Origin of the sequence: Pseudomonas sp. K2I15, from assembly GCF_002204795.1 — a bacterium.
In the GTDB taxonomy this organism is placed as follows: domain Bacteria; phylum Pseudomonadota; class Gammaproteobacteria; order Pseudomonadales; family Pseudomonadaceae; genus Aquipseudomonas.
Genome location: NZ_NIXO01000044.1, coordinates 1 through 52,745, shown reverse-complemented (window position 1 = coordinate 52,745; position 52,745 = coordinate 1). Strand labels below are relative to the sequence as shown.

At 59.2% G+C, this 52,745-nt stretch carries 46 protein-coding genes and 1 pseudogene; 17 read left to right on the top strand and 30 right to left on the bottom strand.

Annotated elements, in window-relative coordinates:
• Positions 1-310: 310 nt before the first annotated feature.
• Both CEC48_RS22680 and CEC48_RS22675 read right to left on the bottom strand, forming a co-directional pair.
• The gene (locus CEC48_RS22680; protein WP_088425779.1) at positions 311-1,345 is read right to left on the bottom strand and encodes an amidohydrolase family protein; all 1,035 of its coding nucleotides are present in this window, start codon (positions 1,343-1,345) and stop codon (positions 311-313) included.
• Between the two features lie 29 nt (positions 1,346-1,374).
• Positions 1,375-2,073, bottom strand: a complete 699-nt coding sequence (locus tag CEC48_RS22675) for a type 1 glutamine amidotransferase domain-containing protein (protein ID WP_076013542.1) — start codon at positions 2,071-2,073, stop codon at positions 1,375-1,377.
• A gap of 411 nt (positions 2,074-2,484) precedes the next feature.
• On the opposite strand from CEC48_RS22675, the gene CEC48_RS22670 reads away from it, so the two are divergent.
• Positions 2,485-3,417: an NAD(P)-dependent alcohol dehydrogenase gene (locus CEC48_RS22670; protein WP_088425778.1), complete on the top strand. Its 933-nt coding sequence runs from the start codon at positions 2,485-2,487 to the stop codon at positions 3,415-3,417.
• Positions 3,418-3,419: 2 nt separating this feature from the next.
• Positions 3,420-4,124: a YafY family protein gene (locus CEC48_RS22665; RefSeq protein WP_088425777.1), complete on the top strand. Its 705-nt coding sequence runs from the start codon at positions 3,420-3,422 to the stop codon at positions 4,122-4,124.
• Between the two features lie 505 nt (positions 4,125-4,629).
• On the opposite strand, the pseudogene CEC48_RS22660 reads toward CEC48_RS22665, so the two are convergent.
• From CEC48_RS22660 to CEC48_RS22625, 6 genes and pseudogenes are all read right to left on the bottom strand, one after another.
• Positions 4,630-5,703, bottom strand: a pseudogene (locus CEC48_RS22660) (IS630 family transposase).
• A 164-nt stretch (positions 5,704-5,867) separates the two neighbouring features.
• Positions 5,868-8,903 carry an ATP-binding protein gene (locus CEC48_RS22655; RefSeq protein ID WP_176438767.1) on the bottom strand — a complete coding sequence of 1,012 codons (3,036 nt, stop codon included), beginning with the start codon at positions 8,901-8,903 and terminating at the stop codon, positions 5,868-5,870.
• A gap of 1,696 nt (positions 8,904-10,599) precedes the next feature.
• Complete coding sequence (locus CEC48_RS22640) at positions 10,600-11,073, bottom strand: hypothetical protein (protein ID WP_088425775.1); 474 nt, start codon at positions 11,071-11,073, stop codon at positions 10,600-10,602.
• An 89-nt stretch (positions 11,074-11,162) separates the two neighbouring features.
• The gene (locus CEC48_RS32260) at positions 11,163-11,324 is read right to left on the bottom strand and encodes a polymorphic toxin type 24 domain-containing protein (protein WP_371917781.1); all 162 of its coding nucleotides are present in this window, start codon (positions 11,322-11,324) and stop codon (positions 11,163-11,165) included.
• Between the two features lie 68 nt (positions 11,325-11,392).
• Positions 11,393-11,752, bottom strand: coding sequence for a Hint domain-containing protein (locus CEC48_RS22630; protein ID WP_088425774.1), 360 nt, complete (start codon positions 11,750-11,752; stop codon positions 11,393-11,395).
• A 143-nt stretch (positions 11,753-11,895) separates the two neighbouring features.
• A complete protein-coding gene (locus tag CEC48_RS22625; RefSeq protein WP_088425773.1) occupies positions 11,896-12,414 on the bottom strand; it encodes an SgcJ/EcaC family oxidoreductase in 519 nt (172 codons plus the stop codon).
• A 167-nt stretch (positions 12,415-12,581) separates the two neighbouring features.
• Here CEC48_RS22625 and CEC48_RS22620 point away from each other — a divergent pair, with 167 nt between their 5' ends.
• From CEC48_RS22620 to CEC48_RS22605, 4 genes are read left to right on the top strand one after another with little or no spacing between them, the layout of a single operon-like run.
• A complete protein-coding gene (locus tag CEC48_RS22620; RefSeq protein ID WP_088425772.1) occupies positions 12,582-13,766 on the top strand; it encodes a sensor histidine kinase in 1,185 nt (394 codons plus the stop codon).
• Entirely contained in the window at positions 13,763-14,416 is a 654-nt protein-coding gene (locus CEC48_RS22615; RefSeq protein ID WP_088425771.1) for a response regulator transcription factor, read from the top strand. Before CEC48_RS22620 ends, CEC48_RS22615 begins: the two co-directional genes overlap by 4 nt.
• Positions 14,413-16,731 (top strand): ATP-binding protein, encoded by a 2,319-nt coding sequence (locus CEC48_RS22610; protein WP_088425770.1) that lies wholly within the window; start codon positions 14,413-14,415, stop codon positions 16,729-16,731. Before CEC48_RS22615 ends, CEC48_RS22610 begins: the two co-directional genes overlap by 4 nt.
• Positions 16,728-17,237 (top strand): response regulator, encoded by a 510-nt coding sequence (locus tag CEC48_RS22605; protein WP_088425769.1) that lies wholly within the window; start codon positions 16,728-16,730, stop codon positions 17,235-17,237. Before CEC48_RS22610 ends, CEC48_RS22605 begins: the two co-directional genes overlap by 4 nt.
• Here the strand turns inward: CEC48_RS22605 and CEC48_RS22600 are convergent.
• From CEC48_RS22600 to CEC48_RS22585, 4 genes are all read right to left on the bottom strand, one after another.
• Positions 17,234-18,115: an AraC family transcriptional regulator gene (locus tag CEC48_RS22600; RefSeq protein WP_088425784.1), complete on the bottom strand. Its 882-nt coding sequence runs from the start codon at positions 18,113-18,115 to the stop codon at positions 17,234-17,236. The genes CEC48_RS22605 and CEC48_RS22600 overlap by 4 nt on opposite strands.
• A gap of 52 nt (positions 18,116-18,167) precedes the next feature.
• The gene (locus CEC48_RS22595; protein ID WP_088425768.1) at positions 18,168-19,136 is read right to left on the bottom strand and encodes an XdhC family protein; all 969 of its coding nucleotides are present in this window, start codon (positions 19,134-19,136) and stop codon (positions 18,168-18,170) included.
• A 301-nt stretch (positions 19,137-19,437) separates the two neighbouring features.
• Entirely contained in the window at positions 19,438-20,448 is a 1,011-nt protein-coding gene (locus tag CEC48_RS22590) for an aldo/keto reductase (RefSeq protein WP_088425783.1), read from the bottom strand.
• A 107-nt stretch (positions 20,449-20,555) separates the two neighbouring features.
• Positions 20,556-21,449 carry a LysR family transcriptional regulator gene (locus CEC48_RS22585; protein WP_088425767.1) on the bottom strand — a complete coding sequence of 298 codons (894 nt, stop codon included), beginning with the start codon at positions 21,447-21,449 and terminating at the stop codon, positions 20,556-20,558.
• A gap of 133 nt (positions 21,450-21,582) precedes the next feature.
• Here CEC48_RS22585 and CEC48_RS22580 point away from each other — a divergent pair, with 133 nt between their 5' ends.
• Positions 21,583-22,356, top strand: coding sequence for a carboxymuconolactone decarboxylase family protein (locus CEC48_RS22580; RefSeq protein WP_088425782.1), 774 nt, complete (start codon positions 21,583-21,585; stop codon positions 22,354-22,356).
• Here CEC48_RS22580 and CEC48_RS22575 read toward each other — a convergent pair.
• From CEC48_RS22575 to CEC48_RS32255, 4 genes are read right to left on the bottom strand one after another with little or no spacing between them, the layout of a single operon-like run.
• On the bottom strand, positions 22,328-22,519 hold the full coding sequence (locus tag CEC48_RS22575; RefSeq protein ID WP_088425766.1) for a hypothetical protein: 192 nt from the start codon (positions 22,517-22,519) through the stop codon (positions 22,328-22,330). The two genes, CEC48_RS22580 and CEC48_RS22575, sit on opposite strands and share 29 nt — an antisense overlap.
• A gap of 20 nt (positions 22,520-22,539) precedes the next feature.
• On the bottom strand, positions 22,540-24,474 hold the full coding sequence (locus tag CEC48_RS22570; protein ID WP_088425765.1) for an FUSC family protein: 1,935 nt from the start codon (positions 24,472-24,474) through the stop codon (positions 22,540-22,542).
• The gene (locus tag CEC48_RS22565; RefSeq protein WP_088425764.1) at positions 24,474-25,382 is read right to left on the bottom strand and encodes an HlyD family secretion protein; all 909 of its coding nucleotides are present in this window, start codon (positions 25,380-25,382) and stop codon (positions 24,474-24,476) included. Before CEC48_RS22565 ends, CEC48_RS22570 begins: the two co-directional genes overlap by 1 nt.
• 10 nt (positions 25,383-25,392) lie before the next feature.
• On the bottom strand, positions 25,393-25,581 hold the full coding sequence (locus CEC48_RS32255) for a DUF1656 domain-containing protein (protein ID WP_088425781.1): 189 nt from the start codon (positions 25,579-25,581) through the stop codon (positions 25,393-25,395).
• A 127-nt stretch (positions 25,582-25,708) separates the two neighbouring features.
• Between CEC48_RS32255 and CEC48_RS22555 the strand changes: the two genes are divergently transcribed.
• Complete coding sequence (locus CEC48_RS22555; RefSeq protein ID WP_088425763.1) at positions 25,709-26,503, top strand: helix-turn-helix domain-containing protein; 795 nt, start codon at positions 25,709-25,711, stop codon at positions 26,501-26,503.
• On the opposite strand, the gene CEC48_RS22550 is transcribed toward CEC48_RS22555, so the two are convergent.
• Both CEC48_RS22550 and CEC48_RS22545 read right to left on the bottom strand, forming a co-directional pair.
• Entirely contained in the window at positions 26,500-26,964 is a 465-nt protein-coding gene (locus CEC48_RS22550; protein WP_088425762.1) for a phage tail protein, read from the bottom strand. The genes CEC48_RS22555 and CEC48_RS22550 overlap by 4 nt on opposite strands.
• Before the next feature lie 176 nt (positions 26,965-27,140).
• Positions 27,141-28,076 carry a LysR family transcriptional regulator gene (locus tag CEC48_RS22545; protein WP_088425761.1) on the bottom strand — a complete coding sequence of 312 codons (936 nt, stop codon included), beginning with the start codon at positions 28,074-28,076 and terminating at the stop codon, positions 27,141-27,143.
• Positions 28,077-28,186: 110 nt separating this feature from the next.
• On the opposite strand from CEC48_RS22545, the gene CEC48_RS22540 reads away from it, so the two are divergent.
• On the top strand, positions 28,187-28,414 hold the full coding sequence (locus tag CEC48_RS22540) for a DUF2790 domain-containing protein (RefSeq protein ID WP_088425760.1): 228 nt from the start codon (positions 28,187-28,189) through the stop codon (positions 28,412-28,414).
• Here the strand turns inward: CEC48_RS22540 and CEC48_RS22535 are convergent.
• The 8 genes from CEC48_RS22535 to CEC48_RS22500 all read right to left on the bottom strand — a co-directional run bounded on the left by CEC48_RS22535 (position 28,411) and on the right by CEC48_RS22500 (position 37,312).
• Complete coding sequence (locus CEC48_RS22535; RefSeq protein ID WP_088425759.1) at positions 28,411-29,658, bottom strand: OprD family porin; 1,248 nt, start codon at positions 29,656-29,658, stop codon at positions 28,411-28,413. The two genes, CEC48_RS22540 and CEC48_RS22535, sit on opposite strands and share 4 nt — an antisense overlap.
• Before the next feature lie 30 nt (positions 29,659-29,688).
• Positions 29,689-31,023, bottom strand: a complete 1,335-nt coding sequence (locus tag CEC48_RS22530) for an MFS transporter (protein ID WP_088425758.1) — start codon at positions 31,021-31,023, stop codon at positions 29,689-29,691.
• Between the two features lie 55 nt (positions 31,024-31,078).
• Entirely contained in the window at positions 31,079-31,840 is a 762-nt protein-coding gene (locus CEC48_RS22525) for a 1,6-dihydroxycyclohexa-2,4-diene-1-carboxylate dehydrogenase (protein WP_088425757.1), read from the bottom strand.
• A gap of 10 nt (positions 31,841-31,850) precedes the next feature.
• The gene (gene benC / locus CEC48_RS22520; RefSeq protein WP_088425756.1) at positions 31,851-32,873 is read right to left on the bottom strand and encodes a benzoate 1,2-dioxygenase electron transfer component BenC; all 1,023 of its coding nucleotides are present in this window, start codon (positions 32,871-32,873) and stop codon (positions 31,851-31,853) included.
• A 10-nt stretch (positions 32,874-32,883) separates the two neighbouring features.
• Positions 32,884-33,372, bottom strand: a complete 489-nt coding sequence (benB, locus tag CEC48_RS22515) for a benzoate 1,2-dioxygenase small subunit (RefSeq protein WP_088425755.1) — start codon at positions 33,370-33,372, stop codon at positions 32,884-32,886.
• On the bottom strand, positions 33,369-34,745 hold the full coding sequence (locus tag CEC48_RS22510; RefSeq protein ID WP_088425754.1) for a Rieske 2Fe-2S domain-containing protein: 1,377 nt from the start codon (positions 34,743-34,745) through the stop codon (positions 33,369-33,371). Before CEC48_RS22510 ends, benB begins: the two co-directional genes overlap by 4 nt.
• Before the next feature lie 85 nt (positions 34,746-34,830).
• A complete protein-coding gene (locus CEC48_RS22505) occupies positions 34,831-35,790 on the bottom strand; it encodes an AraC family transcriptional regulator (RefSeq protein ID WP_088425753.1) in 960 nt (319 codons plus the stop codon).
• A 121-nt stretch (positions 35,791-35,911) separates the two neighbouring features.
• Entirely contained in the window at positions 35,912-37,312 is a 1,401-nt protein-coding gene (locus tag CEC48_RS22500; protein WP_088425752.1) for an MFS transporter, read from the bottom strand.
• A gap of 316 nt (positions 37,313-37,628) precedes the next feature.
• Here CEC48_RS22500 and CEC48_RS22495 point away from each other — a divergent pair, with 316 nt between their 5' ends.
• The 3 genes from CEC48_RS22495 (at position 37,629) to CEC48_RS22485 (ending at position 40,682) form a co-directional block, all read left to right on the top strand.
• A complete protein-coding gene (locus CEC48_RS22495; RefSeq protein ID WP_088425751.1) occupies positions 37,629-38,294 on the top strand; it encodes a GntR family transcriptional regulator in 666 nt (221 codons plus the stop codon).
• A gap of 14 nt (positions 38,295-38,308) precedes the next feature.
• The gene (locus CEC48_RS22490; protein ID WP_088425750.1) at positions 38,309-39,160 is read left to right on the top strand and encodes a DUF1989 domain-containing protein; all 852 of its coding nucleotides are present in this window, start codon (positions 38,309-38,311) and stop codon (positions 39,158-39,160) included.
• Between the two features lie 127 nt (positions 39,161-39,287).
• Complete coding sequence (locus CEC48_RS22485) at positions 39,288-40,682, top strand: hypothetical protein (RefSeq protein ID WP_088425749.1); 1,395 nt, start codon at positions 39,288-39,290, stop codon at positions 40,680-40,682.
• 3 nt (positions 40,683-40,685) lie between these two features.
• Here CEC48_RS22485 and CEC48_RS22480 read toward each other — a convergent pair whose 3' ends face one another.
• From CEC48_RS22480 to CEC48_RS22465, 4 genes are read right to left on the bottom strand one after another with little or no spacing between them, the layout of a single operon-like run.
• Positions 40,686-41,663, bottom strand: a complete 978-nt coding sequence (locus CEC48_RS22480; RefSeq protein WP_088425748.1) for an ABC transporter permease — start codon at positions 41,661-41,663, stop codon at positions 40,686-40,688.
• Positions 41,660-42,652 (bottom strand): ABC transporter permease, encoded by a 993-nt coding sequence (locus tag CEC48_RS22475; RefSeq protein WP_088425747.1) that lies wholly within the window; start codon positions 42,650-42,652, stop codon positions 41,660-41,662. The genes CEC48_RS22480 and CEC48_RS22475 overlap by 4 nt, the downstream gene beginning before the upstream one ends.
• Entirely contained in the window at positions 42,639-44,174 is a 1,536-nt protein-coding gene (locus CEC48_RS22470) for a sugar ABC transporter ATP-binding protein (RefSeq protein ID WP_088425746.1), read from the bottom strand. Before CEC48_RS22470 ends, CEC48_RS22475 begins: the two co-directional genes overlap by 14 nt.
• Positions 44,174-45,160 (bottom strand): sugar ABC transporter substrate-binding protein, encoded by a 987-nt coding sequence (locus CEC48_RS22465; protein WP_088425745.1) that lies wholly within the window; start codon positions 45,158-45,160, stop codon positions 44,174-44,176. Before CEC48_RS22465 ends, CEC48_RS22470 begins: the two co-directional genes overlap by 1 nt.
• 252 nt (positions 45,161-45,412) lie before the next feature.
• Here CEC48_RS22465 and CEC48_RS22460 point away from each other — a divergent pair, with 252 nt between their 5' ends.
• The 5 genes from CEC48_RS22460 to CEC48_RS22440 all read left to right on the top strand — a co-directional run bounded on the left by CEC48_RS22460 (position 45,413) and on the right by CEC48_RS22440 (position 52,371).
• A complete protein-coding gene (locus CEC48_RS22460; protein WP_088425744.1) occupies positions 45,413-45,799 on the top strand; it encodes a cupin domain-containing protein in 387 nt (128 codons plus the stop codon).
• An 87-nt stretch (positions 45,800-45,886) separates the two neighbouring features.
• Positions 45,887-46,297, top strand: coding sequence for a DUF3757 domain-containing protein (locus CEC48_RS22455; protein WP_088425743.1), 411 nt, complete (start codon positions 45,887-45,889; stop codon positions 46,295-46,297).
• A 225-nt stretch (positions 46,298-46,522) separates the two neighbouring features.
• On the top strand, positions 46,523-47,764 hold the full coding sequence (gene mexE / locus CEC48_RS22450) for a multidrug efflux RND transporter periplasmic adaptor subunit MexE (protein WP_088425780.1): 1,242 nt from the start codon (positions 46,523-46,525) through the stop codon (positions 47,762-47,764).
• A gap of 15 nt (positions 47,765-47,779) precedes the next feature.
• Positions 47,780-50,959 carry an efflux RND transporter permease subunit gene (locus tag CEC48_RS22445; RefSeq protein WP_088425742.1) on the top strand — a complete coding sequence of 1,060 codons (3,180 nt, stop codon included), beginning with the start codon at positions 47,780-47,782 and terminating at the stop codon, positions 50,957-50,959.
• Positions 50,956-52,371 (top strand): efflux transporter outer membrane subunit, encoded by a 1,416-nt coding sequence (locus CEC48_RS22440; protein ID WP_088425741.1) that lies wholly within the window; start codon positions 50,956-50,958, stop codon positions 52,369-52,371. The genes CEC48_RS22445 and CEC48_RS22440 overlap by 4 nt, the downstream gene beginning before the upstream one ends.
• The last annotated feature ends 374 nt before the right edge of the window (positions 52,372-52,745 follow it).

Below are 52,745 nucleotides of genomic sequence, written 5' to 3'. Positions count from 1 at the left end.
GGTACAGATACACTTTTTCGACTTTGGCATCGGGTCGCATCATGGCGAGCTGGCTCCTGAGGGAATCGGGAGCACAGCATCCGGGATCCGATAAGCGCTTTGAATGTGGGGTTTATGGAGCGCTTACGAGGCATCCCGGTATTGCTCCAACTGCTTTTGGTCTACCTGGATCTGGGCAATACGAATAAGGGGCGCACATCCCTTGTGACCAGGTTCAGTTTGAGCAATTAGTTCTGTGGCATCAGGTTTGGCAGACATCTTAAAACCTCGATGATTTCTGGCGCGGGGTTACGTATAGACAATCCCGGACTCAAAGCCTGAATAGCTTCTCGGCATTGCCGTGGGCGATCAGCGCTTTCTCCGTCTCGCTGATTGGAAGATTCTCAATAAATGCGCGGGCGCCGTCCAAACTCTGGTAGGGGTAATCGATGGAGTAGAGGATGCGTTCTGCCCCCATCAACGAGTATACAAACTGAAAATGCGGCAGGGTGAGCATACCGCTGGGCGAAACATAGACATGTTCACGATAGGTCTGAACGATTGGGCGGTTAAGCCCCGAGGCTTCTTGTGGAATCGAATCCTCCAAGCGCTGCAGGAAAAAGGGCACCATTTCCCCCCAGTGACCACTGATGACTTGCAGTGAGGGATAGCGGTCAAATACACCCGCCAAGAGCATACGGATTACCTGGATCCCCGCTTCGTTGTGCCAACCCCACGCAAACATGGAAAGCCGAGCACTCAGCTCACGATCAAAGCCACCATAGTACGGCGCTTGTACGGCGGGCAGAGGCAAACCTGGATGCACGTACAACGCAACATTCAACTCATTGAGAGCACTTAGTATCGGTGCATATTGCGGGTCGTCCAGGAAGGATTCGCCAGGTCGACCGTTAATCAATGCGCCTTTGAGGCCCAACTGCGTAACCGCCCTCTCCAGCTCAATCGCTGCCGCCTCTGGAGCCTGCCATGGAAGTGTGGCAAAGCCTGAAAAGCGAGCGGGATTGGCATGCGCCGCCTCGGCCAGTTTATCGTTCGCGGCACGGCACACATCAACAGCCTTTTCCGCTGATAGCATTTGAGGGAAGCCACCATAGGAGAGCACTTGCATACCGATGCCTGCGGCATTCATGTCGGCAAGCCTTGATGCTCCCATGTCTAGGCCTTTGCGCGCTGATTCGGCAGGTGCAATTACATGAGGCCGACTTGTATCAGTGCTTGAGTTTACGCCATCCACAACTCGGCTGCCCCAACCCGAAAGATAAGGAGCCTCTGCACCGACAAGCGCCTGGCAGGCAGCACCTGTTGCTGGATCCAGAACGTGTTCTTCTACACAAATCAGCTTCATATGCCCTGTCCTCTGTCTGAAGTTAATGCTTATGACGCCAGCAATGCGTCTCTTAGCGCTTCTCCCAGGCTCGAAGCAGACTGCGGGTTCTGACCGGTGATAAGTCGACCGTCGACAACGACATTATCTGCCCAGTTAGCTGCATGTTGATGAAGAGCCCCGCGCGATGTGAGCGTCGCAGCGAGCAAGAAAGGAACCACGTGAGTGGACTCCACCTCCTCTTCCTCTTCGTCGGTAAAAGCAGCCAGATGTTTGCCCGCAATCAAAAGGGTTCCGTCTGTGCGGCGAGCATTGACGAAGGCCGCCGGGCCATGACACACAGCAGAAACAATTCCACCTGCGGCATCAATCTCTCGGATTGCTCTTTGCACGGAAACGTTTTCAGGAAAGTCCCACATAGTGCCGTGGCCACCGGCGAAAAAAATGGCAGAATAGTGTGAGGGATCAATCTCATCGATTCTCAAGGTATTGGCCAATGCCTGACGAAAATCGCTATCCGCCCAAAAATGAGCAATTACCGGATCCGCCATATCTTCCATGCCGTCGAGAGGTGCAGCGCCTCCTAATATCGAAGCAAGTTCAACGCGAATACCCGCCGCCTGTAGCTTTTCAAGTGGGTGAGTGACCTCCGCCAAATTGAATCCAGTAGGAATACCTGTTTCCCCCTTCACCGCGTTACTGGTCACCACGAAAAGTACGGGTTTTACTTCTGATACCTGATGGTTCATGTTATCTAAACCTTTGAACTAAGATTGAGGATAGATGGAGTGCTCGACACTTAGACATCGCAGAGCACCAACCTGCAATAAAGTAGAAACCACTTATAGACCAGTCCGATCTCAAACTATGAGCAGCCTTCCGCGCCTCATAGATATTTCTGCAATTCGCTAGGAATGACTTTAAAATAGAAATCGATTCAGTATTGGAGAAATATCCTCCTATCTCTGTAGACCGTCAGTAGCCAATCGCACCGTGTATCCGTATGAAAGACCAATAATTAATACTGGAAAGGTGAGTTCGACATAAAATGCCTCTAGAAAAATGGCAACTCGATCGAATGGTGACAAAAACTGTCCACATAGCCTTATAGAGTCGTCTCCGTGACTACCTCAGTCATTTTTGGAGCTTGGAGACGCATGATGAAACGCATTCAGTACGAAAACTACGGCGGGCCGGAGGTAATGCGGATTGCCGACTTTAACCTACCCACCCCGGGCAAAGGTGAGGTAGGAGTAAGGGTCAAATTTGCAGCGATAAATCCGATTGACTGGAAGTTGCGCGCCGGGCAAATGAAGATCGTCACCGGCAAGGCATTCCCTCGCGCTATGGGTATGGATTTCTCTGGCACAGTTATATCGGTCGGCCCAGGCGTCACCCGCCTGAAGGTAGGTGATCCCGTCTTCGGACTTGCCCGTTTCAAGGAGAGCGGTGCGTTTGGCCAAGCCGTCATCACAAAAGAAGCATTCCTAGCACATAAGCCTGATGATGTTTCTTTCGAGGATGCCGCGTGCCTGGGCACACCGGGTATAACCGCATGGAACGGACTAATAGACAAAGCGAAGCTGCAAGCTGATCAGCATGTCTTCGTAAACGGTTGTGCTGGTGCTGTCGGCGAAGCCGCCGTTCAAATAGCGCTGATGCATGGCGCTGTCGTCTCGGGAAGCTGCAGTGCAAAGGACATACCCCGAGCAAAATCGCTAGGGGTGCAGACAGTCTATGATTATAGGAACACACAGGTATCGAGTATCACCACCCGATTCGATGTGGTTTACGACACTGCCGCGACGCTACCGGTTTCGACAGGCGTTGCAATGTTGCGAGCCGGAGGCGTATTTCTAGATCTGAATCCAGATCTCGGCAAGTTTATTCGAGCTATTTTTGATCGCAGACTTAAACCAATTATCGGGTCGCCGCGCGCTGACATTCTGGATAAGCTTGCAAAAGCTGCCAGTGAAAGGATCTTCAGGATCCCGGTAGGAAAAACCGTTTCCCTAATCGATGCAATTCAACTGATCGGGGAGCTCGAAAAAGGTCAAAAACTCGGCGGTAAGGCCGTTATTGAGATGGAATAGGCATGGCCAGAAGTGACCGGTTGTTTGAGCTAATGCAAGTGCTCCGCCGACATCGCAGAACGGTATCGGGGCGAACGCTTGCTCAGGAGCTTGGGGTGTCACTTCGCACCATACGTCGCGACGTTTTGACGCTACAGGGGATGGGCGCTGACATCGACGGTGAGCCAGGGCTCGGTTATATTTTGAAGCCTGGCTTTCTTTTACCCCCACTGTCGTTCACAGAAGAAGAAATACAGGCGCTTGTAGTAGGAGCCCAGTGGGTCAGTCGACAGACAGACGATAAATTTGCCTTCGCAGTGAAGAACGCGCTGGCCAAAATTAACGCCGTTTTGCCTTTGGATATGCGTAACACCTTCGAAGATGAGACATTCTACGTAGGCGCCCACTCCCCACCCTCCATTTCAATCGATCTAAGTGAAGTCCGGTTTGCATTACGAGAACAACGTAAACTTTCGATCAATTTGTCGATGGCCCATGCACCTTCGGATAAACAATTTATATGGCCGATTATGTTGGGTTTTATTGATTCAAAACGCTTTCTAGCGGCTTGGTGCGAGGCAGACGATCAATTTAGAGTAATTTCCTTGGAAGACATCGCACAGCTAGAGGTGCTCGACGAGCGCTACTTTCGTAACCGGCGCCAGCTTATTAGAGAATGGCGTGCTCAGGAGATCTTACCTTGTAATGGCCGTGGTGAGATTTGCTAATGGGGGTAACGGACTTAGTTTCAGCCATAAGAGAGGTCGCGTCTGGACGAGCGCCTTATTTTACTGTTTTTCAATGAAGAATATCTAAGCCTTGTCGACCAACGCTTGCGCTGATCGCGAATGAGCCGACTCAACCGCATCTCGCGAATGAAATGCAAAAAGGGCCCCGTCAGGGCCCTTTTGTGCTCAAACACAAATCACTTGGCAGCCAGGACTCGACATTATCGGAGTCGTATTTCGCTTTCCCCTTCAGTCATCTAAATTGCACTCCAAGTGCCGGAGAAATCATATTGACTTCAGAAAAGCCATTTAAAATACATATAATCGGCTGGGGTTTTCGACAAGAATTCGCCGGCGCAGGGATTCGGTCGGTGCGACTGGGGGCAAAATTGGGGGCATGCAAGATAAATTTAAGGCTAAAAACCTTATTCTAGAGCCCAGTCAAAATGTTTTTCGGCTTGCCTGAGAGTCTCTAGTGTGGTGTTTCAGAAGTACCACTGAAAAATCACTTGCCTAGCGCTCGTGCTGCACGAGCGACTGAGGCGAGAATATCTTCTGCCTTCTTATGCCACCGAAACGGCTTCGGATTCTGGTTGTACGTTTCCAGGTAATACTCAATCGAAGCTTCTAGATCTTTGACGCTAACGTGTGCTTGCCGCTTGATCCATTTCTCGCTCAGCGTTGAGAAAAAGCGCTCGACCAAATTCAGCCACGAGGCCGACGTCGGTGTGAAGTGGATGTTGTAGCGTGGAAGCGCCGCAAGCCAGGCTCTGACTTTGTCGGTCTTGTGCGTTGCGTAGTTATCCATGATCAGATGAATCGGCATTTCAGCAGGTACCGACGCATCGATCTCTTTCAGAAAGGCAAGAAACTCTATGCTGCGATGTTGACGCCTCAAGCGGCCGATGACCTCACCGGTTGCTACATCCAGAGCAGCGAACAGAGAGGTCGTACCGTGTCGTTTGTAATCGTGCGTGCGAGTTGCAGGGTTGCCCGGCGATAGGGGTAAACCAGGTTGCGTGTGGTTCAAGGCTTGAATCTCACTCTTCTCATCAACGCATAGCACCAAGGCTCTCTCGGGCGGATTCAAGTACAGCCCAAGGATGTCGTGGACCTTGTCGACAAACAACGGATCGGTGGAGAGCTTGAAGGTTTTTTCCAGATGCGGCTTGATCCCGAACGCGTGCTAGATACGCATGATGCTGGCAGGAGAAAGGCCCGTCTCGCGGCTCATGCGGCGCGTACTCCAGTGACTGGAGTCGTCGGGCTTACCTTGCAATATCTGATTTACTACTTGTTGAACCTGCTCATCCGAAATCGTGCGTGGCCGGCCAGAGCGCGGCTCATCGTTCAAACCCAACAATCCCAACTTAGCGAAACGCTGCCGCCACCGCGATACGACATCCTTGCTGGTACCCAAGCGCTGTGCAATGTCATTGCCAGATTCGCCGGCTGCACAAGCGAGGACTATTTCGGCCCGCAGACGTGCATCCTGGGGGCCTTTACGGAGTTTGACCCGACGTAGCAGCTCCGCATTTTCAGTTTCAGATAGGGTAATGACAGTCGCTGGTCGGCCCATGTCGATACACAACTCTTGATGAGTGGGTTTCTACAGAGCCTAGTCCAAATTTTCAGCGTTACTTCTGAAACACCACACTAAGTGTCTGGCTCGAAAATAAGCTGTTCACTTTTGACGGCGAATTGGGCGCTCGCCAAAAGTGAACGTATTTCCGAGACAGGACACTAGCAGCGGGCTTTTTGCCAGGCGTCCGAGCATGCCATCACGTCGAGGTTGATGAAGTCGGCCAACGACTGGTAGGCCTCGCGCATTTCTTCACGGGTCATCGGTTGCTTCAGCTTGCCTTCGGTCCATTGGCAGATTCTCTGCAGTTGTTCGTCATCGAAGCGAACCTCTGCTGGGCCATAATCATTGGAGCCAACAAACAGCAAAGGTACGAGAACCCTGTCTTGAGAGAGGTCATGCTCAGCGAGGTTGAACAGTCTCAAGTCGACATCCGCTCTCAACGAGAGACGTTCAAAAGCCTTGCCTGGGTTCATGTAGTACCGTGAATTTCCGCCGGATGAATGCAGCGCCTTATTAAGAAAGTACGCCAATGATTCCTTATCCAAAGGTTCTTGATAGTCAGTGGAGAACTGAAAATAGATCCTGCCGATTGTACTACCATCTTCAAGCCCGATCATGTCTCGGTAATGTTCAGACGGTGGGCAGTAGATGACTTTTGCCGAAATCGAATGCCCTGGGACTTTTAACCACTCTCTAAATATCAGGTCCCCCATGGCTTCAAATTCATAAGGAAGTATACGCAGGCTTTCCAGGTGATCAACCGCATCCACATAGTAATCCTCAACCCAGAGTTTCCACGTTGGCCGACTATAAAACTGCTCTATAGTCGCTGGCTGACGGCCCGGCCTAAAACCCTGCCACGTATCCCTGAACTTTTCGGACAACACCCCCCAGCGCGGACCATAATAGGCCTCCATTTCCTTCAGGAAGATCGAGTAGTCTATTTTAGTGCAGTCAAGCTGCTTGAATAATTGCTCCTTCAGCCCCTGTGCCAGATCAAACTCAACGGTGTGATAAAGCGCCTCAAGCACCGCTCGCCTAAAAGCTTCTCGTGCTTTTTTCGACAATGTGTCGCGATTAAAATCCAGCCATGTTCCCGCACCACCGGAAACGAGATTGACTTCAACATTGACGAGAGGGAATGAAATGGAGTCGGTATCAAAGTGCTGCCCGCGATAAGCTGCGTAAAAAGTTTCCTCTTCCTGCTGCGTAGCAACAGGAAGAGGCTTGTAACGAATCTTGAGTTGCGTATCTTTCATGTCGATGAATCGCCATCCCTCGGCTTTGCCAGACTTACCTCCCGCATAGACATCCGCGATATCGAACCGTCCTCCTTTCGTTACCAAGGTGCCGTCTATTTTTATCAGTGGATCATTTGCAAACTCCACTACCTTGTCGAAAAGTTTTCCCGCCTCATAGGGAAATGACTCATCCAGCAAGGGGTCTCGCTTGCGTGCGATCCTGGCGGCTACCGTGTCCCTGTCTTCGCCGTCAGACCACCAGTGCTGTGTGAACGCATCCAGCTTGAACCTCAAGGTCATCTCGGTCCCGTAGGGTTCAGCGATATCTTCAGGCAGCTTTCTCAGCAGTACGAGCCCACGGTTGGGGCCCGAAGGCTTGTGCATGACGATGTCGAATATTTCGTTATTGACGACATTTTTGGTGCGCACATTTATCTCGTCGCACAAGATGAATGCGCTGTGCAGGCCGATACCGAACGCTCCGGAAGGTTTCGCCCACTCCGGCATTTGCCGAATTTCCCTCTGGCGCTGCTGATTCCGTTGCGAGCCGCCAATGCTCAGCATGAACTCCAGGTCGTTTCGGGTGATACCGGTACCTTTGTCTCTGATGCGCAACTGCCACGTCGTCAATGCAGAGTCGGCATCCTGCTCGGTATCGAGTTCTTCCAGCGTGACTGTCACCGCATGCGCATTAAAGACTGTTTTCAGCTTCTCGCACCCTGGTTGTTTCCAGTCCAGTGCAGGATCATTCCTATGGGTCAGCCAGACTTTCAGCAAGGTCGCGTCCACCGCATTCTGCAACAGCTCACGGATACACGCGTACTTGCTGCCATAAAGGTTCTTGCCCTCAAGCAGTTCGGTGACCTTTTCTGAGTCCAGTGAGAACGCCGGCCTTACGCCATCCTTCAGAATCTGCAAGTTTCCTTTCAACCGCACGGTAATCGGCCCCAGCATGGGCAACAACCCAAGCTTCCTGCTCGGCACAATATCCCGCCAGTTGTTGCGCTGGTTGCTGACCTCCTCCTCCAGCCAGCTGAACCATTTGAACGCTTCCATGTAGCCATCCACCGTCTCGCACTCGGCCACCAGCTCGATACGCTCGGGGTCGAGGCGCAAGTGGCGCATGCCGGCGTGCTTGTCTTCGTGGGCCTTGCTCAGCGCCGGGCGGTGTTCGCCGGCGATGCCCTGCATTACCGGGCAGAAGCGGTTGTCGTCTAGGTCGAGCAAGTCGCCCATACGCAGCAGGCAGGCGACGAAGCGTGGGTGGCAGTCATCTTTGCCCAGGCCGGCCTCACGGAATGGCAGGCCCTCGGGGGCCAGCAGGTCCTTGAAAGCGGCACCGTGCATTTGGCAGATACGCCCAAGTACTCGGATGAGCCTGGCCGGGATCAGTTCGGTGCGTGGCGAGCTCAGCCCGATCGAGGTCATCGGCGAACGCACAATCTCGGCCGCACGGTCAGCGTGTTGCCTGCGGAACCATTCGGCCAGCAGTTCGCGCAGTTTGCCCAGCATCTCCACCGGGCTTTCGCAATCGAATATCAGCCCGGTGTCCGAACGGGACTTGAACGCGCGTGCAATGGCGTTCAGCTCGTGGTAGGGCTGAGCACATATCCCGTCGATATATGCTGCGAACCCTGGTTCGGCGATGGCCTTCTGCAGGTCGGCATGGGGTACTACCATGCCGATGTCGTGCCAGTAGGCCGCTTCCAGAATCAACCAGGTATCCGTGGCGGACAGCAGCCTGATGTTGTCGCCTAGCAGCCGCTCGATGTTGATCAGGATCTGCTTGCTGTGGGACTCATCATGTCGACTGTAGTGCGGGAACAGCCCACCGATGCTCTGCAAGGCCTTGGGTATCAGCTTCTTGTCGAAGTCCCACTGACTGGCCAGCAGGCTCAGTGCCGAATGTTTGCCCGCTTTTTCCTTCAGGTGCTTTACCAGCAGATCTGCCATGAAACATCGCTCTCCGGTCTGTCGTCTTGCAACCCAGGCGCTTACAGCCTCTGGATCCAAAAGCGCTACTTTATCTGCATAATGGCGCATTGGCATATAGCTCGTAGGTGGGCTGCCGCATCACACAAGTCCGTCACCACAGGCAACCGCGCCTGGCTGTATATGCAAACGGAGCAGGACTGCGACACACTGGCTATTGAAGTCGCCAGCGTCAGAAACTGCCTGCCGACACTGTGGCAGGTCCTACTGGCCACCAGCGAACTACCCGCGCAAACACCACCCAGCGGGTGTTCGGCGATGCCGGCACCGAGGGCTTGTGCGCCCCCTCCCAGGCGGCACTGGCGCGCCTGACGCAGTTGGCGGCCTTTTTTACTGAGCGGGCGGACGACCCGGGCGCAACCTACTGTCGCCAGTTGCAAGGGGCGGTGCTGTGGTTCGGCCAACTGCTCGCGCGCGATTTTGATGGCGCGCCTGTTCAACGCCGACCTCGACGAGGTCTCTTGGCTGGTAGATAACGACCCTGACGGTTTTAACCGGGCCGTGCGCCAGGAATGCAACGAACGCTGGCTGGCATTGTGCGAAGGCCGAGACAGCGTATATGCCCCTCGCTCAGAACGTCGAGCGCATCGACGCGGACCCCAGGGTTTCCCCGGAAGCTGATTTCGATCTTTTCTTCGCCAGTCAAAGGGAGATGCAGCGCTGATAGCTTACCGGCAACGTACCGAGCGCGAATTACATTGCCAAGGCCAGGGCAGCAAGGGAAGCGCTCAACGACCGAGATGCGCTCGCTGCTTCTCGCCAAGCCTTGGAGATGCTGAGCGAGAAAGTTTGGCGGTGGCTTGGAAGTCATGGCCAAGGCGTGTTGAATCTGATGTTGGCTGGCGTCGGTGCCGAGCCTGCGTTGAGAAATCTATGCGAAGCGTTGGTCAAGAAATTGGGAGATGCCCAGACCTTCCACCATGCGAACAGAGAGCCACTTCTTGCTGCGTATAGCCGCATTTTGGGTATTCCAGTCAATAATCTTGTCTGGACCTACCTGAACAAAGGCACTCATGAGGAGGCAGACCGCGATGACCTTGACGGGGAACTTGTCGAGGTCGTTGTCCAAACTCTTGAGGAGCTAGACCGCCTAGATCTGCGAGGCGGACGCTAGCATTCGTTGCGGCGCACGCTTGATCTCGGCTGGGAGTAATTGACTTCAACTATCGGGGCGAGTGCACAGGCACGCTCCTTTATCAATAGACTTCTCCCAACACAGATATTACGGCAAGCAGCGTAAGCAGCTAGCCGTAATATCTGTCGCTGAGCTATGACACACCGGACACCGAATGTGATTTGGTGTCCTACCAGGCGCTTAGTGCCCTGCCCTAGGCGACCAATCATCCAGGCATCCCCCGTGCAAGCCGAGTTTGACATACATTGAAAGCCATCGCCGACCACCCTGCTCCGCCTCAGAGATCGCCAATCTCGATCGCCCGCATATCCCGCGCTACTGGGGGCAAAACTGGGGGCACATTTGAATTTTTTCCGCCTGAAAACACCGTCCTAGAGCCAAGTCAAAATGTTTTTTGGGGATCCGGACAGTCTCTAGGCTGCGTAACCCACACAGGGACACGCGATCGCTCCCACACTAAAGCGTGGGAGCGATCAAACCGAAATTTCTCCCGTGCACGACTATGAATTAATTGTATAAAAGCTACTCTCTGACCTGCGAAAACGTAACCACTGGACCGTATTCCTGATCAGATATTATCGTTTGCACACAAAACTTCTTTTCTGGAAATTTACTCAGCAACACCATCCTCCATGACTGAGCAACAATCCTGCACAGCTGTTCATACACTGCTTCATCCACCCTGTCAGTGCAGCCGCCAAAAACGTCATACAGATGCATATGGTTCAAAAGTTTCTCAACCGCCACCACATCATTATTACAACTTTCCATCCAACTGGAGTACGCCTCAACAGTAAATCCATTTTCCAGAAATACACCCGACTCATGAAAAACAAAATCTGGAAACAAGACCTTGCAAAACATCAAGGCATCTTCAGGGTGTACAACATCACTGATATAAGACAACCCATCCAGCTCGGACTGATCCCCCCACTGGCTTTTCCAATGCTCGTACTTTGGAGAACTGACAGAATCTATACTATTAATTATTTTCATGGGATTTTCTCTGCGCTAACGCTCCGTGGAGCGTTTTTTGCTTGACGGTGACTGTACCCTGAGCGATCCATCTGGCAAATCGTTGCGACCTAGTCAATAGCTTGGGGCGTGGGGGCCCCTGCATGTGGCTTACCCGTCACATCGACACGTTTGATAATCATGCCCTTATCATCAAAAACAGCATAACTTGTTATGTTCCCTTTATTATCAGAACGATAAAGAGTTCCATTCGGAGGCCCGCCCTCCAGCATAAAAGGCCCACTAAATTTATCGGCTTTCTCTAGAGGCCCACCTTCTAGATTCTTGGCATTCCTTGGCACTACAGGCTTGCCATTGATATCGCAAAGACCCGTGTTGTGCACCCAGGAATCGGCTGATCAGTACGAATGTGCGTAGCCAAAATAGCGGCAGCGAACGGCTCCCCCCCTTTTTCCAACTTACTCCATACAATATCCCCCACACTGAGGGTATCAATGGCGCGGGGGCCCTGTGGGGTGGCAACCATGGTGCCTGCGGCGAAACAGCATGGCTTGACCGGTTTCGCAACAATGGGGCCATTTTCGAACCCATCGGCATCCTTCGACACACCATTACCGGTCTTCCCACCTTTCCCGACACCCGCAACAATCTTGGTCCCCCAGCCCTCGGTCAACAACAAAGCGCCCATGTTGCTGATCATGGCGGCTCTTTCGGCCACGCTGAGTTTGCGACCTGCCGCATCGTCCAGCCAGGAGGTCTTGTTCTCCCAGTCCTTGAGATCTGACGCGGCGCAAACGCAAAAAAATCCACACCCGCAGGGGCGTGGACTGTTTAAATCTGCGGTTACTGCTTGGCGTGTTTCACCTGCACTTCAGGCATCGCCGAGGAGTGGTGGTTGAGGATTTTCCACTGGCCACCAACCTGCTCGTAGACGAACGTGTAGCGTGCCTGCACGTGGCGGATCTTGCCGTTCGCCTCGGTCAGGGTAAACGTGTAGACCCCGCTGTCCATCGCCACGTCAGTGCCAAGCTGGCGGATCTCACGGTAGTTGATCTGGCCTACCGGCTTAAGCATCAGGAAGTGATCGAAGTAGTCCGTGATCTGCTCCGGCGTAGTACGCACCTGGTTGGACACGGTCGGCTGCAAGACCGCGCCCGGCGCATACAAGTCGACCACTGTCTTGACGTTGCCGGTCTGCAAGGCGCTGTTCCAACGGTCAAACAACCCGGCAATCTCGCGGTCTTTCACATTGGCAGGCGCCTGGGCCACCTCGCGGTAGACATACGGTGACGTCTCGGCAGCCTGCACGAAGGGGGCGCTCAAGGCGAAAATCACGGCGATCGACACGGTTTTGAAGTTCATTGGGATGCTCCTGTTGTGGGTGAGCACACTTTGCCAATCGCCTGCCCGCCCGCCATCGGCCAACCGGAGTTATTTAACTATGCCATTTGGCAGATGGCGCCCCACCCGCTCAACAAGGTTTAATAGTCTGCCTCGCGCCCGCGAGCCTGTGACACCGGAGCCCAAGCATGCAAAACACTCCACACGATCCCGGCAGTGCCCTGGCTATCCGCGCGCATTATCGACAATCCGAAAGTCGCACCGCGCGTTTGCGATTGTTGGTGGACACCGGGCAGGCGTTGCCGCAGCTGGCGCCTGACGCCATGCGCGAACGCGTGTTGGTGCGGGCATGCGCGTTCCTTGCGATGGATCACGGGCTGATTCAGGAGTGGGATGCCGAGGGATGCGCCACTATCACAGCACGCCATGGCAGCCAGGATCGACTGAGCAGCCTCACCGCCGTCGCCGATCGCCGCTTACGCACACCATGCTGGCTGGAGCTGCCGGGAAGCGCCCTGCCCAGTGTGTTGCAAGTGCCGCTGCGCGGCGGCGACGGCGATGCCTTTGGCGTACTGGTACTGGGCAACAGTGTCAGCCTGCGCGCGCCAGACCATGAAGACAGTGAATCCCTGCAATTGCTCGCCACGCTGCTGGCCGCGCATCTGGAAAACGACCGACTGCTGACCACCCTCAAAACCCGCGACAGGACGTTGTCCGAGCTGGTCGACCGGTTGCTGCGCGCCCAGGAAGACGAGCGCAAACGCGTGGCTTACGACCTGCACGACGGCCTGGCGCAAACCCTCGCCGGCTTGCATCAGCGCTTGCAAGGGTTCGCCGGCCGTTGCCCCGCGCTGCCAGGCACGTTGAACGCCGACCTGCAGGCGATTCTGACCCTGGCCCAACACTCGGTGGGTGAAGGCCGGCAATTGATCGCCGGCCTGCGCCCGACGGTGCTGGATGATTTCGGCTTGTTCAAGGCGCTCGACAAAGAGGCTGACCGCCTGCGAGAAGCCGCCGTCAGCGTGCAGTGGACCGCCGTCTACGAGGGGCGCTTGCCCAGTCAGGTAGAAATCGCCTTGTTCAGAATCGGCCAGGAAGCCATCAACAATATTCTCAAGCACGCGCAGGCCAGCCACGTGGAACTGGCCCTGGCACTGCACGACGGCCAGGCTTCGCTGCGGGTGAACGACAACGGCAAAGGCTTTGCGCTCGACCAGCAACTCGACACCCAGGCTACCCAGCACCTGGGCCTCGCCACCATGCACGAGCGCGCCAGCCTGCTGGGCGGCCACTTCACCTGTGCCAGCGAGGTCGAGTGCGGCACCCAACTGCACGCCCGCGTGCCGGCGCACCTGAATGGAATACCTCAATGAGCCAACTCTTGCGTCTGGTGCTGGCCGACGATCATGAAGTCACGCGCACCGGGTTTGTCGCGTTGCTGGCGGGTCACCCGCAATTCGAAGTGGTCGGCCAGGCGCGTGATGGCCAGCAAGCGGTGGCGCTGTGCGAACAGTTGCTGCCCGACATCGTCATTCTCGATATTCGTATGCCGGTGCTCAATGGCCTGGGCGCCGCCCGCCTGCTGCAACAGCGCCTGCCGGCCGTCAAAGTGGTGATTTTCACCATGGATGACAGCCCCGACCATCTGGAAGCCGCGATGAATGCCGGGGCGGTGGGCTACCTGCTCAAAGACGCCAGCCGTAACGAGGTGATCGACGCCTTGCAAAGGGTCGCCGCCGGTGAAGAAGCGCTCAACAGTGCGGTGAGCGCTCGCCTGCTGCGGCGCATGACCGAGCGCAACGCCAATGGCGCGGCGGCAACGGAAAACCTGACTCCACGGGAGCGTCAGGTGCTCGGGCTGGTCGCGAACGGGATGAGCAACCGGGAAATCGGTGAACACCTGGGGATTACCACCGGCACCGCTAAAGCCCACGTCGAACGGGTGATCGGCAAGCTCGGTGCAGCCGATCGCACCCAGGCCGCGGTGCGAGGTATCGCGCTGGGCCTGGTGACCCAGGCATGAGGGTGTTCTACGCCAGGCGATGGGCCGACCTGCCCCTGCGCGGCAAGGCGCTGGTGGTGATTTCACTGCCACTGGTGGTGCTGTTGTTGTCCCTGGTACTGATCTACATCACCGAACGGCAGACCGCCCGCGCGGAAGAGGACGTGCGCCGAGTGCTGCGCGTGCAAGGCGATATCCGCGCCGTGCACACGCTGCTGGCCGAAGCCGCCGCCAGCGTGCGCGGCTACCTGCTGACCCGCCGTGACGATTTCCTGCCGGGGTACCTCAACGCCAAGCCGCAGATTGAGTCAGCCCTGCGCCGCCTCGACCGTAATGTTCGCGATCAACGGGTGCGCGAACAGCTCGCGTCGATCACGCCGCTGATCAACAGCAAAATCGATGGGCTGGAGGACATGCTCAACGACCCGACGACAAGCTCTGAGTCGATTACCAGCATTCTGGTCAGCAACAAACACATCCTGGATGCCTTGCGTCAGCACATCGGCACCATGCTCACCCTTGAAGACTCGTTGCTCGCAGAGCGCACGAAGGCCGCGGCCGAGACGCGCCAGCGGCTGCTGCTGTCCACCTGGCTGGCGGCCATCTGCGGGCTGTTTGGCGCAATCGTAGCGGTGCTGTTTCTGTCCAAGGGCATTGTTGCCCGGGTGCAGCAAGTGCAAGGCAACGCGCAACGCCTGGCCCTCGGGCAACCGCTGCGGCCGCAGCCGCCGGAAAATGACGAAATCGGCCAACTGGGCACGCGGTTGGTGGAGGCCGGTTTGCTGCTGGCCGAGCGCGAGCGCGCCTTGCGCGAGAATGAAGAGCGCTTGCGGCTGATCATCGATGGGGTCAAGGACTACGGGATCTTTGCCCTCGATATTGCGGGCCATGTCACCAGCTGGAACGCCGGCGCAGAACGGATCAAGGGCTACACCGAACAGGAAATCATCGGCCAGCATTTTTCGGTGTTCTACCTGCCGCAGGAATGCCCGCAACACCCGGCCATGGCGCTGGATGAAGCCACTCGCAACGGGCATTACATGGAAGAAGGCTGGCGCCTGCGCCAGGACGGCACGCGCTTCTGGGCCAGCGTGGTGATTACCGCGCAGTACGACAGTACCGGCGCTTTGCGTGGTTTTTCGAAGATCACACGCGACATCACCGACCGCCGCGCGGCGGAGATTGCGCTGGGCACCGCCCGCGAGGAAGCCGAACGTGCCAGCCGGGCCAAGAGCGAGTTTCTCTCACGCATGAGCCACGAACTGCGCACCCCGCTCAACTCGATCCTGGGCTTTGCGCAACTGCTGGACCTGGATTCGGCGGTGGGGCAAAAAGCGCAAGTCGGTCACATCCTGCGCGCTGGCCAACACCTGCTGACGCTGATCAACGAAGTGTTGGACATTGCCAAGATCGAGGCGGGACGCTTGCCGTTGAGCATCGAACCGATCCCGTTGGCGGGTGCGCTGCAAGAAGCCCTGGCGCTGGTCTCACCCATGGCCGCCGACGCGGGCATCCAGTTGCAGGCGCTGCCCACGCTGGCGGCGGATATCGGCATCGTTGCCGATCGACAGCGCCTGACCCAGGTGCTGCTGAACCTGCTGTCCAATGCCATTAAGTACAACCGGCCTCAGGGCCAGGTGAGCATTGAAGTCAAGGTCGAGGGGCAACGCATCGGCGTGTCCGTCTGCGATACCGGCAAGGGCATCGCCGCCGATCAGATCGGGCAGCTGTTCAAGCCGTTCGAGCGCCTGGGGGCCGACCCGAACGTCGAAGGTAGCGGCCTGGGCCTGGCACTGAGCAAAAGCCTGCTGGAAAAGATGAATGGCGAACTGAGCGTGCACAGCCAACACGGCATCGGTTCACGCTTCACCCTGGAACTGCCCTTCGTGCGCGTACAGACGCCCAGCGACCTGGCCGCTGCCGTGATCGATACCACGCCGGTGCGCCCTGCCCCAGCGATCCAGGGCAAGGTGTTGTATATCGAAGACAACCTCTCCAGCCTGGCGCTGATCGAAACCTTGTTGCACCGCAGGCCGGGAATAAAGCTGCTGTCCAGCATGCAAGGCCAACTGGGCCTGGACCTGGCCGCACAGCATGCGCCCCGGTTGATTTTACTGGACGTGTCACTGCCGGACATCGACGGCCTCACCGTGCTGAAGCGCTTGCGCCGGTCTGCGATCACCCGGCACACACCGGTGCTGATGATCACCGCCGATACCAGCGAACTCACCCGCCAGGCCCTGCATGACGCGGGCGCGACGGCCCTATTGAATAAGCCGATTAACGTCCCCGCGTTTCTTGCCCACCTCGACCAGTACTTTCCGGAGCTCGCGTGAACCTCGACCTGCGCATTCTGATCATCGACGACCAACGCCCGAATCTCGATTTGGTGGAGCAATTGCTGGCGCGCGAAGGGCTGAGCAACGTGCTGAGCAGCACTGAGCCATTGCGCACACTTGAGCTGTTCAACAGTTTCGAACCGGACTTGGTGATTCTTGACCTGCACATGCCCGAGCTCGACGGCTTTGCCGTGCTGGAACAACTTAACCGGCGCATCCCCAATGGCGAATACCTGCCGATCCTCGTGCTGACCGCCGATGCCACCCGCGACACCCGCCTGCGCGCCCTGGCGCTCGGCGCCAGGGACTTCATCAGCAAGCCCCTGGATGCGCTGGAAACCATGCTGCGGGTGTGGAACCTGCTGGAAACCCGCGTGCTTTACAAAACCTTGCGCACGCTGGTTCCGGCAGATCAGATTGAGTTGTTGCAGCGGCGCGGTTCTACGGACGGTACCGGGAACACCAACCCGGCGACGGCCCCTTCCATGATCCGACGCTGCTAGACGCGGATTCGCTTGATGTCGCGTTGCGGTGGCTCGCCAAACAGACGGCTGTATTCACGACTGAACTGCGACGAGCTTTCATACCCCACCATGCCACCGGCACTGCTTGCATCCACGCCCTGGCTGAGCATCAACTGCCGTGCAGTTTGCAGCCGCAGTTGCTTCTGGTACTGCAACGGACTCATGCCCGTCAAGGCGCGAAAATGCTGGCGAAACGTCGACGGGCTCATATGGGCGTGGGCAGCCAGGTCATCCATGCGCAGTGCCTGGCGATAGTTTAGTTTCAGCCAGGCAACGGTCCTGGCAATGTGCTGGCTGGGCGACCCGGCTGCGATCACATGCAGCAACTGTGGGCCGTGGGCACCGCTCAACAGTCGCGCAATCAGTTCTTCCTTGATCAGCGGGGCCAGGGTTTCAAGCAATTGCGGCTCACCAAGCAGGTCCACCAGGCGCCGCACGGTATCCAGCACACCGGGGTCCAGGGATTGTACGGTCACCGCTCGAAATTCATCCTCCCGCATGCGATGGGACAGCTTCATGCGGTCAGCTACTTGCATCACGGTGGCGTTGTCCAGCGCCAACATAATCCCCAGGAACGGTTGGGCCGCACTCGCCTGGCTGACCTGTGAAATGACCGGCAGATCAACGCTGGTGACCATGGACTGGCCGGGCCCGTAGGTCAGCACTTCACTGCCGACCAATACCCGCTTGCAACCTTGCAAGGTGACGCCAATGCCCAGGCCGTAAATACAGTGCATGGGTGCCGTGATGTCGGGGCGCCGGTACAGGTTCAGGCCAGGCAATGCTCCAATCCTGTCGTCATCGCTGCCCAATACCAGGTCAACCGCGCCCGCAAGGCGGCTGACGGCGCAAGCCATCGGTTCTTTCATGAGCACAGGTTGAACATTTGATTCCTTGATCAGCACAGGTCTAGAGTTGGTCACGAACGACTCCGTTGCTTAAGCGAACAATATCCGCCATGACTGCGAGGGCAATCTCGGCTGGGGTCTTGCTCCCTAAGTTAAGTCCAATCGGGGCATGAATGCGTTCGAGCATCTGCGGCGCCAGCGCGCCAATGCGCTTGACCCGCTCAAGACGCTTTTCGCTGGTCCGTCTGGAGCCCATGGCGCCGATGTAAAACGCGCGGGTCCTCACGGCCTCCAGCAACGTCAGGTCGTCCATTCGCGGGTCGTGGGTCAACGCCACAATCGCCGTGCCGTCATGGCATCCGCCTTGGGCAATGAACGTGGCCGGAAACACCTTGAGTACTTCCACCCCAGCCATGCTGAAGGCGGCGGTCAACTCGGCGCGCGGGTCGCATACGATCACCTCATAGCCCAAGGCAACCGCGAAACCGGCGCAGAACTCGGCCACCGGGGACAGGCCGGCGATCAACAATCGTTGGGCGGCACCCATACGAATCCGCACCTGATCGGCTTCAACGACGACCGGCGCAGCGACACCCGCATCGCTCTGATTATGTCGGGCATTCGTTCCAAGCGTGATATGCCGCACCACGCGCTGGCGTCCTTGCAGCGCGCCCAACAGTACTGCGAAGTGCGCTTTCGCTGCGCAATCGGGCTCGAACTTTTCGACCAGTACGTCGAGTACGCCGCCACACGGCAGCTCCAGTGACGGTGCAAGCCCGCCCTCACCGTAACGCACGACATGGTTGTGCTCGACGAACTCATGGCGCCCCAACCGTTCAAGGAAGTCTTCCTCTACACAGCCTCCCGAGAGTGAACCGCAGAACTCGCCTGTCGACAGGGCTGCCAATAGAGACCCGGGCCCTCGCGGTGCCGAACCAAACGTTGCAAGCACCGTGCACAGCCAAACGCAGCGATCTTGTTCGAGCCACGTCGTGGCTTGCTGGATAACTTGGAGATCAAGGTTTTTCATGAAATGCGAACCGGCCCGGCCTTCCTCCGATGAGTTTCCCAGCGTGATCGGCATGCCTTTACGGGCCGGCACCGTGGGTTGAGGTGCAGGCCCGTTGAGCGCGGCCTCACGATTGAATGGAGTATGTGGAGTTAGCCGGTAGAGGCGATTGCCTGATCAAGGGAATTTATTGCCTATTTCAACAGACGTCGGAAAATAGGCTTGCATGTGACAAATTGTTTCTGGCCTAGGCAGTTCTAAAGCAGTCGTCGAAGCCTCACTAAAAACGAAACAGGGCCGGCAGCGCTTGCCTTGTGCCGGTTCAGCCCACTTTGCGCCCTTCAACCGGGTAGCCCGGGTCAGTAAAACCATGGGTCGATGCATGGCCCGGCACCACCAGGCTGTCGACCCGTTTTTCGTCATCCGGCCCCAGTTCCAACCCCAGGGCATCCATATAGCTGTCCCAATGCGCCTCGGTACGAGGGCCTGCGATCGCCGCGCTGACCAGTCGATTTTTCAGTACCCAAGCAATGGCAAAGGCAACTGAAGTAGTGCCCCGATCGCTCGCATGCCGGGCGATGGCCTGCGCGATCTTCAAAGACTCGGGGCGCCATTCTGTCTGCTGGATACGCTTGTCACCACGCCCTGCCCTTGTATCAGCCGGTGGCGGCGCATCCACAGGGTATTTACCGCTGAGCACGCCACGCGCGAGCGGGCTGTAGGGGACAACCCCAATGCCGTAATTGCCTGCAACGGGCAGTTGCTCGACCTCGGCGATACGATTGACGATGTTGTACAACGGTTGGCTGACGGTCGGCCGCTGGATGCCCAACGAATCAGCGATGCGAACCATCTCGGCGATTTTCCAGCCGTGGAAATTGGAAACCCCGTAATAGCGAATCTTGCCCTGGCGAATCAGGTCGTCGATTGCGCGCAGGCCCTCTTCCATTGGCGCGTCACTCAAGGTGCGGTGAAAATACAGGACGTCGATATAGTCGCTGCCCAGGCGTTTCAGGCTGGCCTCGACATTCTGCATGATCCATTTGCGCGACTGCCCCTGTTGATTCGGCCCCGCATCGGCAGACGACGGGTAACCGAACTTGGTTGCTACGACCCAGTTATCCCGTTGGGCGGCAATGGAGCGGCCGACCACCTCTTCGGAACGCCCGGCGTGATAAGCATCAGCGGTGTCGATAAAGTTGATGCCGGCGGCACCCGCCTTGTCGATGATGCGCTGACTGGTCGCCTCATCGGTCTCGCCACCGAACATCATGGCGCCCAGGCACAACGGCGATACTTTCAGGGCGCTGCGGCCCAGGTAACGGTAATTCATCATTAACCCTCAAAGGCGTTGAAAAGATGAATTGATCCTAGCCCCATTCGGATTGGTGATTAAGGTGCAAAAAAAGGATACGGCCATGAGGCTGATTCATGAATGATTTACGCCTTGTAGCGCAGCGCATCCACTACCAGCGCAAGTGCCCGCGATGACTGCCGCCGGCTGGGGTAATAGATGTGCAGGCCCGCAAAGGTTGGAAACCACGCCTCCAGCACCCAACAAAGGCGGCCGGCTGCAACGTGCTCTTTAACCAGGTCTTCAGGTAGATAAGCCACGCCGCATCCATCCAGCGCAGCCGCGAGCATCGGGTAGGTGCCATTGAAGGTCAGTTGGCCCTGCACTCGAACCTGTAGCTCACGCTTACCGTTGGCGAGTTCCCATGGGTAGCAACCGCCATGGGTGGGGAGCCTCAGGTTGATGCAGTTGTGCGCGGCCAGATCGTCCGGCCCCTGCGGCGCCGGGTGCGCTTGCAGATACGCAGGTGAGGCGACCATCGCCATGCGCAGGTCGGGGCCGATTCGAACCGCAATCATGTCCTGGGCAACCTGGTTCCCCAGGCGCACGCCAATGTCATACCGCTCGGCAACGATATCGGTCAGGCCATAGTCGGTGGTGATTTCAACCTTGATGTCTGGATAGCGCGGCATGAACGGCGCCAGGCGCGGCCACAGCACCGCGTTTGCAGCGTAATCGGTGGCTGATATGCGCACGGTGCCGCGAGGCGAGTCACGTAGCTCGACCACCTCGGCAAGGTCGGCTTCGATCTCTTCGAAGCGCGGCGCCAGCTTGTTGAACAGCTGCTCTCCCGCCTCGGTAGGCGCCACGCTTCGAGTGGTCCGCGTCAGTAAGCGCACGCCAAGTCGGGCTTCCAGCGCGCGGATGGTATGACTCAGAGCCGACTGCGAAACACCGAGCTGAGCGGCGGCACGGGTAAAGCTGCGCTCCCGCGCGACCGCCACAAATGCCAACAAGTCGCCATAACCTTCGCGCGCCATTGATGCACCTCATTCATACAGTGATTGATGAGCTTGGCTCATGACGCCATGCAGGTTATGCCTCTTAATCAATGGATGCCAGTTGCCTACCATGGGCCAGACCAACGAAACCTGTGACCACATGGAGTGCTCGATGAAACTGTTCACCGCTACTACCTTTGCCACCCTCCTCTTCGCCGCCGCCGTGGACGCCGATCAAAGCCAGCCGCGCCCTGATCCGAAGCCGTCCCCCGACGTGCTGGAAGCCACCCCGCAGCTCTACACCTACACCACCGAACTGCTGTTCGGCGAAGTGTGGAAACGTGCAGAGCTGATACCGCGAGATCGCAGCCTGATCACCTTGTCTGCTCTGATCGCCAGCGGCCAGATCCCGCAACTTGCCGGGCACATCAAACTGGGGCTCGACAATGGCCTCAAGCCCAGTGAGATAAGCGCATTGATTACCCATTTGGCGTTCTACTCCGGCTGGCCAAACGCGATGTCTGCGGCGGGTGTCGCCAAACAGATATTCAGCGAGAGAAATATTCCAGCTGATCAGATTTCGCCACCCGCGGGCGCTCCTCTGACACTTGATCCCGACAGTGAAGTCAAACGCCGAGCCGCCGTCGAGGCCGGGGTTGGTGGCGTAGCACCGGACCTGGCCCGCTACACCAATGACGTGTTGTTCGGCGACCTCTGGCGGCAAAGCAATCTCAGTGCCCGTGACCGCAGCCTGGTCACTGTCGCCGCGCTGATTGCCCAAGGCCAGGCGGCGCAGCTCCCGTTCCACCTCAACCGCGCCATGGACAACGGCCTGAGCCAAGCCCAGGCCGGCGAAGTGGTGACGCATCTGGCGTTCTACGTGGGCTGGCCGAAGGCGATGTCGGCGGTACCGGTGCTCAAGGAAGTTTTCGCTTCGCGCCGGTGAGGCCAAAACCACGGTCACGCACCGGGCGTTCAATAAACTTTTTTTGCTCTTGTTTGAATTGCTGATGCCAACGCTCTAACGCTTCAGCCCCATCCGATGCCTGTACCGCTAATGAAACAGACAAGATCATGCCGCAAAGCGTCCAAATAAGGAGTTGCTTCATTTCATAGTTCCTTCGTTGTTTTAACTAAAACGTGTGGGGATATCGGCGCCTGCATACTTCTGGAGCAGCCCCGCCAAATCCTGGTAACACGCCGCCAGGTCATGAGCGCCAAGCCGGGTTAATGACCTCGACGTTCGACGGGCCTGGGCCGCGCTGATCGCTGAATGGGAGGCATACCTGGAAATACGCCGATCGCCCCTTTGCACGCACTTGGCGATCGATGAGTCAGGTTGCAGGTCACGGGTTTTGCGTTGCAGCCAAATCAACTGTCGACTCAATTGAAGGGACACCGAGCCTGCCTGGCCAGCCTGCTGGTTATCGGCGCCCAACAGAGCCTGCAAGGCAACCAATCGGTGCTGTTGCTTTGCCTGCCACTTGAGGAGGTCCATACGGTGCCCATGACGAAGTAACCGTTGTGTGTCCTTGTGCAGCGCTGTCCTCAGCACGTGGAGGTGGCTGCCGGATTTCCCCGGCAGCAACTGGAAGGCCAACAGGCAGATGGCAAGCGCCGCCAGCCAGGCGAGCGCCTGATTGGCGAGGTCGCTGAAGTCGTATTGGGCCGTCCCGCCCGTACTGACGAGCGTGTTAAAGGCAATCAGGTAGGCGATGCCTTGAAAGGCATGCCGCGGTCGGGTCGTGGCATGAATCCCGACGGTCCAAAACGCAATCAGCGCGACCGTAAGCAGCGCGAACCCGCTGATGTGGGGTAACAGCAGAAACTTGCACGCCGCTGCCGCCACTATTCCGTAGAGGGTTCCCTTGAAAAAGCGGGCAAGGCCTTGAGCAGGTACCGCGCTAGTGGCTACTAAGGTGCAGCACGGCCCTAATACCGCCAGCAACGTTGGCCCCTGATCCCAGGCTGTCAGGTACCAGACGGCACCGGTTGCCAGCGTTGCTAGAAGGGCTCGCAGGCCGTTACGCAGTGCATCGCCGTAGTGTCGGTGAAAACTCACGGCGCGGGCCGGCGTTCGGGGGGCGCGCTCAAGGCAGGCAAAGCTCAGCAAGCCACTGGCCAGGTCTGCCAGTTGTTCATTCAAGCGCTGTTGGCTTGCAGTGCAATCAGGATTTTGCGCGAGGCTGCGTTGCATCTCCCGGACACGATCGGCCGCCACGCAAAAGCCAGGGATTGATTCGGCCAACTGTTGCAGCTCCGTACCGATTGGAGCGAGCGCAGGCAAAACACACCGATCGGTCACGCACTCGTCCAGCACCACCGCGTGCAAATACGCAAGCCCCGCCTGCAGGGTCGCAATCCTTGCGCGGATCAGCAATGACTCACCTCGGCCAATCCCGAGAAGCTCGTCCACCTTGCTGATATCGATGGCGAGCCGGTCCGGCGCAATAGCCGGCTCCGTGCTGTGTTCCCCGTTAAACCGCGTAGCCAGCAACCGCAGGGTGCGGGAGCCGATGTCCCGAAGCGCCGTGTTCAGTGTGTGCTCGACGGTCTTGTAACTGAACAACGTGGCCACAAGGCTCAGGCTCAACACCCCAAGTACAACCGCCGTACCCCGCCCGACAATATGATCAAAACTTTGCTGCGGGGCGACGATGGCGGGGCCGAGGGCAAGGCAAACGGTGTAGCCGGCGACGACTGCCGCCGTGGCGTGGTAGTGCCGAAGCACGGTCATGGCGCCGACACAGAGGCCGAGCCACACCCCTACGCCGAGGATGAACAGCAGCATTTTCTGGGCGAACAGCCCGGTCAGGACCAATGCGACGGCCAGCCCCAGCATTGTTCCCAGCACCCGATTGTATCCCTTGCCGACCACCGCGCCCTGTAGCGGATGGATCAGCAACAACACGGTCGAAGCCGCCGAGAACGGTGCATCCAGGTGTAGTTGGAACCCCAGCCACAGGGCCAATGAGGCCGCCGCGAGACTGCGCAGCACGTAGCCCGCTGTACCCGGTGTCCATGATCCGGGCAGTGCGACCAGCATTCGCAATGCGCGGGCCATCACATGAACTCCTGGAGCCACTGCGTCAGCCTCCAATGCGGCTCGGCCCCCGCCTCGGCGACCTCGATGCTGGCGGTCATCCCCGCCGCCAGCTCCACCCCCTGCGGCACCTTGTCGAGCTCAATCCGTACGGGCACACGCTGGGCCAGGCGTATCCAGCTGAAGGTTGGCGCCACTTGAGGCAAACCACTGTTACTGCGCAGCTCGTTGCCGTCGGCAATGCCTCTACCAATACTCGCGACATGCCCTTCGAGCAGCGGTGAAAAACCCATGAGCTTGATTGACGCCGTAGCCCCAACCCGAACGCCGGCCAGCTTGGTCTCTTCGAAGTAACCGGTGACCCAGAAGCTATGGCTATCGACCACAAAGATATTGGTCTCGCCCGCCGCCGCGTAGTCACCCGGCTGAAGCCGCAACTGGGTCACATACCCGTCGACCGGTGAACGAATCGTCGTGCGGTCCAGATCGAGCCGTGCATGGGCCAACTGGCTCAGGGCCGCATCCAGCCGCGCCCTGGCCACCGCCAGGTCCCGGGCCGCGTTGTCGGTCTCCTCCCGCGCAATGGCATCGCCTAGTTGGTTGCGGCGTTTGAGCTGTGCGCTGCGCTGTTCGAAGACACTGCGCGCCTCGGCAAGCTCCGCCGTTCGCTGTTGCTGGGCAAGCAGATAGGTGCTCCGGTCGATCTGATACAGCAAAGCGCCCTTGGCGACCCACTGGTTGTCGCCCACGAGCAGTTGCTCAACCTGCCCATTTACCTCGGGGGCAATACGGATAACTTGCGCACTGACACGCCCGTCTCGCGTCCAGGGCGCCAGCTCATAGGCGCGCCACAACTGCGTACAGAACAGCAGTGCAGTCAGGCCGAGCGCTAGGGTCACGAGGGTCTTGAGGATGTGATTGATGGTCATTGCGCCGCCCTCAACACTTCAGGACCAAAACCGAGAGAACAATCAGCGACACAAAGAAGCGCGCCATGCTCGGGTGCCAGGTCCAATCAAGCCAGCGCCGCATGACACGCTCCAGCAGCCCGTACACCAGGGCTGAAACACCCAGGTAGAGCAAAAAGGGAGGCATGTAGAGGTGGGCAATCGTGATTTCGCTCAGCATGGGTTGAATCTCGCAGTCGGCAATCACCTTGATGGCCTTGATACGATGGTAGGAAATGCCAGATGATGCCGATATTGAGTATGCTGCCAAGATATAATCAAATTCGGACAATCGCGGGTGGCCCAGCATGGACGAGACGAATCTCTACGCGGTTGATCAATTCGAACTGGATAGCTTCGACCAGCCCGCCGTCGCGCTGATGCTGGGGAGCCAGCGAAACGACACCGAATTCCCCGTGCACTCGCACCGCAAAGGCCAACTGGTGGTGGCTTATCACGGGGGCATCGTGTGCACCGTAGAGGATGGCGTATGGATGGTGCCATCGGGCTTCGGCGTTTGGATTCCAGGCGGTATTGCCCACAGCAACCGGGTGACCGCCAACGGCAAGATCGGGTATCTGTTTGTAGAGCCCGGCGTAGCCGCTTTACCGCAGAAATGCTGCACGCTGGTGCTGTCGCCACTGGTGCTGGAGTTGATCCTGCATCTGAGCGCACAGGCTCAGAACTACCCGCCTGCGTCTGCCAATGCACGTTTGGCGAGCGTGCTCCTTGAACAGCTGGAACTGGCCCCCTCGGAACAGTTGTACCTGCCGCTTCCCGCCACAACGCAGCTGCGTTTCATCGCGCGTGGCTTGGCCCAGGACCCGTCAAATCGGTGCACCATGGCCCAGTGGGCAAGTCAGGTGGCCATGAGCGAGCGGTCCCTGGCGCGCCTGGTCAAGAGTGAAACAGGGCTCACATTTGGCCAATGGCGCAAGCAATGGCAAATCATCGTGGCCTTGCAGAGCCTGGCGGAGGGCGAGTCGGTGCAACGAACCGCCGAGGCGCTCGGGTACGAGTCGGTCAGTTCGTTCATCAGTATGTTTCGCAAGACCCTGGGCTCGTCGCCGGCGCGCTACATCCGCAGTACTGCAACGCGTTAGCCGCCACCGATAACAATCATCTGCTCATGGGCAATTTCGAGCGTATCCACCGCCACCTCATTACCATCAGACTTGAGGTCAGCACCGGTGATCTTGGTCGGCCAGGCATTATTCAACTGCCACTGCATCGTCACGTTGCCGGCCTCGTCCAGCAACTTGACCAACACCGTGCGGCGCGCAATGGTGTTCATCTTTATTTCGTCCATCCACTGCCAGAACGCGTTGTCGTTAGTGAATACGCCACGCTTCATGGTCACGTTACTGTACTTGGCGATGCCCGGCATCTTGATGGTTGAAAGCGGCGCGCTGGTGCTGTTCCGGTATTCAATGACCTGCACGTCCTTTTCCATGCCGGACACTTCCTGGAAGGCAATGCCTGTCAATTGAGTCCCGAAATCCACTTCGAACCGGAACTTCGGCATTGGCCATGTCGAGCCTTGATTGCTTGCATCGTCACTCATGAACAATCCCTTTGAATTTGACTAAAGCCGAGTTTCCGACAATGTTTTGTAAGTCAAAGGTATAGCCTTTCTCCAACAGCCAAGCGAGAACTTCATAATATTCCATGAGTGATGCAACCGACCTTGGGAAGCGGCCAAATATAGCGGCTTAGATAGTAGAGGATAAAATTGTTTTTTCAGCCGCATGCCCAGTACCCAGGCGTTTCCACTTCTGCAACATGTTCAGCCAACAACACCGGCAATTGCGCCTGCAAAAACGCCACCCACGTACGCACCTTGGCATCCAGAAACCGCCTCGATGGATACACCGCAAAGATGCTGCGCTCTCGCAACCGATAACCTGGCAACAGCCTAACCAGCGAACCTTCGCGCAACGCCGCGGCTGCGCTGAAAAACGGCAACAGGCTGATGCCCATCCCCTCCTGCGTTGCCTTGACCATCGCATCGGCTACGTTGGTCCTGAAGGTATCACCTGACGCAATCGCAACCTCACCCTCCTCGCCCTTGAACAGCCAGGCATCCTCCTGGAAGTCCTGAAGATGCAAACGTCGATGCTGCATCAACTGCTGCGGATGCTCGGGCACACCGTACCTGGCCAAATACCCGGGCGCCGCACAAGGCACACTGAACAGCTGCCCCACCGTCTGACTCACCAGCGCCGAATCCGGCAAGGAATGGGCGATGGAAATCACCACGTCGTGGCCTTCTTCGAGCGGATCGGGGTTGTGCTGTGACAGGGTCAATTCCATGGACACGTCCGGGAATTGCTCGCTGTAACGGGCAATCAGCGGCGTGATCAGCACCCCCAGGCCACTCATGCAATGCACCCGCAAACGCCCACGCGGGTTGAGGTGCGCGCCACTGGCCTCCGCCGTGGCTTCCCTCACGTCCTCAAGGATGTCGCGACAGCGCAACAGGAACCGCTCGCCGGAATCGGTAAGGCTCAGGCGCCGGGTGGTGCGCTGCAACAATCGGGTCTCCAGGTGTTTTTCCAGGTCGGAAACCAACCGCGACACCTGCGCCCCGGACACTTCCAGTGCCTCGGCCGCAGCGGCAAAGCTGCCCGTGTCGACAACCCGGGCGAACACCTGCATGCCATTGAGCACATCCATCAGCGCTGCCCCTTGATTGCTACCTGATACGTACGAGTCATTCACCTGTTCCTGTCTTTATCCCGGCGGGGCAATCACTAAAATGAACCCTACTCACAGAGGGACTCATCATGAACATCAAATGCCTCAGCCTGATCCTGCTCTTCACTGCGACCGGCGCCCTGGCGGCCGGCAGCAATGACCGCAGCCCCGCGCCGGATATCCAGCGCATCGTTTCAATCACACCCGTGCCCGGCAGTTGCCAGGTGGAACCGGCGACAATGGTTTACCTCGACAGCCAGGGCGCCAGCCATACCGTCAACTACCAGGTCATGGGTACGTGCCAGGGCGGCGTTTAAAGCAGCTTCCAGGTGTAACTGAGGATCAGCCGGTTCTCGTCGATATCACTGCGGTAGTTTGAACGGGCCATGACGTTGCGCACACGAATGCCCAGGCCGCTCAACGTGCCACTTTGCACCACGTAGCCGATATCCAGGTCACGCTCGCGGTCACGGCCTTCGTAGCCTGCGCCAATGGTCACGTTATTACCGGTGATGTAGCGCACGGTGGTGGTCAGCCCCGGAATGCCCAGCGCCACGAAGTCGTAGTCGTACCGTGCTTGCCAGGAGCGTTCGTCGGTGTAGGCGAACTCGTAGGTGGGCACCTCGTTGCCCAGCGGCGAGATGTTGGCGAAGACCCGTGGGAACGCGTTGTCGCCGTACATGGCTTGGTAACCGACGTAGAAGATATGGCCGCCATGCTTGGCCGACAGCAGCGAGAAAAACGCCTGGTTGTCGATCTTGCCGAGCAATTTGTCGCCGTCTTCCCGCGCGTCGTAGTAACCCAGGTTGGCGCCGAGCACCCAGTCGCCCATCGGCTGGCTATGCTTGAGGCCGACAAAGTCCTGGCGGTAGATGTCTTTAAGTTGGCCATGCCAGTAGCTGACGCTGGTGCGGTTGGTGTTGAAGGCGTAGTCGCCGCCGACGTAGTTGAACGCATCACTTTCTGCGCCGCGCTGCGGCACGTGGCCGAGCATGGCGATCATCTTCTCGTCGCCGGCTTCGTTGCGCAGGCTGGTGGTGGTCAAGTGCCCGGCCTGTACCGTCAGCCCCGCGATTTCGCCGGAGCTGACACTCACACCCTGATAGCTCGGCGGCAGCAAGCGAATATCGCTGAACGCCAGCACCGGCAGGTTGGGTTGCAACTCGCCTACCTTCAGTTCGGTCTTGGAGAACCTGGCCTTGAAGGTCAGGCCCAAACGGCTGTAATCATCCGGGGCGCTGCCATCGCCCTTGACCGGCAGCAAGCCGGTATTGGTGCGGTCCGGGCTGCTGTCGAGCTTGAGGCCCAGGGTGCCCAGTGCGTCCAAACCAAAACCGACGGGCCCAGGCGTATAGCCGGATTTGTAGGTGAGGATAAACCCCTGGCCCCACTCCTCTGCCTTCGACTGCTTGTTGGCCCCGACGATGTCCGAGAAGTCGCGGCTGAAGTAGTAATTGCGGGCCTGCAAGGTAGCCGTGGAGTCTGCGAAAAAACCGCCCTCAGCCGCGGTCGCCGCAAGGGGCATGCCCAACAAGGACAGCCAGATACGTTGTGTTTTCATGTCGTTGCTCTTGGTTATTGTTATCGACAGTTATTGCGCCGCGGCAGCGATCACCTCTGGCCGGCCTCGACGCTCATTCAGCGCATACACGGTCATCGCCAGCACCGCGACAGCCCCGGGAATGGCAAAGGCCATGAAGTTCAGGTGCAGGGGCAGTTCAATTCCCATCAGTGCACCCCCCAGCAGCGGACCGACGATGGCGCCGGTGCGGCCAATGCCGGAAGCCCAGCCCAGGCCGGTGGCTCGAATGTTCAAGCCATAGAGTTGCGCGGCACCGGCGTACAGCAGGATCTGCGTGCCGATGGTGGTAGCGCCCGCAAAAAAGATCAGCAGGTACAGGACCGGCATCGGGCTCTTGATCCCCAGCAGGCTGATGGACACCAGCGCGGCGATGAAGAACCCGATCACCACCTTCACCAGGTTAAGCCGATCACACAGCCAACCGCCGACAAGCGCTCCGGCAATGCCGCCAAAATTCAGCGCCAACAGGAAGGACAGACTCGATCCCAGGCTGTAACCGGCACCGGCCATCAGCTTGGGCAGCCAGGAACTCAGGGCGTAGACCATCAACAGGCAACAGAAAAACGCGACCCAGATTGCCGCCGTCCTCAAGGCCAGGCCATGACGAAACAACTCCAACACCGAGGCGCCTTTGCCTTTTCCGACGCTGATGTGCAGTTCGTCTTCCGGGTTGATCGGGGTCTCCGGCGACAGGCGCTGGAGCAACTGACGGGCCTGTTCTTTTCGGCCCTGACGGATAAGAAACCCAATGGATTCGGGCAGCCAATACACAATCAACGGCATCAGCAACAGCGGGATAGCCGCCGCGAAGAACATGGACGGCCAGCCAAAACGCGGCAGCATGAAAATCCCCACGCCGGCCGAGAGCATGCCGCCCAGCGAGTAACCACCAAACATCACCGCCATCAGGATGCTGCGCATTTTCTTCGGCGCATATTCCGTAATCAGCGCGGCCGCGTTGGGCATCAGCCCGCCACAGCCCAGCCCGGCAATAAATCGGCAGATACCAAATTCAGTCGGGTTGCTGGCAAAGCCATTAATCACGGTGGCGACGCTGAACAACGCAAAGCAGATGGCGATGCCTTTGCGCCGACCGAACTTGTCCGCCAGGCTGCCGAAGATCAGCGCCCCGAACATCATGCCAAACAGGGCGTAACTGCCCAGCGCGCCGGCCTGTAAGGGTGTCAGCCCCCATTCCTGCATGATCGACGGCAAGACCACGCCGTAGATGAACAAGTCATACCCGTCAAAGACCAACAGCAAGGCACACAGGCTGACAACCAACCAGTGGAAACGGTTAAAACGGGCGTTATCGATAATCGAATTGACGTCATGGGTACGCATGGCAATGCTCTCTTTATTGTTGTTGTGAGTCAGTGTCTGCAGGTACTGCGGTGGGTCAGCCGAGGTCGCCGCCTCCTACCGGCAAGGTGACGCCCGTGATGTAAGAGGCCTCATCGGAGGCAAGAAACAGAATGGCGCCGGCTTGTTCGTCGATGCTGCCGTAACGCTTCATCGGGCTGCTGTCGAGGGTTTGGTCGACGATCTGTTGGTACCAGACGCGCTCCTGGTCGCTTTGGGGCTGGCTGTTGCGCGGGATACGGCGCGGCGGCGCTTCGGTGCCGCCCGGTGCGGTGGCGTTGACCCGAATGCCGCTGCCGGCGGTCTCCAGGGCCAGGCACGCGGTCAGGGCGTTGACGCCGCCCTTGGCCGCGCCATACGGCACGCGATTGACCCCGCGCGTGGCGATGGACGAGACATTGACGATGGCGCCACTGCCCTGCTCCAGCATGTAGGGCAACACGCAATGGCAGCACCACAGCGTCGGGAATAGCGAGCGGCGTATCTCGGCCTCGATTTCATTTTCGGCGTAGTGCTCGAACGGCTTGGCCCAGATGGTGCCGCCAACGTTGTTGACCAGAATGTCGATACGTCCGAAACGCGCCTTGGCAGCGGCCATGACTCGGGCGCATTCGGCATGCTGCTCCAGGTCGGCGGTGAGGATCAGTGCCCGCTCATGCTCTAGTTCATGCACGAGTTCCGAGCGGTCGACCGCGACCAGCCAGGCGCCCTCTTCCAGCAAACGCTCGGCAACTCGGCGGCCAATGCCCTGGGCGGCGCCGGTCACCAGCGCAACCTTGGTATTGAAACGTGGATTCATGGGAAGCTCCTCAGGCGGCGTCGCCGGTAACGATGGCGTTGGGTGTGAACTTCTCGTAGTGGAAGCTCGCGGGGGTGACACCCTGGCTCTTGAAGTGCTGGCGTACCGCGTCGACCATCGGTGGCGGCCCGCACAGGTACACATCCACATCGCCGTGGTTCAGCACGTCTGCGGCCATGTGCTGGGTGACATAGCCTTGCTGCGGGTGCGCGGTCTGTGGGTCGGCCACACAAGTGACAAAATTGAAGTTGGGCAGGCGTTTGGCGAAAGCTTGCAGCACCTCGACCATCACCAGGTCCTGGTCCCGCGTCACGCCGTAGATCAACGTGACCGGCCGGTTTTCCTCACGTTCGGCCAGCACTTCAAGCATCGACAGAAACGGCGCCAACCCGGTACCACCCGCCAGTAACAACAAGGGCCGCGCCACTTCACGCAGGTAAAAACTCCCCAGCGGCCCGGTCATCGGTACGGCGTCGCCCGGCTGGGCGCGCTCCAGCCAGCCACTCATCAGGCCGCCCGGCACGTGCTTGATCAGGAAGCTGGCGCGCTTGTCGCCGGGGCGGCTGCTGAACGAATACGAGCGGGTCTGCCCACTGTCGGGCACGCCGATATTCACGTACTGGCCTGGCAGAAATACCGGAGCCTGATCCAGTTCGAAGCTGACTTCCAAGGCGGCATCGGCATGCCGGGTGATGCTCGCCACCGTCGCGGCAAACTGTGCGGTGCCGGTCTTGCAGGTACTGGACGGCACCGGCACGGCAATCACGCAGTCGGACTGCGGCACCATCTGGCAGGTCAGCACCTGGCGCTCAAAGGCTTCATCCTCGCTCAGGGCGTCTTCGATGTAATCGTCGCCCAAGTCATAGGCGCCGGTTTCACAGCGGCATTTGCAGGTGCCGCACACACCGTCCGAGCAGTCCATGGGCAGGTTGATACGTTGGCGAAAGGCCGCGTCGAGGACCTTTTCACCCACCTTGCAGTCGATGAAACGGGTTACCCCGTCCTCGAAGTTCAGGGCTATGGAGTACGTCATGGGCGTGTCCTCAGATGTGGTAGATATCGATGACCTGGTGGATGTAGTCGTTTTTCAGCACCACCTTCTTGCGCGTGATCAGCGGCTGTTCGGCGCGGATGTCCAGGCGGTAGAACGAGGTGCCGAAATAGGTATCCGTGGTCTTGTAGCGATGGCTGAGGGTTTGCCAGTTGAAACGCAGTTCCACGTGTTGACCGTCGTCGGCCAGCACTTCAAGGTTGGTGATCAGGTGCGCGGTGCGCGGCTCCGGGGTGCTGGCGCTGGAGCGCTCGGTCTTGATGCGGAACACGCGGTCTTCCAGGCCGTCGCGGCTGGGGTAATAGATCAGCGAGATTTCGCTCTGAGGGTCTTCGGTCAGGGCGTCGTGGTCGTCCCAGGCTGGCATCCAGTACTCGACCTTGGGTGAGTAGCATTCGAGCCACTCGTCCCACTGGCGGTCATCCAGCAGGCGGGCTTCGCGGTACAGAAAGTCCAGCAGGCGGTCACGGGAAGCACTCATGACAGCACCTCCTTGTCCGTGGCGATCAGGCCTTGCTGCTCCCGCTCGATGGCGCGTTGCAGGCTCTGGGCCCAATGGGCATGCTGGCGGACGAACAAGCCTTCGTCCTCGGTTTTGACGCCGCTGAGCTGCGGGTTCATGCCCATGGCCTGGGCGTTTTCGTCGGCGCCTTCGACCCACTGTTTGGCGCCGCGGCTGAGGTCATTCCACAAGGTGGTAGCGCCCTGGTAGCCGGTCTGGCAGGCGCGAAACTCCTCCAGGTCGTCCGGCGTACCCATGCCGCTGACGTTGAAGAAGTCTTCGTACTGGCGAATGCGCGTGGTGCGTTCCTGGGCACTTTCGCCCTTGGGCGCCATGCAGTAAATCGTGACTTCAGTCTTGTCGACTGCGATCGGCCGCACCACGCGGATTTGCGTGGAGAACTGGTCCATCAGGTAAACATTCGGGTAGAGGCACAGGTTGCGGGTTTGATCGACGATAAAGTCGGCACGTTCCTGGCCCAGGCGCTCGGCCAGCGCCTCGCGGTGAGCATGCACCGGGCGCACTTCGGGGTTGAGCAGGCGCGTCCACAGCAGGATATGGCCGTGCTCGAAGGCGTAGACACCGCCCAGGCTTTTCGACCAGCCATTGGCGTCGACGGTGCGTGTGCCTTCCGCTTCGTAGTTGCGCCGGCCCATGGTCGCCGAGTAGTTCCAGTGCACGGAGCTGACGTGATAACCGTCGGCGCCGTTCTCGATCTGCAGTTTCCAGTTGCCGTCATAGACATACGAAGAACTGCCCCGCAGCACTTCCAGGCCCAGCGGCGCCTGGTCGACCATCTGGTCGATGATCACCTGGGTTTCACCCAAATAATCACTCAGTTCCGGCACCGTCTCGCTGAGGCTGCCGAACAGAAAGCCGCGATAGTTTTCGAAGCGGCCAAGGCGTTTGAGGTCGTGGGAGCCGTCACAGTCGAAGCTGTCGGGATAAGCGCCGGTCTTGGCGTCCTTCACTTTGAGCAGCTTGCCGGCGTTGCTGAAGGTCCAGCCGTGGAACGGGCAGGTAAACGAGCCTTTGTTGCCTTGTTTACGGCGACAGAGCATGGCGCCACGGTGGGCACAGGCGTTGACCAGGCCGTGCAGCGTGCCGTGTTTGTCACGAGTGATGACGACCGGCTGGCGGCCAATCCAGGTGGTGAAGTAGTCGTTGATCTCTGGCACCTGGCTTTCGTGTGCCAGGTAGACCCAACCGCCTTCGAAAATGTGCTTCATCTCCAGGGCAAACAGGTCGGGGTCGGTGAAGATGTCGCGGCGGCAGCGGAACACCCCGGTGGCGGGATCTTCCTGGACGGATTCGCGCAGTTGCAAGGCGAGTCGGTCGAATGTGCTGATCATGGGGTAGGCCCTCGGTTGTTCTTGTATCAGGCCCCCCCACCTTATGTGCTTGCCCTACGCCTCAATATCCGCTGACTGCAATTCGCTATCCGCCTGGCGCAAGCCGGCGCTTCCACGTCTGCGAAGGCAGCTCGCCAAAGCGTTTGCGATAGGCCTCGGAGAAACGTCCCAGGTGCACAAAGCCGTGATCCAGTGCCACTTCGGTGACGCTGCGCGCAGTGCCCAACTGCAACACGGTATGCACCCGCTCCAGCTTGCGTTGGCGTATGTAGTCACGCGGCGAAATGCCGACCTGGCGCTCAAACAAGGTGTACAGCGAACGCTCGCTGACCTGGGCGATGGCCATCAGCTGTTCAATGCCGATGTCCTCGGTCAGATGTTCCTCGATAAACTCGCGCACCGCTTCAAAACCACCGCGTTGATGGGGTTGCGGGATGACACGCAACACGTTGCTGCCCAGCAGCGCCAGCAGCTTATTGGCCACAACCCGCTCATACAGGCCCTGCAATTCGGGCTCTGCGGCATTTTCGGCCTCGTGGCAGATGAGCCCGAGCAATGGCAGGAAGCCGCCCATTTCAGTCAACACATGGCGCGCCCCCGCGAAACGGATGCCATCCTGGGGCAATGTCCAGTGCTGCTCCAGGCAGGCGTTTTCCAGTAGGCGCACGGGCACTTTGATGATGAATTTTTCGCAGTCGGCGGAATAGGTCAGGTCCACCGGGTCATCCGGGTTGATCAGCAGGATTTCCCCCGGCCCGAATACCTGCTCCTCGCCACGGGAGTTCGAGTGGCAGTGGCCGTGCAGCAGGATTTGCAGGTGGTAAATGGTTTGCAGTGCTACCGAGGTGACCCGCACGGGCGCGCCGTAGCTGATGCGGCACAGGTCCAGGCTGGAAAAGGTGCGGTGGCTGATGCTCGCCTGCGGGCGGCCCTTGGGCGGCAGGCGGATACAGTGGCTGCCTACGTGTTGGTTCACGTAATCGGACACCGCATAGGCATCTGCACGATCGAAAATCTGGCTGCGCTCACTCAATAGCACGGTCATGGTTGCGCCTCTTTTATTATTATTGGCCCCTGTTTTTCTACTTCAACGCACAGTGATGCCGGGGACACGCGCCGTCCAATATTCAATAGGTGTCGCGTCATACCCCGAAGGTATCGTGGGCTCACTTTCGTTGCAGAACCGACTCACCCGCCTGGGGCGGCAGCCGCAGGTTATCCAGCAACGCCAAGCCCGCAATCACCGCCACCAACAAAAACGTCAGCTGGAAATCGGCGGTCACGGCCTGCCCGGTGTTGCCGTGAAAATTCATGGCAAAACGTAACAAGAGCGCACCAATGGCAACGCCCATGGCCATGCTCAGTTGGAAAAACATACTGAACAAGGTCGAAGCGTCGCTCATCTGCGTTTTGGGTATATCGGCAAACCCAAGGGTATTGAACAACGTGAACTGCATGGAGCGTGACAGGCCACCTACAAACAGAATAAACAAGATCATCGCCCAACTCATGCGCTCGTCCAGCAACGCACAGGCTGCAATTGCCAGCACGCCAAGGATGCCGTTGATCATCAACACCGGACGAAAGCCCCAGCGCTGCATCACCCACGTGGTGAAGGGCTTCATCGCCAGGTTGCCCGCAAATACCGCGAGCACCAGCAACCCCGCGTCGAAGGCAGAAAGGCCGAACGCCAGTTGAAACATCAACGGCAGCAGGAACGGCAAGGTGCTGATGGCCACCCGAAAAATCGACCCGCCACACAGGCACACACTGAAGGTGCGCACGCTCACCACACCCAGCGCCAGTAACGGTTGCGCATGCCGGCGCATATGTCGCCAGGCAAAGGCCCCCAGAATCACGCCGGCGCCGCTGAGTAACAGGCCCTGCAACAAGCTGCCACGGCTTTGCCCGAGCAGTTCGACGCCGTACAACAGGGCCGCACTGGCGACGCCCACCAGCAGGAAACCACTGAAATCAAATGTGCGGGAAGCGACCTCGTCACGTTTCGGGATCAACACCAGCGTGGCGATCAACGCCAGTAGGCCCAGCGGCAGGTTGAGGTAGAAAATCCACGGCCAGGACGCGTGGGTAACGATGAATCCGCCCACCGGAGGCCCGAGTATCGGCGCAACCAGGCCGGGCCAGGTGATAAATGAAATCGCCCGCACCAAGTCTTTTTTCTCAGTAGCCCGCAGCACTGCCAGGCGCCCTACCGGCACCATCATCGCCCCGCTGATGCCCTGCAACACGCGCGCGGCAACGAAGGTTTGCAGGCTGTCACTCCACCCGCACATCAATGACGACACGCTGAACAGCACGATCGCCGAACCGAATACCAGCCGCGACCCAAAGCGGTCGGCCAGCCAGCCGCTGATGGGAATGAACACCGCAACGGCAAGCATGTAGGCGCTCATGCCGATGTTCACGTCCACTGCGCCCACCCCGAACGTGTGGGCGATGTCCGGCAGCGCGGTAGCGATCACCGTGGCATCCAGGTTCTCCATGAAGAAGGTGACGGCGACCAGCAAGGCAATCAAGGTTGAGCGGCGTTGGGACATCGACGTCATTGCTGTTCACTCAGGGTTTCGAATCGGCACTTTATCAATAACTCGGATCTTAATGCCGCGAAAAGTCCCATCCCCCTACGCTCCACAACGTAGCCCTCGGTAACGAATCGCACTGATTGAGGGTGCGCAAGAACAAAAAACCGTGCTCGCGCGCTTCAAAACCCATCAAAAATCTATCATTGCCAGAACTTGGCACGATAAACGCTTAATAAACAGAAGTTGATTGTTGAACAATATAAATACCCCCTACATTCAGCAACCGAGGCGACGAACATGCAAAGAAACGTCCAACTGGCGTGAGCCCAAGGAGCCCCACGTGAGTCAAGCCAAGGAACCCAGCCTGTCGCTGGCCGACCAGGTGGCCATCGAACTGCGCGAAGACATCATCGGCGGCCGCCTGCTCCCGGGCATGCCATTGGTGGAGAGCGAGCTGGTCAACGCCTACAACGCCTCGCGCAATACCGTACGCGAAGCGTTGCACCACCTGGGCCGCGAAGGCCTGACCAGTTACGTGCGCAACAAAGGCGTGATCGTGCGCCGCCTCGGGGTGGATGAAGTGCGCGACATCTTCAAGGTGCGGCGCACCCTGGAGCTGCAGGCCATCGCGGCCAGCAAGCCACTGCGCGAGTACCAGTGCGACTTGATGCTCGACGCCATCGAGGCTGCCCAACTGGCCCAGGACCGCGAGAACTGGCAGGCCTTCGGTACCCACAGCTTGCGCTTTCACCAACATATCGTCGGGCTGATGCGCAGCCCGTTGCTGGACGAGTTTTTTACCCATATTGCGGCCCAGATGCGCCTGGTGTTTTCCAACGCGCCCAGCGAGGAAACTTTCCAGAAACCCTGGCTGGAACGCGACCGGCAGATCCACGAACTGCTGGTTGACGGCCACAAGCAAGCTGCCGGGGAAGCCTTGGCCAGCTACCTCAACGACTCCGAATCGGTACTGCTCGACATCCTGAGCAGCATCCCAAAACCCTGAAGCGAGGACCCACCATGTACAAGGACTATCCAGCGGCCTACCAAGTCAGCAAAGGCGCTGCCTTGCAGGTCGATAAAGCCTTCTATGACCGCGTGCGCGAGTCCCGGGATGGCCGCACCCTGATTGTGCAATTCGAGGTGCCGATCCGCACCGGCCGCGCCTGGAAAGTACCGGCAGGCCATGTGTTCCGCGTGACCACCCCGGTTGGTCCGCAGGTCGGCGACTTCAACGTGTGGAGCGCCAACGACCCCCGTGAACGCATGTGGGCGGCGCGCACCCGTCAACTGCAAGGCGCCCACGTCACTACCTACGACCGCCTGTGGTCGAACCTGCCCTTTTTGCGGCCGATGGTCACCATCACCGACGACAGCCTGGCCGACTACGGCATCGACGAACACGGCGGGCGCCTGCACGACTTGCTGGGCACGCGCTGCGACCCTTACGTGAACAAGATGCTCACCGGTGAAGACTTCCACCACCACTGCCACTCCAACCTGACCCGGGCGGTGCTGCCCCATGGCCTGACCGAGTTTGACGTGCACGATGTGCTGAACATCTTCCAGTGCACCGGCCTCAATCACGACGACATGTACTTCATGAAAGCCTGCCCGGCCAAACAGGGCGACTACCTGGAGTTTTTCGCCGAAATCGACCTGCTGTGCGCCCTCTCCACTTGCCCCGGTGGCGACCTGTCACTGCCGATGTGGGGCCCGGATGCCGAAGACCCGCTGAAGGTCTGCCGCCCGCTGGGGGTTGAGATCTACCGCCTTGATGACGCGCTGCTTGAGGGCTGGAAACAACCCGAGCGTGCCGCCTATAACGGCAACCACGGGCTGTTGATTCCCAAGGCCGACTGGGAAAAGTAAGCGCCGCGAAAATAGGCACCCGGGGCGCCTGCGCCGGGTGTTTCACCGTGATTCATCACTAAAGAACCGCCGCGCCCTGCCGAAAGCCTTTGTTCATCGAGATTTCGTCTATCGGCAAGGAAGGTTCATGAAACGTATCGCGGTTGTTGTCGCCCTTGGTCTGCTCAGTGGTTGCAGCCTTCAGCCTTCAAGCACCGCCAGGCATGGCGAAGCACTGTTTGGCGAGGTGCTTAAACAGCCGCTGCTGGCTGATTCGGTCCTGCGCGATGGCGACCATCTCAGCTACCAGGCCCAGATCGCCTCGGCCAAAACCGCCACCACCCCCGATATCGCGCAGATTCGCGCCTCGTGCACCACGCCGGGGGCAAACCTGCTGTTCGTCGAGTCACCCGGCACCTTGGCCGCCAACGGTCAGCCCGAACGGTTCACGGTGATGCGCGACCTGACGGCAGCGGTGGTCGTTAATCTGCAACAGAACCCCAGCTTTATCGAAGCCTGTGCCCGTACGCCGCGCCCGGACTGGCGTGTGGTCAGCGGGGCAACAGATGGGCGCTGGTTGTTGATCGACCGTGCCAGCCTGAAAACCACCGGTGACCAGTTGCAGTTCTGGGGCGCCTTCGACGAACCACTTATTCTGATCAACAAGCTGAAAAAGATGCCCTATGCGCAACAACGCATGCGTTTGCAGGCCAGTTGCAGTCGCCAGAGTTATCGCACGCTGGCAACGTTCGGGCTCACGCCCAGCAATGTGGTGACCTTCGGCAAAACGGAAACTGCACCTCAGGATCAACCTTTCAGCACCGCCGACACCGATATCCAGGCCCTTTTAAAGGCCGCCTGCGCGCCATCGGCTGCACTTGAGCAGCTACCGGTTGCAGCGTCCCGCACCAAGGTTCCCCAGACCGTAACACCGCCGGCCATCCCGGCGCAGGTACTCGACGCCATCACCGCACTGGGCCTGCCCAGCGCCAACAAGTCCTTGCATCACCTGGTGATGAGAACTGACTTCGGCGCCGGCAAACTGCAATCCGAACTGTTCATTGAACCGGATGCAAACAGCGCACAACTGCGCGTTCGTGAAGTCGGCAAATACTCGACCACACAAGAAGTGATGTTCAGGGGATTGTTCAATCTCAATTACCAGGCTGAATCCAAAAGGGATGGACTGGCAATCTCGCACGCCAGCAACGTCGAACAACTCAGCTTCACGGGTGACTGGAAACAGATGCCTGTGGGCGCAACCCTGGGGTTCAGTTTGAAAGAGTTGAACCGTAATACCGCCGAAGAAGATCGGGTGCTGCCACGTACCGATTCCTGCGTGATCAAGCGCGAGTTGCCGGCCAGCAAGATCAACGGGGACCTGAGTGGCTCCGCCAAGGAGCTGAGCTGTACCAGCACCGGTGCGAAATTCATTACCATCAGCACGGTGGTTTACCTGCAGGATTACGGTTACTTCTTTACCAGCAAGAGCGACCTTGCCAACCTCCTCAAAACCAGCATGACGCTGCTCAAGGCTGAATGATCCCTAGGCGCGCTCGGCAATCCTTCGGCTCAGGAAGCTGAAGGCCAGCACGACAAAAATCAGCACGCCCGTGGCCACCTGCTGCCAGTAGAAATTCCAGCCGATCAACAGCAGGCCATTGGCGATGACATTGATAAACAGCACACCCAGCAGCGTACCCGGAATATTCGCCCGGCCCTGACGATTCAGCGTGGTGCCGATAAACACCGCGCCGATTGCATTCAGCAGAAACGCATTGCCCGACAGCGGCACGTAAGCGCTCACCGTCGAACTGAGCAGAATCCCCGCCACCCCACACGCCAGCGCCGCCGCCAGTACCGTGGTGGTGACGATGCGCCGCACCGACAACCCGGAGTAATACGCCAGCAGCGGCTGGGTGCCCTGGGCCAGCAACTCTCGCCCCAGGCGCCCGCGGGCCAGCAACAGGCCGTAGACCACGGCCAATACCAGCACGATCAACAACGGCAACGGCACACCCAACGGGCTGAAGCTCGCCAGTTCCGGCTTGAAGCCCTGGGCGATGTAGATCGGCTGACCGCCATCCGAGAGCAACTGCTGGGCACTGGTGCCGATAAACAACGTGCCCAGGGTTGCCAGGAATGGGCTGATCCGCAGGCCAGCGATTAACCCGGCATTGAACAGCCCTACCAGTAGCCCGGCGGCCAACGCTCCAGCAATTGCCACACCCAGCCCGTGCCCGGCATTCAGCAGCACCACGAAGCTGAAGCTGGCGAAATCCAGCGCCGTCCCCACCGATAAATCGATGCCGCCGGCGGCCACTGCGTAGGTCATGCCGATGGCGACAACCGCCAGCAGCACGAAGTTATTCAGCACCAGGCTTTTCAAGTTGCCGCCACTCAGAAACCCGGGGGCCTGCCAGGCAAACACCACGACGATTGCCACGAAGACCAGCGGCAATGTCAGGGGCAACAGCGCACGCCACCCGCCGCCACGTGCTTGCAGCGTTGATACCTGACTCATGCATGCTCTCCCCGGCTCAATGCGCTGGAAGCCGCGACCACCAGCAAAATCAGCACGCCCTGCACGCCGTTGACCCAGAAGCTCGACAGGTTGAGCAACTGAAACCCGTTGATCAAAAAACCGATCAACAAGGTCGCCAGCAAGGTGCCAGGCATGCTCGCGACCAGTCGCCGGGAAAACACCACCCCGAGAAAGGCGATTGCGACCACCGACAGCAACATGTCACCGGAACCGGTGGTGCTGCCGCTGAAAAACGCCGCCGAACACAAGGCTGCCACCGCCGCACAGAGCCCCGACAGTAAATAGCTGGAAAGCACATAGGCCGGCACCCGAATTCCTGCGGCCTCGGCGGCGTGCGGGTACTCGCCGACGGCATGCAGGCGCAAACCATAAGCCGTGTGCTGGATCAGCAGAGTCAGGACGAATGCCGTCACCAGCAACACCCAGGCGAGTGCCGGCACTGCCAGCCAGGTCCCGCCACTGAGCACATCAAGCAGCGGTGAGTCGGTGGAAACCACAGTGTTTTCGGTCAGGACCAGTTCCAGCCCGGCCAGTACATTCATGCTCGCCAGGGTCGCGAGCAACGGTGGCAAACGCAGCACCACCACGGCCAGGCCGTTGAGCAGCCCGACCGCCAGGCCGCAGCCCAAGGTCAACAGCAGGCTGGCCCACAGGTCGAGGCCGGCGTTGTTGAGTCGGCTGAATACCGCCGCGCACAATCCAAGGTTGGCCGCCAGCGACAGGTCGAGCCCACCCGCCACCACGTTGGAGCCGCCGCCGATAATCACGCAGGTCAGGCCCAAGGCAAGCACACCCAGGGTCGCCGACTGGCTGAACACATTGGCGATATTACCCACCGACAGGAAGTTCGGCGCGGCGACGGCAAACCCCAGCAAAATCGCAAGGAATACGCCGACAGAACCACGCCTTAATAGCAGCACCCACAGCCGTTGGGACAAGCCCGGCGCAGCAGTTTCAAGCAGGGACATGCGCCACCTCCGGTTTCAACTGCACAGCTACTGTGGGTTGCACCGCACCCGTGGCACACGCCAACAGCTGATCACTGTCCGCTTCGCCTGCCTGGAATTCACCGGCAATTTCGCCGCGATGCAGCACCAGGATACGGTCGCAAATACCCAGCAGCTCCGGCAGGTCCGAAGACAACACCAGCACTGCAGCGCCCTCTTCTACCAAGCGCCCGATCAGGCGATAAATCTCGACCTTGGCACCAACATCCACGCCCACACACGGCTCATCCAGCAGGTACACCGCCGAGCGCCGGCTCAGCCATTTGCCCAAGGCAACCTTCTGCTGGTTGCCCCCACTCAACTGGCTGACCGCAGCCTGCGGCCCCGGCGCCTTGATCGCCAGTTCGTCGATCAGCCGCAGGCTTTCGGCCTGTTCCTGGCGCTTGCCCAGCAAACCCCAGCGGCTGAAGCGCTCAAGCCCGGCCAGTGTGAGGTTTTCCAGCACCGAGAGCAGGGGCGAAATCCCTTGGCTGCGGCGCTCTTCCGGCACCAGCGCAATCCCTTGGGCGATGGCGTTACCGGGTGAACGCAGGCGCAACAAACGGCCTTCCAGATGGATGCTGCCGCTGTCGGCACGCACCACCCCAAACAGGGTCTTGAGCAAGTCTTTGGCACCCGACCCGACCAGGCCGGTCAAGCCGAGGATTTCGCCCCGCCGCAGCTCCAGGTCGATCTGCCGGTAACGCCGGGCCAGGCTCAGCGAGCGCACTTGCAGCAACGGCTCGCCGAGGTCCACCTGCGCCTTGGGGTACATTTCCTGCACCTCACGATTGACCATCAACCGCGCAATCTGCGCGCTGGAGGTATGCCGCGGCTCCACCACCGCCACATCGCGGCCATTGCGCAGCACCGTGACCTCATCGCAGAGGCTGTCGATTTCCTGCAGGTAGTGGGAGATGTAGAGGATCGACAAGCCCTGGTCCCGCAGGCGCTTGACGATCCGCAGCAACTGGTCGACCTCACGCTTGACCAGCGCCACGCTGGGCTCGTCGAACACCAGGATCTTCGGCTTGCGAATCAATGCCCGGGTGATTTGCAGCACCTGGCGCTCGGCGCTGTTCAACTCGCCCACCAGCGCGCCGGCTGGCAGTTGCAGTTCAAAGTATTCCGCCAGCAAGCGCTCGGCTTCGCGCTGTTGCCGGCGCCAGTCTACAAATGGACCACGGCGCAACTCATGCCCGAAAAACAGCGCCTCGCCGACAGTAAAACTCGCCGGCAACAGCCGCTCCTGGTGGATGAACTGCACGCCCAGCGCATCCACCTGGCGTGGTGACAGCGCGGCATACGGCTGGCCGTCAATGCTCAACTGCCCCGAGTCGGCCTTGTGGATGCCCGCCAGGACCTTGATCAAGGTCGACTTGCCGGCACCGTTCTCGCCCACCAGGCCATGAATGGTGCCGCGCTCGACTTTCAGGCTCGCATCATCCAGCGCCAGGGTGGCGCCGAAACGTTTGCGCAGGTGCTGCAAGTGCAACGCTGCCATCAATCACCCCGCAGTTGCTGAACCTGCGCCAGGTTGTTAGCCGTGGTCAGCAGCGTCGCTACGTGGGTTTCCTTGGGCAAGTCGCGCTGCCCGGCCAGGTAACGGGCCACGTTCTGCACCGCAGTCTTGCCGATCAGCGCCGGCTGCTGGGCGACCACCGCGCCCACCGGCGAGTTCGCCTGGCCAAGCAGCTCCAGCACTTCAGGTGTGCCGTCCACGCCGTAGGTCTTGATCTCGGTGCGCTTGGCATCGATCAACGCCTTGCTCGCACCCAGTTGCGGAATGTCCCACGCCGCCCAGATCGCCGAGACGCTGCCGGCCGGGTACTTGTTGAGCAACGCCGACACCTGGGAATAGGCATCCTGCACGGTGTTGGGGATCACATCCCGCAGTTCCGGCTCGATGATCTCCAACTGCGGGTGGTCCTTGAGCGCCAGCTTCAACTGGTCGTAGCGAATCGCGCACACCGGCACGCCGTAGAAGCCGTTGAACACCAGGATCTTGCCCTTGCCGCCGGCGTCCTTGATCAACTGGTCAGCCAGGGCCTTGCCAGTGGCTACGTTGTCCGAGGTGGTGTTGTTGAGGCTGTATTGCGAAGGCGCATCGATGGTGAACAGCGGGATGCCGGCCTTGCTGATGCGCTTGAGCCACGGGTCGATCACGCTGAGAGTGCCGAGGGTCTGGATCACGGCATCGGGTTTCTGGGTGACCACCGTTTGCAATTGGGTCACCAGGTTCTTGTCATTGCGCCCCGCGTCGAGGGTGATGGGCGTGCCACCAAGGCGCTTGATCTCATCGACTTGCGCCTGGAACGCCTTGATATCGAAATAGTGACTGGTGCCGGTCATGCTCACCGCGATGCGCTTGCCGGCGAGGGACGGCACCGCGTCATCGCCCTCGGCGGCCTGGGACACGGCGGCGTGGCCCAGCAACAACGCTGCGCCAAGCAAGATGTAATGTGAACGCGAGAAAAAGGTGCAAGGCATACAGGGCTCCGCGAAGCGACGGGTGAAAGGGTTCACCTGTGTATTGCAGAGCCCATGCCACAAATAATTATCAATAAAATCAATTGGATGAAAACACAACGTGGCGTCGCGCTGTCCCGTGCAAACCACAACTGCCCGATTGCTGTTGCCTGGCCAACAGTTGGGCTCCCTCGCACTGCACGATCATTCAATATCCGGCGGGCCGTTGGGCCTAACGTAAGGCTCCGATGACTTGAAACCCTGGAATCTCCAATGCCTGTCAACTCCGCCTCGACGAATTACGCACCGATCAACTTCGCGCAAAAATACGCCCTGTTCAGCGAGCAATGGGCGCCCAAGGTCGTCGCTCAAATGAACGACTACCAGTTCAAGGTGGTGAAGATTGAAGGTGACTTCATCTGGCACGACCATGCCGATACCGATGAAACCTTTATCGTCCTGGAAGGCACACTGCGCATCGATTTTCACGATGGCGCAGTGACGATCGGGCAAGGCGAAATGTACGTGGTGCCCAAAGGGGTTGAGCACAAGCCGTACGCACAGGGTGAGGTCAAGTTGCTGTTGATCGAACCCTGCGGTGTGTTGAACACCGGCACCGTGGGTGGGGGGCGGACGGCGATCAACGACGTGTGGATTTAGCACCGCCCGGCGTTGCCTGTTTGGGCTAGTCTTCAGATCATGTGGCATGCGGCCAACGTATAGTTCGCCTGATCAGGAGCACGCGTGATGAATAGGCAGTTCAACAAAACTTCAACTCTCGTGATTGCCCTGATGGCCTTGACGGGCAACGCCTACGCAGCGACTGGCGCCTGCCCGCCCACGAACGCGCTTACACAAGCTTTCAAAAAGACCGCTACCGGGGAAGTGATTGTCTATGCGGCCACCGGTCCCGGCGGCCAGCAATGGACCGGGGAAAACCCGATGACGGAACAGTCGGAGTTGCATCAGGTCGAGTTTGAAAAAGCGCTCATCCAAAGCAATAAAGGTCCATCCTCTGTCGCTTGCCACTATCTGGATCAGAACCATGAACCGGTGCGCATGACCCTGAAAACCCAAGTCAATACCAAACCGGTCGGCAGCGCCTGGGCAGAAAACGAATGCAAGGCAACCAACCCCGCGCTCTGCACATTTGAATAGTGAACACGCTCGACAGTGTGTGTGGCCTGCTGTTCCTTGCATCTTGCGCAACAGTCCTTTGTCATCAACAGCATTGATAGCTCCCTAACGAAACCCGCATGCTAGAGGGCTTGCTCTACGCTTATATCATTCCGAATGATAGTTACCTTTGTTTCATTCGATTCGTGAGATAGCACCCCGCCGAGCATGATCCGCCCATCTTAAATACATTGGCGGATGTACCTCATGGAACAGTCACTCAAACATTTGCGCTTTCCCCTGGCCATTTTGGCCGTGGTGGTAATGAGCGCCTGCGGCAAGGCCCCGGAACAAGCAGCCGCCATGCCACCCAGCCACGTCAGCGTGGCCAAGGTGCTGGAACAACCGGTCAACGAGTGGGACGAGTTCACCGGCCGCCTCGAAGCGCCGGAAACCGTGCAGATCCGTCCGCGCGTGTCGGGCCAGATTGATCAGGTAGCCTTCACCGAAGGCGCGCTGGTCAAGAAAGGCGACCTGCTGTTCCAGATTGACCCGCGTCCATTCCAGGCTGAAGTGCGCCGCCTCGAAGCACAGCTCGCGCAAACCCGCGCCGCCGCCACCCGCAGCGATAACGAAGCCCAGCGCGGCGACCGCCTGCGCCAGAGCAATGCGATCTCTGCCGAACTGGCCGACTCGCGCACCACCGCCGCCCAGGAAGCCCGCGCCGCTGTTGCCGGGATCCAGGCGCAGTTGGACCTGGCCAAGCTGAACCTGAGCTTCACTCGCGTCACCTCGCCCATCAGTGGTCGTGTAAGCCGTGCCGAGATCACCGCCGGCAACTTGGTGACCGCCGATGTCACCGCGCTCACCAGCGTGGTCTCCACCGACAAGGTCTACGCCTACTTCGACGCCGATGAGCGCGTGTACCTCAAGTACACCGAACTCGCGCGCCAGGGTCGTCGTGGCGCTACCACCCCGGTGTACCTGGGCCTTTCCAACGAAACCGGTAACCCGCACCTGGGCCAGATGAACTTCGTCGACAACCAGGTCAACCCGGCCACCGGGACCATTCGGGGTCGCGCCGTGTTTGATAACAGCAAGGGCGAATACACCCCTGGCCTGTATGCCCGCTTGAAGCTGGTCGGCAGCGGCACTTACTCCGCCGTGTTGATTAGCGACGAGGCCGTGGGCACCGACCTTGGCAAGAAGTTCGTGCTGGTGATGGACGGCGACAAGCCAGCCTATCGCGCCGTGGAACTGGGGCCGAAGATCGAAGGCTTGCGCATCGTGCGCAGCGGCCTGACCAAGGACGACACGATTATCGTCAAGGGCTTGCAACGCGTTCGCCCGGGTTCGCCGGTTGCTCCGGAAACCATCCCGATGGCCAGCAAGGAAACCCTCGCCGCCCTGGCCCAACAACGACAAGCGCTTGAAGCCAGCAACCTGGAGCAAGTGGCGCCGGATAAAGCCGCGCCCAAGCTCGCCAGCGTCGCGACTCCACGCGGTTAAGGGATACAACTCAAGATGAATTTTTCCAAGTTCTTCATTTCGCGGCCGATCTTCGCAGCGGTGCTTTCGCTGTTGATCCTGATCGCCGGTGCGATCTCGCTGTTCCAGTTGCCGATCAGCGAATACCCGGAAGTGGTGCCGCCGACCGTAGTGGTACGCGCCAACTTCCCGGGCGCCAACCCCAAAGTCATCGGTGAAACCGTGGCCGCGCCCCTGGAGCAAGCCATCACCGGCGTCGAGAACATGCTGTACATGTCCTCGCAGTCGACCGCCGACGGCAAGCTGACCCTGACCATCACCTTCGCCCTGGGCACCGACCTGGACAACGCGCAGGTGCAGGTGCAAAACCGTGTAACCCGGACCCAGCCAAAACTGCCTGAGGAAGTGACGCGCATCGGTATCACCGTGGACAAGGCCTCCCCCGACCTGACCATGGTGGTGCACATCACCTCCCCGGACCAGCGCTACAACATGCTCTACCTGTCCAACTACGCGATCCTCAATATCAAGGACGAGTTGGCACGACTGGGCGGCGTGGGCGACGTGCAGCTGTTCGGCATGGGCGATTACTCCCTGCGCGTGTGGCTGGACCCGAACAAGACCGCCTCCCGCAACCTGACTGCCACCGATGTGGTGACGGCCATTCGCGAACAGAACCGTCAGGTGGCGGCCGGTGCGTTGGGCGCGCAGCCTGCGCCCAACGACACCAGCTTCCAACTGTCGGTCAATACCCAGGGCCGCCTGGTGACTGAGGAAGAGTTCGAAAATATCGTCATTCGTGCCGGCGATAACGGCGAAATCACGCGCCTGAAGGACATCGCGCGGGTTGAGCTGGGCTCCAGCCAATACGCGCTGCGCTCGTTGATCGATAACCAGCCGGCCGTGGCGATACCGATCTTCCAGCGCCCGGGCTCCAACGCAATCGACATCTCCAATGAAGTGCGCGCCAAGATGGCGGAGCTGAAACAGAGCTTCCCGGAAGGCATGGATTACCGAATCGCCTACGACCCGACCGTGTTCGTGCGCGGCTCCATCGAGGCCGTGGTCCACACCTTGTTCGAAGCACTGATCCTGGTGGTGCTGGTGGTGATTCTGTTCCTGCAGACCTGGCGCGCGTCGATCATTCCGCTGGTGGCAGTGCCAGTCTCGTTGATCGGTACGTTTGCGGTGATGCACCTGTTCGGCTTTTCGCTCAATGCGCTGTCGCTGTTCGGGCTGGTGTTGGCGATTGGTATCGTGGTGGACGACGCCATCGTGGTGGTGGAGAACGTCGAGCGGAACATTGAATTGGGACTGGAACCCTTCCAGGCGACTGAAAAGGCCATGAGCGAAGTGACCGGCCCGATCATCGCGACCGCGTTGGTGCTGTGTGCGGTGTTCATTCCAGCGGCCTTTATCAGTGGCTTGACCGGGCAGTTCTATAAGCAGTTCGCCTTGACCATTGCGATTTCGACGGTGATCTCGGCGTTTAACTCGCTGACCTTGTCCCCTGCCCTGGCAGCGGTATTGCTTAAAGGCCACAACGCACCAAAAGACGGTTTCTCCAGGTTCCTCGACAAGTTGCTGGGTGGCTGGTTGTTCAAACCATTCAACCGCTTCTTCGACAAAGCCAGCCATGGTTACGTGGGCACGGTACGCCGAGTGATTCGCGGCAGTGGCATCGCGCTGTTCCTGTACGCCGGCCTGATGGTCCTGACCTGGCTGGGCTTTGCCCACACGCCAACCGGTTTCGTACCGGCCCAGGACAAGCAATACCTGGTGGCTTTCGCGCAATTGCCGGACGCCGCCAGCCTGGACCGCACCGAAGATGTGATCAAGCGCATGTCGGACATCGCGATGAAACAGCCCGGCGTGGAAAGCGCGATCGCCTTCCCTGGCTTGTCGATCAACGGTTTTACCAACAGCCCGAACAACGGCATCGTGTTCGTGACTTTGAAGCCGTTCGATGAGCGTAAAGACCCGAGCCTGTCTGCCGGTGCGATTGCCGGTGCACTGAACGGCAAGTACAGCAGCATCCAGGAAGCCTACATGGCGATCTTCCCTCCGCCGCCGGTACAGGGCCTGGGTACGATTGGCGGGTTCCGCCTGCAGGTCGAAGACCGTGGCAACCTGGGTTATGACGAGCTGTACAAAGAAGTGCAGAACGTCATCACCAAAAGCCGTGGCGTACCTGAGTTGTTCGGCCTGTTCACCAGCTACACGGTCAACGTGCCTCAGGTCGATGCCGCCATCGACCGTGAAAAGGCCAAGACCCACGGCGTGGCGATCAGCGACATCTTCGACACCCTGCAGATCTATCTGGGCTCGTTGTATGCCAACGACTTCAACCGCTTCGGGCGTACCTACCAGGTCAACGTGCAGGCTGAGCAACAGTTCCGCCAGGATGAAGACCAGATCGGCCAACTGAAAGTGCGCAACAACAAAGGCGAGATGATCCCGCTGGCGACCTTCATCAAGGTCAGCGACACCTCGGGCCCGGACCGCGTGATGCACTACAACGGTTTCATCACGGCCGAGATCAACGGCAACGCCGCACCAGGCTACAGCTCCGGCCAGGCCCAGGTGGCGATCGAGAAACTGTTGAAAGACGAACTGCCCAACGGCATGACCTACGAGTGGACCGACCTGACCTATCAGCAAATCCTCTCGGGCAACACCGCGCTGTTCGTGTTCCCGCTCTGCGTACTGCTGGCGTTCCTGGTACTGGCCGCCCAATACGAAAGCTGGAGCCTGCCACTGGCGGTAATCCTGATCGTACCGATGACCCTGCTGTCGGCCATCACCGGGGTGATCATCTCGGGCGGCGACAACAACATCTTTACCCAGATCGGCTTGATCGTACTGGTGGGGCTTGCCTGTAAAAACGCGATTCTGATCGTCGAGTTTGCCAAGGATAAACAGCAGGAAGGCCTCGACCCGCTGGCTGCGGTACTGGAAGCCTGCCGTCTGCGTCTGCGGCCGATCCTGATGACCTCGTTCGCCTTCATCATGGGTGTAGTGCCTCTGGTGTTGTCCAGCGGTGCCGGTGCCGAGATGCGTCATGCGATGGGCGTGGCGGTGTTCTCCGGGATGATCGGCGTGACCTTCTTCGGTCTGCTGCTGACGCCAGTGTTCTATGTACTGATCCGCCGGTTTGTCGAACGCGGTGAAGCGCGCAAAGCGGCCAAAGCCTTGAAGCTGGAGACACAGCAATGAGCGTGAAAGTCTTTTTGCCGAGCTTGCTGGTACTGGCGCTGAGCGCCTGTGCCGTGGGCCCGGACTATAAAACCCAGCCACTGGAGGCGGCCAACGTAACGGCCGCCGCCGACGCCAAGCAGTACGACCACGCAAAGTTCGAAGGCATCTGGTGGCAGCAGTTCGAGGACCCGACCCTTAACCAGTTGGTGACTCAATCGCTGAACGGTAACCGTGACCTGCGAGTGGCATTTGCCCGCCTGCGGGCGGCCCGGGCGATTCGTGACGACGCCGCCAACGACGTGATGCCGGTGATCACCAGCCGCGTCAGCAGCGATGTGGGCAAAGGCCAGATTCCGGGCCAGACCACCCAGCGCGTCAACAGCGAGCGTTATGACCTGGGCCTGGACATGGCCTGGGAAGTGGATTTGTTCGGGCGCATCCGCCGCAACCTGGAGGCCAGCGACGCTGACCAACAGGTTGCCGAAGCCGATCTGTATCAGCTGCAAGTCACCATGATTGCCGAGCTGGTGGACGCTTACGGTCAACTGCGGGGCGCGCAACTGCGCGAAAAAATCGCGGTGGCCAACCTGAAGAACCAGGAAGATTCGCGCTCCATCACTGTCAGCCTGCGGGATGCCGGTGTCGGTGATCAGTTGGACGTGGTGCGTGCCGATGCGCGTCTGGCGGCTGTAGAAGCCAGCGTGCCGCAACTGCAGGCCGAAGAGGTACGCGAACGTAATCGCATCGCTACCCTTCTGGGCGAGCGCCCGGACAAGTTGACCGTGGACTTGAGCCCGAAAGACTTGCCGGCGATTGCCAAGGCGCTGCCGATTGGCGATCCGGGGCAACTGTTGCAACGTCGTCCGGACATTCTCAGTGCCGAGCGTAAGTTGGCAGCGGCCACGGCGCGGATTGGGGTGGCCAAGGCTGACCTGTTTCCACGGGTGAGCCTCAGTGGGTTCCTCGGGTTTACCGCCGGGCGGGGTTCGCAGATTGGTTCGGCAGCGGCCAATGCCTGGTCGTTGGGCCCGAGCATTACCTGGGCTGCGTTTGACCTTGGCAGTGTGCGGGCGCGGTTGCGTGGCGCGGATGCCGAGGCTGATGGTGCTCTGGCGACGTATGAGCAGCAGGTGTTGCTGGCGCTGGAAGAATCGGAAAATGCCTTCAGTGATTACGGCAAACGCCAGCAGCGTCTGGTTTCGCTGATTCGGCAGAGTGAGTCGAGCCGTGCTGCTGCGGATCTGGCGCAGATTCGCTACCGCGAGGGGACTGTGGACTTCCTGGTGTTGCTGGACGCGCAGCGTGAGCGTTTGGCCGCCGAGGATTCACAGGCTCAGGCCGAGGTGGATCTGTATCGCGGGATTGTCGCGATTTACAAGGCGTTGGGTGGTGGGTGGCAGCCGGATACCACGATCGCCAGTGCGAAGTGATGTGACTTAAAGAGCTCCTTTGGTTGGTCGCATCCAGCCAATTTTTAGCCCCGTGGCCGCATTCGGTCGCGGGGCTTTTTTTTGCTGGGGGTTTTGTGTGTATATCCGTTATTGCGGTAGCGGCTGCTTAGGGTTCCGCTCTTACAGCGGCTCACTTTTGAACAGCGCAAAAGTAAGCAAAACGCTCTTGCCCCACCACTCGGCACCTCGCTTAGGCTCGGTGTGCCCTCAGCTCCGGTAGCACGAAGCGGGCCGCCGCGACGGGGCGTCCCTGCCCCGTCGCGGCTAAACCGGCGTCCTGCCGGTTTACCCGCTCCGTACTACCTGCGTTCGGCCAGCGTGGTTTAACGGGGCGCCTAAGATCAAGATCAAAA

Excerpts from the sequence above, each read along its gene's own strand:
- CEC48_RS22510 (WP_088425754.1), bottom strand. The coding sequence starts at position 34,745 with ATGATCAGCACATTCGACCGACTCGCCTTGCAACTGCGCGAATCCGTC.
- CEC48_RS22585 (WP_088425767.1), bottom strand. The coding sequence starts at position 21,449 with ATGGCGCGCGAAGGTTATGGCGACTTGTTGGCATTTGTGGCGGTCGCG.
- CEC48_RS22640 (WP_088425775.1), bottom strand. The coding sequence starts at position 11,073 with ATGAAAATAATTAATAGTATAGATTCTGTCAGTTCTCCAAAGTACGAG.
- CEC48_RS22530 (WP_088425758.1), bottom strand. The coding sequence starts at position 31,023 with ATGCGTACCCATGACGTCAATTCGATTATCGATAACGCCCGTTTTAAC.
- CEC48_RS22620 (WP_088425772.1), top strand. The coding sequence starts at position 12,582 with ATGCAAAACACTCCACACGATCCCGGCAGTGCCCTGGCTATCCGCGCG.
- CEC48_RS32255 (WP_088425781.1), bottom strand. The coding sequence starts at position 25,581 with ATGCTGAGCGAAATCACGATTGCCCACCTCTACATGCCTCCCTTTTTG.
- CEC48_RS22625 (WP_088425773.1), bottom strand. The coding sequence starts at position 12,414 with ATGAACTTCAAAACCGTGTCGATCGCCGTGATTTTCGCCTTGAGCGCC.
- CEC48_RS22550 (WP_088425762.1), bottom strand. The coding sequence starts at position 26,964 with ATGAGTGACGATGCAAGCAATCAAGGCTCGACATGGCCAATGCCGAAG.
- CEC48_RS22675 (WP_076013542.1), bottom strand. The coding sequence starts at position 2,073 with ATGAACCATCAGGTATCAGAAGTAAAACCCGTACTTTTCGTGGTGACC.
- CEC48_RS22610 (WP_088425770.1), top strand. The coding sequence starts at position 14,413 with ATGAGGGTGTTCTACGCCAGGCGATGGGCCGACCTGCCCCTGCGCGGC.
- CEC48_RS22490 (WP_088425750.1), top strand. The coding sequence starts at position 38,309 with ATGTACAAGGACTATCCAGCGGCCTACCAAGTCAGCAAAGGCGCTGCC.
- CEC48_RS22670 (WP_088425778.1), top strand. The coding sequence starts at position 2,485 with ATGAAACGCATTCAGTACGAAAACTACGGCGGGCCGGAGGTAATGCGG.
- CEC48_RS22500 (WP_088425752.1), bottom strand. The coding sequence starts at position 37,312 with ATGACGTCGATGTCCCAACGCCGCTCAACCTTGATTGCCTTGCTGGTC.
- CEC48_RS22595 (WP_088425768.1), bottom strand. The coding sequence starts at position 19,136 with ATGAAAAACCTTGATCTCCAAGTTATCCAGCAAGCCACGACGTGGCTC.
- CEC48_RS22465 (WP_088425745.1), bottom strand. The coding sequence starts at position 45,160 with ATGCCTTGCACCTTTTTCTCGCGTTCACATTACATCTTGCTTGGCGCA.
- CEC48_RS22580 (WP_088425782.1), top strand. The coding sequence starts at position 21,583 with ATGAAACTGTTCACCGCTACTACCTTTGCCACCCTCCTCTTCGCCGCC.
- CEC48_RS22440 (WP_088425741.1), top strand. The coding sequence starts at position 50,956 with ATGAGCGTGAAAGTCTTTTTGCCGAGCTTGCTGGTACTGGCGCTGAGC.
- CEC48_RS22600 (WP_088425784.1), bottom strand. The coding sequence starts at position 18,115 with ATGGCTTGCGCCGTCAGCCGCCTTGCGGGCGCGGTTGACCTGGTATTG.
- CEC48_RS22590 (WP_088425783.1), bottom strand. The coding sequence starts at position 20,448 with ATGAATTACCGTTACCTGGGCCGCAGCGCCCTGAAAGTATCGCCGTTG.
- CEC48_RS22485 (WP_088425749.1), top strand. The coding sequence starts at position 39,288 with ATGAAACGTATCGCGGTTGTTGTCGCCCTTGGTCTGCTCAGTGGTTGC.
- CEC48_RS22505 (WP_088425753.1), bottom strand. The coding sequence starts at position 35,790 with ATGACCGTGCTATTGAGTGAGCGCAGCCAGATTTTCGATCGTGCAGAT.
- CEC48_RS22545 (WP_088425761.1), bottom strand. The coding sequence starts at position 28,076 with ATGGATGTGCTCAATGGCATGCAGGTGTTCGCCCGGGTTGTCGACACG.
- CEC48_RS22525 (WP_088425757.1), bottom strand. The coding sequence starts at position 31,840 with ATGAATCCACGTTTCAATACCAAGGTTGCGCTGGTGACCGGCGCCGCC.
- CEC48_RS22615 (WP_088425771.1), top strand. The coding sequence starts at position 13,763 with ATGAGCCAACTCTTGCGTCTGGTGCTGGCCGACGATCATGAAGTCACG.
- CEC48_RS22455 (WP_088425743.1), top strand. The coding sequence starts at position 45,887 with ATGAATAGGCAGTTCAACAAAACTTCAACTCTCGTGATTGCCCTGATG.
- CEC48_RS22555 (WP_088425763.1), top strand. The coding sequence starts at position 25,709 with ATGGACGAGACGAATCTCTACGCGGTTGATCAATTCGAACTGGATAGC.
- CEC48_RS22475 (WP_088425747.1), bottom strand. The coding sequence starts at position 42,652 with ATGTCCCTGCTTGAAACTGCTGCGCCGGGCTTGTCCCAACGGCTGTGG.
- mexE (WP_088425780.1), top strand. The coding sequence starts at position 46,523 with ATGGAACAGTCACTCAAACATTTGCGCTTTCCCCTGGCCATTTTGGCC.
- CEC48_RS22480 (WP_088425748.1), bottom strand. The coding sequence starts at position 41,663 with ATGAGTCAGGTATCAACGCTGCAAGCACGTGGCGGCGGGTGGCGTGCG.
- CEC48_RS22680 (WP_088425779.1), bottom strand. The coding sequence starts at position 1,345 with ATGAAGCTGATTTGTGTAGAAGAACACGTTCTGGATCCAGCAACAGGT.
- CEC48_RS22540 (WP_088425760.1), top strand. The coding sequence starts at position 28,187 with ATGAACATCAAATGCCTCAGCCTGATCCTGCTCTTCACTGCGACCGGC.
- CEC48_RS22570 (WP_088425765.1), bottom strand. The coding sequence starts at position 24,474 with ATGGCCCGCGCATTGCGAATGCTGGTCGCACTGCCCGGATCATGGACA.
- CEC48_RS22460 (WP_088425744.1), top strand. The coding sequence starts at position 45,413 with ATGCCTGTCAACTCCGCCTCGACGAATTACGCACCGATCAACTTCGCG.
- CEC48_RS22470 (WP_088425746.1), bottom strand. The coding sequence starts at position 44,174 with ATGGCAGCGTTGCACTTGCAGCACCTGCGCAAACGTTTCGGCGCCACC.
- CEC48_RS22535 (WP_088425759.1), bottom strand. The coding sequence starts at position 29,658 with ATGAAAACACAACGTATCTGGCTGTCCTTGTTGGGCATGCCCCTTGCG.
- CEC48_RS22445 (WP_088425742.1), top strand. The coding sequence starts at position 47,780 with ATGAATTTTTCCAAGTTCTTCATTTCGCGGCCGATCTTCGCAGCGGTG.
- benC (WP_088425756.1), bottom strand. The coding sequence starts at position 32,873 with ATGACGTACTCCATAGCCCTGAACTTCGAGGACGGGGTAACCCGTTTC.
- CEC48_RS22655 (WP_176438767.1), bottom strand. The coding sequence starts at position 8,903 with ATGGCAGATCTGCTGGTAAAGCACCTGAAGGAAAAAGCGGGCAAACAT.
- benB (WP_088425755.1), bottom strand. The coding sequence starts at position 33,372 with ATGAGTGCTTCCCGTGACCGCCTGCTGGACTTTCTGTACCGCGAAGCC.
- CEC48_RS22665 (WP_088425777.1), top strand. The coding sequence starts at position 3,420 with ATGGCCAGAAGTGACCGGTTGTTTGAGCTAATGCAAGTGCTCCGCCGA.
- CEC48_RS22565 (WP_088425764.1), bottom strand. The coding sequence starts at position 25,382 with ATGACCATCAATCACATCCTCAAGACCCTCGTGACCCTAGCGCTCGGC.
- CEC48_RS22575 (WP_088425766.1), bottom strand. The coding sequence starts at position 22,519 with ATGAAGCAACTCCTTATTTGGACGCTTTGCGGCATGATCTTGTCTGTT.
- CEC48_RS22630 (WP_088425774.1), bottom strand. The coding sequence starts at position 11,752 with ATGATCAGCAACATGGGCGCTTTGTTGTTGACCGAGGGCTGGGGGACC.
- CEC48_RS32260 (WP_371917781.1), bottom strand. The coding sequence starts at position 11,324 with ATGCTGGAGGGCGGGCCTCCGAATGGAACTCTTTATCGTTCTGATAAT.